Genomic DNA, 57,671 nt, shown 5'->3' with positions numbered 1-57,671 from the left:
TCCACTACAGGTAAATACAGCCCTACCCCACTTGAACCAGGACTTCATTTTTTTATGCCTATACTGCAAAAAATCACTATCGTAGATACTAGAGTAAGACAAATCAACTATGCTTCAATCGAAGGAATAAATGAAAATTTACAAATAGGATCAGGCGTTGTTAATAAAAATAGTATTTCAGTGCTTGATTCAAGAGGCTTGCCTGTATCTATTGATGTAACCGTTCAATACAGATTAAATCCTTTACAAGTTCCTCAAACTATCGCAACATGGGGGCTTAATTGGGAAAATAAAATCATAGATCCAGTAGTAAGAGATGTTGTAAGAAATGTTGTAGGTCAATACACCGCAGAAGAGCTTCCAACAAATCGTAATACTATAGCGGTGCAAATTGATCAGGGTATTAGAAAAACTATTGAAAGCCAACCAAATGAGCCTGCTGAGCTTCAAGCAGTTCAGCTTAGAGAAATTATCTTACCTATAAAAGTAAAAGAACAAATCGAAAGAGTACAAATTGCTAAACAAGAAGCTGAAAGAACTAAATATGAAGTTGAAAGAGCTAACCAAGAAGCACTTAAAAAAGCGGCTTTAGCTGAAGGGGAGGCAAATGCAACTATTATTAGTGCTAAAGGTAGAGCAAGTGCCGTAAAAATTGAAGCTGATGCACAAGCATATTCAAATAGAGAAATAGCAAAAAGTTTAAATAATCCTTTACTTGATTTAAAACAAATTGAAACCCAAAAGCAATTTAATGAAGCACTTAAAGTCAATAAAGATGCTAAAATTTTCTTAACACCAGGCGGAGCTGTGCCAAATATTTGGGTTGATAGCAAAGATAATAAAAGAACAAGTTCAGTAGCAAATTAAAAATAAAGAAGTGATAATGAATGTTCAACATATCCGAGAGCAAATGATCTTTTATACAGCTCATTTGCACTTGATCGATTTTTTGTTAATGGCTTTAGTTGTATTCTTTTTCATTATCACTTTATTTATTGCTTTGATTGTTAGAAACAAACCTACTTTTGCTTTTATTATAATTTTTTTAGGAATTTTATGTTCACTTAGTATTGCGTATTTGGGATATTTTTTAATTGATACTAAAGTTAGATCCAGAATAGCTAGCTTAGATAATGCTCAATTTTTTGTATATGATAATTCTTTAAGTGTTGATTATAGCTTGACAAATACTTCTAAAAAAAGTTTTAAATTTTGCAAAATAAAAGTAGAAGTATTTAGAAAAAGCGATGAAAATAATACTTTTAAAAATTTAATACATTTATTAAAACCATTAAGAAGTAAATCTACCACTATCGAAAAAACAATAAGTCCCAACCAAACTATTAATCTAAAAACCAAATTTTCCGATTTTAATGAAGGTCAAGATTTTGATATTAAAATTAATTCAAAGTGTTTTTAATGGGATATTTTACTTTTTTTCATATTCTTATCATTTTTATTATGCTAGCTTCAACTTTCCTTACTTGGATTTTATTCTATTTAAAAATACAAAACAAAAAATATATGATAATTTTTTGCATAATAAGTTTTATATTAGCCTCAATCTTAACTATTTCTTTACTATTAACTATAGATCAATACACAAAAAAAGCTAGTTTGAGTAATTTTTCAACCTACAGACGCTTAGCTACAGAAAGTATTATTATAAAAGGTAGAGTAACCAACGATACTAATTTTAAAATTTCAGAATGCTTTTTAGAACTTAGAATTATTGATAATAATAAAAAGCATGCAATCAGTGGAGAAATTTTTAATCAACAAAATTTTGATAGCATAAAAAAAGCAAATCAACAACAAAGAGATGTTTCGTATAATATTAACATTGCAAATCAATTATCAGGTCATACCTACAAAGACTTTTCTTTTGAAGTAGGATTGCCACCTCATTTTCAAAGTTATAAAATTTTTAAACAATTAAAATGCAGATAAGGATTATTTAATAAAATAATCCCCATCAAAACTAATCAAAGAATATTTTCTTTCATTGCCTATGCTTGAAACTAGCTCATTAATATCTAAAAAAGTCAAACTATCTGCACCTGTATATTCTCTAACCTCTTCGATACTCTTATTAGCTGAAATTAACTCTTCAAAAGTTGGAGTGTCTATACCATAAATATCAGGGAATTTGATTTCTGGACAAGCTATAGCCAAATGAATTTTTCTAGCACCTGCTTGTCTTAAAAGTGTGATGATTTTTTTAGAAGTTGTTCCTCTTACTACACTATCATCAATCACCACTATATCTTTACCTTCTAAAACTTTCTTCATAGGATTTAATTTCAGTTTTACTTTTAAATTTCTCATTTCTTGAGTTGGCTCTATGAAAGTTCTTCCAACATAGTGATTTCTAACTATGGCCATTTCAAGTGGAATTTTTAAATATTGCGCAAAACCTATAGCAGCACTTACTCCACTATCAGGAACAGGCACTACAAAATCTACTTTTTCTTTAAATTTTTTAGCCAAGGCTTCACCCATTTTTTTACGCACTTCATATACACTTTTACCTTCTATAATACTATCAGGTCTAGCAAAATAAATATATTCAAATGCACAAATTCTTGGATCTGTTTTATCAAAAACTTGAATGCTTTCAAACTCATCACTACCTTGAGTAAAAACTAGCATTTCACCGGGCTTTATATCGCGGATAAATTCAGCTTCTATCAAATCAAAAGCACAAGTTTCACTCGCTACAATATATCCGCCATCTTTTAATTTTCCCAAAGATAAAGGTCTAACCCCATAAGGATCTCTTACCACAAAAAGTTGATTTTTACTAGCTAACATAAAGCAATATGCACCCTTACTTTGCATTAGACTTTCTATAAATCTATCTTTTAAAGTTTCTTTTTTGCTTTTTGCTATTAAATGTACAACATTTTCCGTGTCCATATTAGAATGAAAAATAGCTCCATTATCAATTAACTCTTTTCTAACTTCTTCTTTATTAATCAAATTTCCATTATGCACTAAAGAAATATCACCCAAAGAACAAGTAGCTGCAACAGGCTGTGCATCATGCAAAGAAGAATTTCCGGCGGTAGAATAACGATTATGCCCTACAGCTATACTACCTTTTAAATCTGCTAAAATTTGAGTATTAAAAATTTGTCCTACTTCACCTTTAGCTTTATGAGTTTTGATATTTAAACCATCACTCACGCTAATTCCACTTGCTTCTTGGCCACGATGTTGCATAGCAAATAAAGCATAATAAGCCACCGTGCTTGCATTTTTTGAATTAATTACTCCAACTACCGCACACATTTAAATTCCTAAACAATCGTCTATATCATATAAGCCATTTTCTTGAGAAACCAGCCATTTAGCACATCTAATAGCCCCCATAGCAAAAGTAGCTCTTGAAGTAGCACTATGATTTAATTCTATAAATTCACCATCATTATAAAATCCAACTCTATGAGAACCCACTATATCACCACCTCTTAAGCTCATCACTGCGATTTCATCTTTACTTCTTTGACCAATAATCCCATCTCTACCACTTACTCTAACCTTTTCCAAATCTAAATTCCTAGCCTTAGCGACATTTTGTGCTAAAGTCATAGCTGTACCACTTGGAGCGTCTTTTTTCTTATTATGGTGCATTTCAAGTATTTCTATATCAAAATCCCTTAAAGCTTCACTTGCTAAACATGAAAGTTTTTTTAAAATAGCTACACCCAAAGACATATTGGTAGCATAAAGAATTGGCATAGTAATGCTTGCACTTTGCATTAACTCATTTTGCTTAGCATCTAATCCTGTAGTACCTATCACTAAAGGTTTAGGATTGCTTCTTGCGTATAACAACAAATCCTCACAACCTTTCGGGGAAGAAAAATCAATTATTACATCGCATTTGTTAAAAAATTCTTCATAGCTTGATCCTTGATAAAAAAATGCACTTGCTTTAGCATCTTTTTGATCTTGTAAACAATTTTCAATTTGTTTACCCATGCGACCATTGCTCCCATGAATTCCTATACATATCATAAATTTATCCTTTATATTTGCAGTGAGAAATTGTATCACTAAGTTAATTAATACAATATTACATACCATGAGCAAAAGTTTCCAAAAAGTTTCCAAAAAACTTTAAATTTATAACACATTTTTAAAAGGAGTTTTATGAAAAGAAGAACATTTTTGAAAGGTTCAGCTTTGGGTTCTATGGTAGCATTTTTTGCTAGCTCAAATTTAAATGCGAGTTTATTAAAAGATAAAGATTTGCTAAATTTTAAAGAAATACCTGCTAGCACAGAAGATAAAGTTATCGTACCAGATGGCTACAAAGCAGATATTTTAATCTCATGGGGCGATCCTCTTTTTAGCAAAGCATCTATTTATGATGAAGAAAAAAATATCGATAAAAAAGCTGTGGAAAATGCTAAATTAACTTTTGGGGACAATAACGATGGTATGAGTTTTTTTCCTCTTTCAAAAGATAGGGCTATACTAGCTATTAATAATGAATATATAAATCCTGAAATTATGTTTAAACATCAAGGTAAAAATATTAGCTTAGAAGATATTTTATACGAACAAGCAAATTTAGGAGTGAGTATTTTTGAAATAAAAAAAGAAAAAGATCAATGGTCTGTGGTGCTTGATTCTAAATACAACCGCAGAATTGATGCAAATACAAAAATGAGCATTAGTGGTCCAGCAAAACAACAAGTACTTCAAAATGAAAATTTTATATATGGAACTTTAAATAATTGTGCCAATGGAAAAACACCTTGGGGGACTTATCTTACTTGCGAAGAAAATATAAATGATTTTTTTGGAAGTTTAGATGAAAAAATTAAATTTTCAAAAGAGCAACTTAGATTTGGATTTAAAGCTCAAAGTCAATATGGGTGGGAAAAATTTGATGAAAGATTTGATTTAAGTAAAAATCCAAACGAGGCAAATAAATTTGGATGGGTTGTGGAAATTGATCCATTTGATCCAAACAGCATACCTATAAAAAGAACAGCTCTTGGAAGATTTAAACACGAAAATGCAGAATTAATTGTAGAAGATGATGGAACCGTTGTAATTTATATGGGAGATGATGAAGCCAATGAATTTATTTATAAATTTATAAGCAAACATAAATATAAAAAAGGTCTAGATACTAGCAAAATTTTAGATGAAGGAACCTTATATGTAGCACAATTTAATGGAAAAATAGGAGATTTTAGAGGGAGTGGAAAATGGATTGAGTTAGAATATGGTAAAAATAACCTTAATAAAGAAAATGGTTTTAACTCTCAAGCAGATGTGTTAATCAATGCTAGAATTGCTGGAACTATTGTAAATGCAACTCCTATGGATAGATGTGAATGGATAGCAAGCCATAAAGAAAGTGGCTCAAAAGAAGTATTTGCTACCTTAACAAACAATAAAAAAAATAATAACCCAAATCCAGCAAACCCAAGAACAAAAAATATTTACGGACAAATAATTAAATGGGAGCATAAAAATTCTCATAAAGATGATGAATTTACTTGGGAAATTTTTGCACTTGCAGGAAACCCTGATAATCAAACAAGTTTAAATAAAGGCTCAAACAACATTACAAGTAATAATAAATTTAATTCCCCCGATGGATTAAGTTTTGATAGAGATGGTCGCCTTTGGATACAAACTGATGGAAACTATTCTAATCAAGAAGAATTTGAAGGCATGGGAAATAATTGTATGTTAGCAGCTAATCCAAAAACAGGGGAAATAAAAAGATTTTTAACAGGACCAATAGCTTGCGAAATAACAGGAATTGCTTTTAGTCAAGATTATAAAACTATGTTTGTTGGAATTCAACATCCAGGAGAGAAATTAAAAGGCAGTCAATTTCCTTATGGCAAAACACCAAGATCAAGTATAATAGCAATAAGTAAAATTGATGGCGGAGTTATTGGAAGTTAATCAATTTACACTAGAAATTCTAGTGTAAATTTTCAATATAAGCTAAAGCGCTAAGCGCTGCAACCGCTCCATCGCCTGCTGCACATATTACTTGTTTTGGAGCATCTTTTCTTAAATCACCTGCTGCAAATAACCCTGCTATGTTAGTTTGCATTTTAAGATCAACACTAACTTGACCACCTTCTTCCATAGCACATAAAAATTCACCATTATCTTGTTTTAAAATTTCATTTCTTACATTTAATCCAACAAAGGTAAATATTCCAGGCACATCAAGCTCTCTTTTAGAACCATCATTAAATGCTATTTTAATTTTATTAACACCCATATTATCACCGCAAACCTCATCAACAACCGCATTTATGATTAATTCTATTTTGTCATTATTTTTTACTTTTTCAACTGTTGAAGGTGCTGCTCTAAACTCATCTCTTCTGTGGATTAAATACACTTTTGAACAAATATTAGCTAGATACAAAGCTTCTTCTAAAGCAGTATCTCCCCCACCTAAAACAGCCACTTCTTTATTTTTATAAAAAAAGCCATCGCAAGTCGCACAAGTACTCACACCTTTACCAAAAAATTCATCCTCGCCTTTAAAACCAGCACGACGCGGAGTAGAGCCTGTGCAAACAATAACTGCTTTTGCTTGTTCGTTTTTACCGCCTTCCAATTTTATATTAAAACTTCCATCAGAATTTTTACTAATTTGCTCAACACCTACCATCTCATGTTTTAAACCAAAACGCATACATTGTTCATTCCAAGGAGCCATAAAAGAAATTCCATCTAAAACTTGAGCAACTCCAGGATAATTTTCTATCTCTGAACTCGAAGTAATCTGCCCACCAGGCATACCTTTTTCAAACATTACAACATTTTTTAATCCACCTCTTGTAGCATATAAACCTGCGCTCAAACCTGCAGGTCCACCACCTATAATAGCTAAATCTAACATGGTATTTTCCTTATAGTTTTATTTATAAGTATTATACAAATTTTTCTTTAATTATAAATAATAAAAATTATTAAATAGTAAAAAATATGAAGAAAAGCCACAAAAAGTGGCTTAAGATTATAAAAGTGAGTTTAGTTTATCTGCTAAAGCTTGTTTTGATTGAGCACCAACTAGCTGATCAACCACTTCACCATCTTTAAAAAAAATGATAGTTGGGATAGATCTTACACCAAATTGTGCAGCCAAATCACCTTGCTCATCTGTATTTACTTTACAAATTTTAGCTTTACCATCAAAATCATTTGCAAGCTCATCAATTACCGGTGCAAGCATTCTGCAAGGTCCGCACCATGGAGCCCAAAAATCTACTAAAGCTACACCTTCTTTTGCTTGTGCAAAATTTTCTGTAGTTAAATCAATATATTTTCCCATTTTTTCTCCTTTGTTTTTTCAAATTCTATTAAAATAGAATAAACATTCCCTTAATAACTAATGTTCTCTAAAAGTTTTATATCATCTTTATATACGCAAAGTAAATCTAGTTGATAATTTTCATCATTTTTATGTTTCATAAAGTAATATTCTATAGTCTTAATAATTTTATTATATTTTTTATTATCCAATCTATATTCTACCTCATAATCACCTTGCGTGCTTTTAACTTCAATAAAATGTAAAATTTTATCTTTTTTAGCAATAATATCAATTTCTCCAAATTTAGAATAAAAATTCCTTTTTAAAATTTCAAATCCTTGTGTTTTTAAAAATTCACACGCTAACTCTTCTCCTTTTTTACCAAAAAGATATTCAAATAATGCCATTACTCTTCTATTCTCATCATAAAAACATCATCTTTTACAAATTCTTGTTCTCTAAGCTTTTGAGTTAAAATTTGTATATTTTTTTCATAAGTTTGATGAGTGATGAAAAATAAAGTGCTATAATCTTGCTTTTCTTTTTTAGGCTTTTGCAAGAAAGTATCGATTGAAATTTGATGTTCACTCATTAATTGTGTGATTTTTGATAAAACTCCTATTTTATCTAATACCTTTAATCTTAAATAATATCTTGTATAAATTTCATCTTTACTTAAAAGTTTATAAGAAGTATCATTTAAATACCCAAAAATAGCACTATTTTTTTCTTTTCTTGCTATATCGATTAAATCAGCTATAACAGCACTTGCAGTTGCCCTGCCACCTGCTCCTGGGCCATAATATAAACTTTCACCCAATACATCTCCATCAATACTAATAGCATTCATTACCCCATCAACTTTTGCTAGTATTTTATCTTTGCTAAGCATGGTAGGATGAACTCTTAATTCTATTTTTTCATCTTTAATCTTAGCAATACCCAAGTGTTTTATGGTATATTCAAATTCTTTTGCAAAATAAATATCCTCATTACTTACTTTGCTAATACCCTCAATCAAAATATCTTCAGGTTTCACTCTTAATCCATAGGCAATATTTGCTAAAATCAAAAGTTTATGCGCTGCATCAAAACCCTCTATATCAAAAGTGGGATTAGCTTCAGCATATCCTAAATCTTGTGCTTTTTTTAACACCTCTTGGAATTTGGTATTATCTTCGGTCATTTTACTTAAAATATAATTGCTTGTGCCATTTAAAATGCCTTTAATAGAAACAATATTATTAGCACTCAAGCCCTCTTTTAAAATTTTAATAATAGGAATTCCACCCGCCACACTCGCCTCATAACCAAAAGCTGTATCTTGTGCTAATTTTTCAAGCTCATAACGATGATAAGCAAGCAAAGCTTTATTAGCAGTTACCACTGCTTTTTTTCTTTTTAAAATTTTTGAAATTATCTCAAAGGGTAAATCAATACCACCCATTAACTCCACAAATACATCAATATCTTCACGCTCTAAAACCTCATCAATATCATTTACCACAGGAATTAATGCATTTGGTTTTGGATTTCTTGCCAAAGCAATTACTGGAATAATTTCTTCATCACATCTTGCTTTGATTAAATCTTGATTTTTTAGCAAAGTCTCTACAACAGCACTTCCTACCGTACCATATCCCAAAATTGCGATTTTCATTTTATTCTCTTAAATATTTTTTTATATTTCTTGCTGCTTGACGAATGCGGTTTTCATTTTCTATTAAAGCTATTCTAACATACTCATTACCCGCTTCACCAAAACCAACTCCAGGACTTACCGCTACATTTGCTTTTTGCAAAAGCTGTTTAGAAAATTCCATACTTCCAAGGTGAGCTTTACCTTGAGGGAGTTTTGCCCAAACAAACATACTTGCATTAGGTTTTTTCAGCTCCCATCCTGCCTGAAAAAATGAATCAAGCAAGACTTCTAATCTTTTTGCATAAGTTGCCTTAATCTCTTCAACACAAGTTTGATCTCCATCTAAAGCTATAGTAGCAGCAACTTGTATAGGAGTATACATACCATAATCAAACCAAGACTTGATTTTTTTCAAAGCCGCAATTAAGCGTTTATTACCCACTACAAAACCTACACGCCAACCTGCCATATTGTAAGACTTTGAAAGTGTATAAGTTTCTACCGCTACATCTTTAGCACCTTCTACTTCAAAAATAGAAGGGGTTTTATAAGAACCAAAAGTCAAATCTGCATAAGCAATATCAGAAATAATATAAAATCTTTCTTTTTTTGCCATTGCAACTAATCTCTCATAAAAACTTCTTTCCACAGTGACTGTTGTAGGATTGTGCGGAAAATTTACTACTACATATTTTGGACGCGGAATACTTTCATGTAGTGTTTTTTGTAAATTTTCAAAAAAAGTATTTTCATTTAATTCATAATTTTCATTAAAATCAAAATTCATAGTTGCTACATTACCACCTGCTATGATAAAAGCTTGAGTGTGTATAGGGTAAGCGGGTGTAGGTACAATAGCTACATCTCCTGGGTTAATAACGGCTCTTGCTAAATTTACAAAGCCTTCTTTAGAACCCATCGTTGCAACTACTTCACTTTCAGGATCTAAATCAACATCGTATTTTCTTTTATACCAATTACAAATTGCAAGTCTTAGTTTATAAATTCCACTCGAAGCAGAATAACCAGAAGTTTTTTCTTTATTTGCACTTTCACAAAGTTTATCTATAATGTGTTGAGGAGTTTTACCATCAGGATTTCCCATAGAAAAATCTATTATATCCTCCCCTGCTCTTCTTGCTGCCATTTTAATCGCATTAACTTCAGCAAAAACATAATTTGGAAGTCTTTCTATGGTATTAAAATGAATTTCTTCAAACATTTTCCATCCTTTTTAGCGTCTTAAGTAAATTTTTAAACCCCTTTTTATGTTATCAAGGCTAAACATATCGCCAATGATAGCATATTTTGCACCCAATGGGATATTTATATTAATTTCATTTTGTTTGTGTGTGTTTTCCATACCTTGAATAAAATTTAAATTTTTATCTAAAAATTGAATTTTACAAAACCAAGAATCAAGATTGTGCGCACTAAGCTCTATGCTTTTTGCTCCTTGTAAATCAACAATATATTCCCTTAAAGGCTTATTTAATTGAGTGATGGTATTTAGTGGAATTTGAGTATTGACTTTAGGTTTTGCTTTTGAAAAATCTAGCTCATACTCATAATTTAATTCTGAAATTTTAGAAATATCTTTAATAAAAACAGAACTTGATAACAAGGCTTTATAGAAAACTCCTGGATCAAGCATATATTGAGAATCTACAGCTAACTTATAGGTGATATAATTTTCCCTTAAAGTTAATTCAGTTGGTATAAAATACACATAGCCTAATTCGTTTAAAGTATCATTAATAGTTTTAAAAAATAAAACAGAATCAGCTTGAGCTTTAAAACTAAAAGTTAGAGTTTTTGGCTCATTTAATATAAAATTTGCCAAAGAATTAGTTTTTAAAATTTGAGAAATAGTGTAAATATCTACATTTCCGCGTTCATCTTTATAATCATTCCTTGCAAACAAGAGCTCTAATTTTGCATCTTTAGAATTATCATTAACAATATGTTTTGCAACTTCTAAAGCACTTAGTGCAAAAGCGTTAAGAGTAAAAAAAATGGAAAATATTAAAATTCTTACCATAATTTTCCTCTATTTTCTTTGATAAATTCAGCTTTTGTAATTTGTTTGATTTTACCATCTTTAATCATTAAAAATTTAGACACACCGTTTTTAAACTCTAAAGTATTATTATTTTCATCGTTTAAGCTAAAAGCAGCGTGGCCTGTGGTAATTAACATATCTTTATCCAAAGGTAAAACATAATCATTTTTAATAGTTAAAGAGCTCTTTCTAAAAGTTTTTAAATCCACCATACCAAGCCAAAGCTCTGCACTTGGTTTTATAATGCTTTCATTGAGTAAAATGATATTTTCTTCAGGCATATTTGAGCTAGCATTATCTTCTAATGTTTTTTCTGTATTATTGTTCTCGCTTATTGGTTCTAAAATAGTCGCGTTTGTTTCATTATTTTCCATAGCATCATCAGCAAAAAAATTAAGAACTGGTGTTTCATTTTCATCAACTTTTTCTTCTAAAACAACCTGCTCTTGATTTAATACATTGGTGGTATTTTCATCTAAAGTAGAACTTTGAAAAAATCTTGAAACACCCCAGGCCAAAGCTACTATCAAAAGTACTACTACTATAATCACAATATACCATACACTTGAGCTTTCTTTGGTATATGAGTTCATTCTAGGTGAAATATGCACATGATTTTTTTTCTCAATACCATTTTCTTCTAAATAGACATGATATTCTTCTAAAAAATTAGAAAAGTCAAGCTCATACTCTCTTTGTAAAATTTTAATAAAGCCATTTACATTAAAGCGAGATAAAGACTTAAAATCTTTCTTAATGATATATTCAAGACAAGCTATTTCTATTTGTGTTCTTTTTTGAACTTCTAACAAATTTAAATCTTCTAATTTTTTCCAACTATCCATTTTTCATCCTATCGCAAAGTATTGCAAATGCTGCACTAACATTTAAACTATCAAAATCATTGTGCATTTTTATACCTACGCACTCATCGCATTTTTTAAGCACCTTTGGCGCTATACCAAAACCTTCACTTCCCATAATCAAAACTTTTTTATCTTTGGCCTTGATAGTATGTATATCACTACCTCCGCTTGCACTAGCATAGATATAAAAACCTTTTTGTTTTAACTCATTTATCATGCTTAAAATATCATCATTTAAGACTATTTTCATATCTAAAGCTGCTCCACTACTTGCACGAATAACTCCATCCATAGCCACGCTTTTAGCTACCAAAATAACCCCATCGGCACCTAAAGCATAAGCACTACGCACGATAGCACCTATATTTCCAACATCGCTAATATTATATAAAATAACTATAAAATCTTTTTCTTTTAAACTCTCAAAAGAGCTAAATTCAAATTCATCAATTTCCATTAAAAAACCTTGATGATTTCCACCTCTTGCCAAGCTTTGTGCGGCTTTAAAATCGAGTTTTTTAATTTTTTTTGATGCCCTTGTTATTTTTGAAAAATCAGCTTTTTCACATTCTTTTGCCAAATAAATTTCTTTAATTTTTTCTTCATGCTTTTCTAAGATATAAAAAAACACTTGCTTACCATAAACTATCATTTTTAAATAATAACCAAATTCAACTTAAAAGCAGTTTTTGATAATTTTCTTTTGGAGATTTTGCATTGATTTTCGAAAGAAGTTTTGCCTTTGTCTTTAAAGATAAATCAAGCTCATAAATATCTTGCTCACACAAGGTATTTTGATGAAATTGCTTTTCTTTGGCATTTACCACTGCACACCATTCACCGCGTAAATCCATTGTTTTTAATTTTTCCAAAACCTCTAAAGCTTCTGCTCTAAATTTAGTTTCAAATTTCTTTGTTGCTTCTTTTATGATAAAAATTTCTCTTAAAGGATCAATTTTACTAATTTCTTCTACTAAATTAAGTATTCTAGTGGGTGCTTCATAAACTATACTAGGATAAGGATTAAGCATTAAATTTTCAATATCTTTTTGTCTTTGAGGATTTTTATTGGCCAAAAAACCCATAAAAATAAATTCTTTTTTACAAAATGCACTTGAAACCAATGCAAGCAAAGCAGCATTTGATCCTGTTAAGACTTCATAGTCAATATTGTTTTTAATAGCATATTCGATTAAAAATTGCCCCGGATCGCTAATACCTGGCATACCTGCATCACTTAAATATGCAATATCTTGTTTAAAAAAATCCTCATCTATTTTTGCTAAAAAATCTTTTTCATTATGAGTATGTAAAGCTATATATTTATCAGGCTTTATTTCTAAATTAAATTTTTCATTAAGAAGATGAATTAAAGATTTGCAAACTCTTGTATCTTCACATAAAAAGAGCTTGCATTTTTGTAAAATTTCTAAAGAATGAAAAGAAATATCGTTTAAATTTCCTATGGGCGTAGGAATAAAATATAACATTATTGCATTGCGTATTTTTTCTTAAATTTCTCTACACGACCCGCAGCATCTACGATTTTTTCACTACCTGTAAAGAATGGGTGGCAGCTTGAACAAATATCAACTTTAATTTCTGATTTATTTGACTTAGTAGTAAAAGAATTTCCACAAGCACAACTAACTTTACACTCTACATATTCTGGGTGAATTTCTTTCTTCATTGTTTATCCTTTTTCAAAACATTAAGGCGTAATTATATAGATTTTTATATAAAAAATAGCTAAATTTAAGCATGCTTTTAAATTATAAATTTTGAAGCAACCCCTATAAGTGCTGTTTGTGCTTTAAGTATATAGTTGGCTTGTAATTTTGCTCTTTTTATATTTATTTCTCTTTCTTTTTGCGAAAATCCGCCTTCAGCCCCAACCAAAAATACATATCTATCGGGATCAAAATTCATCAAATCTTTACCTTCAAAATCTATCAAAACAATATTTTCATAAGCTTGCTGAAATTTTTTAAAGTCATCAAAACTTTCAAGTTCCATTAAAGAAGCACGACCGCATTGCTGGGATGATTCTATAAGAATTTTTTCCATTCTTTTAAAATCTAATTTAAAATTTTTTTGCGAGTATTCCATATACACAAAAGAAAGTTTTGCTACTCCAAGTTCATTTAAAAAAGGTAAAGTTTTTTCTATAACCTTTGGATCAATCACCGCCAAAGCTAAATGTATATATGTTTTTAATTCTTGTTTTTCTTCTTTTTTATCAAGTAAATTTAATATGCAAGAGCGTCTAGAAAGCTCTATGCATTCATAAGTGTAAGCATAAAAATCTTTCAAATTCTTTAATATAATTTTATCACTCACTTTAATTCTTCGAGCCTTTAAGTGTAAAAAGGCTTCATTTTCTAGCTCTAAACTTACAGCACCACTTTGTGGGTGATATAAAAATTGCATTAAAAATAAAACCTCTTAAGCAAATAAGGTACAAAAAGCAAGAATATACCTAAACACAAAATAAAAAAACTTAAAAATCTAAATTTAGCATAGCGTTTAAACAATCTTGCTTTTTTAAATAAAACAAATTGATAAACAGCCAAAGCAAAAATCAAAATCCAACAAAACCACATAGAAAGCACATAGAAATTAAATTCAAAATGCTTTAAAGCCCATAACAAACTTCCAGTAAAAAGTGTAATTGCTAAAAACAAATAATAAATTGGTAAAAATAGACGAATTCTTTTTATAAAGATAAATTCTTGTGAGAAGTTACTTTGAGTCAAATACAAATAAAACAACATTAAAAAACCATTTGTATATAAACTATACACATGCAATGCTAAAAAAAATTCATAACTTTGATCCATTATTGTCCTTGTGTATTATTTTCATCTTGTATATCATCATCAACAGGTATAGGAAGTGTTTCATCATCTATAATGACATTAGAATCACTTTGTTCAATCTGAACTTGCTCGGTTTGTATTTCTTTTTTTATATTTTTATTCTCTTGATTTGAACAAGCCATAAAAAGCAATATTGGCACAATCAATAAAATCTTTTTCATTACACCTCCTTTTGATTGATAAAAACAAAATTTACATCTTGAAGTTTTTCAAAAAAATCTTTATTTTTCCATTCATCTCTTATAGCTTGCGAAAAGTCAATATCTGCCAAATCAATCTTTGGTAAAAATTCACTATAAGCATCTTCTCTAAAACCTTGTGCATAACCTGTTCTTGTTTCATGTACAATAATGCTTTTTAAACTAACACCTTGCTCACCATTGACCATCTTAGTCTTTAAAAGCAAAGTATCAATCAGTACAAAAAATATGCGTACAAAATTTTCCGCACTTACATTCACAGGTAAACTCACCCATCTTTGCGAGTGCTTTTTCATATCTTCTAAATAAGCTTTATCATCATCTTTAAAAAGCGTAATAGCATGATCAAAACTATCAATAATTTGTTTTATCTCATCTTTTAACAAACCAAAATCATACACCATTCCAGCATTATCAAGGTATTTACTCTCAAGTAAAATTTCTACCTTATAAGAGTGGCCATGTATGCTTGTTTTACATCGCTTGGAGCTACAAAATCTAACAATATGAGCATTTTCAAATTCAAATATTTTTCTAATAATCATACGCCTTCTTTATCTCCCCAAATTCTAATATGCAATCTATCGGAGTAATTATATCCATTTTTTATACAAAATTCAGCAACACTTAAGGCATTTTTGGAAATTTCTTCTTCATTTGACCCCATAGGCATACAAAAAACATCATTTTTACAAACTTGTAAAATTTCATTGATTTCTTTTAAGGCTTTATTTTCTTGTAAAAAATCCTTATCCAAAACAAATTTATAAAAACTTTCCTTAGCATAATTTTTAAAAGCTTTCAAAGCTTTTTCATTAATTCTTTTTTCTTTTTTTACACCACTATTGCTAAGCTTTACTCCTAAAGCAAAATAACATTTTTTATACAAAGGATATTTTTCAAAATCAATTTCAATACTTGCATTCGTTTCAAAATGCACCATAAAATCATTTTCTAAAAGTAAATTAATAAAACACAAAAAATCTTTATTTTGATAATTTAACAAAGGCTCACCACCTGTAATTACAACTATAGCTTTGTGTGAATTTGCTAGCTTCAAAACCTCATCAAAAAGCTTTGTTGAAGTATATGTTTTATAACAAGTTTTAAATTCTTTAGTAAAAACAGCTCTTATAGTATCACAGCCCAAAAGTATTTTAGAATCTTTTTCTTTTTTTACTCCAAAGCCTGCGCAGTTAAAATTACACCCGGCAAATCTTACAAATATAGCCAAATTTCCACTATATTTTCCCTCACCTTGCAAGCTTAAAAAAGTTTCAACAACTTCCATTATCCACCTGTTTGATAAAAGGCTCTTGTAGAACTTTGATTGGCATCATTTTCTGCCCATCTATTTTTTTCTGATTTATTTTTTATCACGGTTTTTAAAACTTCACAAGCACCTGCTATGTCTTTATTGCGTATAGCTTTTTTAATGCTTAAAGCCTCATCATAATATAAACAAGGTATTAAAAGCCCTTCGGCTGAAAGCCTTATACGGTTACAACTATCACAAAAATCATGGCTATGTGGATCAATAATGCCAAACTCATACCCATCTTCAAGTTCATAAATAGTCGCAGGTGCATTTGGACTTTTTTGTCCTTGTTTAAAAGAATACTTTTGAGCAATGATATTTAAAATTTCTGTTGATTTTAAGCCTTTTAAATCTCCATAAGCATGATAATTTTCCATAAATTCTATAAAGCGAATTTGGCTTTTGCGTGCTTTGGCAAATTCTAAAAGATCGATAAATTCACTATCATTAATCCCTTTAAGAGCTACGGTGTTAAATTTAATATTAAAACCTAATTCTAAAGCCTCATTAATACCATTTAACACATCTTTGAGTATGTTTTTTTGAGCTAATTTAAAGGCCACTTCTTCTTTTAAAGTATCCAAAGAGATGTTAATTCTTTTTAAGCCCGCTTGTTTTAAATCCTTTGCTTGTTGTTTTAATAAAGAAGCATTAGTAGTAAGCGCTAGATCTATATCTTGCTTATACTCACTAATCATAGCAATAAATTTATGCAAATCTTTTCTTACTAAAGGCTCACCACCTGTAATACGAATTTTCTTAACTCCTTCATCAATGCAAACTTTAACAAACATAAAAAGTTCTTCAAATGATAAAAGATTTTCCTTAGCACTCCATTCAAATGGAGTTTTTGGCATACAATAAAGGCAACGAAAATTACATCTTTGTGTTACTGAAATTCTTAAATAATCAATCACTCTTCCATAGCTATCTACTAACATCAAAGGCCTTTATAATAATTTATTAAATTTTAAAATAAGCTCAACCCTGCCCATACCTATACGCAAATCTTTGGCAATTTGCTCTATGGATTTTTTTTGATTAAAAAGTTCGATAACTTTTTGCTCTTCATTATCATAGCTTGGGCTTAATTTTGTAATACTTTGGGTTTTTTGTTCTAAATTTAATAAACGATTTTTTTGCTCACTTTGAAATTCTTCAATTACTTCTTCCACTTCTTTTAAAGCACTTAAAATAGGAATAATATTTTGATTGATTTTTTGTTCTAGCACCTGCAAAAGTTCTTCTTTTAATTCTTCTCTTATGGCTTCAGTGTCTATTTCTTCTTTTTCTTGCTCTTGCTCATCTAAACTTTCTTTTTTTAAATAATGATATTGTTTATTTAAATCTTCTATCATTTTACCAAGCTCATTGATCTTAACAATACTTTCTTTTTCTTTAATCATCATATAAGCAAACATAGCAAAAATTAATAAAGCTACAACTAGCCACAATAATAAATCACTATCCATTTTCTTGCTCCTTTAAAATTTTAATCATTGCTCTTTGCATATTTGCTACAAAATTATCATACACAAGCCCATCTTCTGCTTTTATTTGCGTGATTTTTGCTTCATTCTCATTTAATGCTTTAAAAAAAATACTAATTTTTTGACCATTTAAATTAAATCTAGCATAATAATCTTCATCTTGCATTAAACACCTATCTTTAAATTGAATATGTGTAAAATTTACCCCAATCACAAAAGATTTATATTTTAAATTAACAAATAATTTTGTTTTATTAATATCATTTTTTATCAAATACAATTCTTGCTTTAAATCCATAAGCAAATCAAAAATCAACTGCTCACCCTCGCTAAATTCTACCCTTGAAGCAAGCTTTTTCCATTTGCTTAAATTGACATAATTATTACTTGAAACATATTCTTGCAAAAACTCTTCATATCTTTCTGTGCTCTCTTCAAATTCTAATTCCAAAGAACTTTTAAAAAATTTCATCTCCATAAAAGATCAACCCATATAAAAATAAAAAACACTATACTTAAATACCCATTTAAAGTAAAAAATGCTTTGTCAATTTTTGCAAAATTCTTTCTAACAATGCAGTGCTCAAAAAATAAAATAACAGCACTAACAATCACACCTAAAAATGCAATATTTCCTGTTGGAGCTACCCAAACAAATAAAAACCAAAAAAGCACTGCTAAAACATGACAAAATGCTGAAATAAACAAGGTCGCTTCAAGCCCAAATTTAGCAGGTATAGAGTGCAAGCCTGTCTTTTTATCATACTCCATATCTTGCAAAGCATAAAGTAAATCAAAACCAGCTGTCCAAAAAGTAACACCCAAACACAAAATAACACTATAAATTTCAATACTTCCCAAAACCACAATACTGCCTGCAATAGGAGCAAGTCCTAAGCAAAATCCTAATACTAAATGCGCTAGGGATGAAAATCTTTTAAAGGCTGAATAAATAGCTAAAATAAACAATACCGGCAAAGAAAGAGCAAAGGCTAGTTTGTTGATAAAATAACTTGCCAAAACAAAAATAATAGCATTTAAAATAATAAAAAGTAAAATGCTAGCTTTACCTATACGACCATCGATATTAGGTCTATTTGCACATCTTGGATTGTTTTTATCAATGTCCTCATCCATCAAACGATTGATTGCCATTGCAAAATTTCTTGCACTTACCGCGCAAATAACACCCAAAAACAAAGCTTTAAAACCAAACCAAGTGCTATCATTTAAAATAACAGAAGCTACAATCATAGAAACAAACAAAAATGGTAAAGCAAAAATAGAATGCTTAAAAACAATCAAGTCCAAAATATCTTTTAATTTTTCTTTTAATAAAGGCATTTTTTCTCTTTATAATATATTTTTGTTATGATTTTACTAAAATAATTTTAAATTTAGGATATTTTTACGATGTTTTTTGAATTTGCTCTTATTGGAACTACTGCAAGTGGCAAAACAGAACTTGCTAACAAACTAGCTTATGAATTTAATGCAAGCATTTTAAGCCTTGATAGTCTTTGCGTGTATAAACAAATCAACATCGCTTCAGCCAAAACAGAGCAAAAAACCTTAGATGAGCTTGATTATTTTGGCATAAATTTATTAAATGTCAATGAGCATTTTAACATTGCTTTATTTTTTGAAGAATACAAAAAAGCAAAAGCCTTTGCTCAAAAAAACAATCAAATGCTTATCATCACAGGTGGAACTAGTTTTTATTTAAAAGCTTTAATGGATGGCTTGAGTGAAAATTTCAAAGAAAGTCAAAGCACGCTAAGTAATGATGAAATTTATCATTTAATGATAAAAATTGATCCACATACCAAAATAGAAAAAAACGACACCTATCGCTTAAAAAAATGGCTTGGAATTTATGAGCAAACTAATAAAATCCCAAGCGAAGTTTTAAAAGAAACAAAACAAGAAGCTTTAATTAAAAAACTTGATATTTTTGAAATTTCTTGGCAAAAAGATCTTTTGGAAAAACGCATTATTAAACGCACTAAAAATATGCTTGATGAGGGTTTAATAGATGAAGCTAAAATGCTATATAGTAACTACGATCATCATTTAAAAGCACTAAATTCCATAGGCTTAAAAGAATGTAAAGATTTTTTAGATAAAAAAATAAATTTAAACGAGCTTGAAGAACTCATCATCATTCACACAAGACAACTTGCCAAAAGACAAAGAACTTTTAATAAAAAATTCAACAAAGAAATTTTAGATTTTCAAAACGCTTATGAAAATTTAAAAGCTTATGTTTTAAAAAAAACATCAAAGCTGAGTGTTTAAGACATTTAATTTATCTTTACATAAATTTTGCCAATTGCTTGTTGTGTTAATATCTATACAATTTTGCAAACTTTGCTTTTGATTTTGTACATCTTTTAAATCTTCATAAATATTGCTTTGCATATAAAAAGCTCTTGCGCGCTCATCATCTTTTAAAGGATTAGCAAGCAAATCTTTAAACAAAGTTAAGGCTTGTCGAGCTTGATTGTTTTGTTTTAAGGCTTTGATATAGATAAATTCTAAATCCGGACTAAAAAGATTTACTCCTTTTAAATTTTGATAATCAATAGCCTTTGGAGCATAAGTTAAAATACTTGTTAGAAAATTATTTTTTTCACAATAACGCAAAAACTCATAATATAATTCCACCATACGATAATTCATAGGAAATTGCTCTAGTTTTTGCAAAGTTCTTATCATAGCATTATAATCTTGCAATTTAAGTTCAGCAAAAAATTTAATATAATTTGCTTCAAATTTTTCATCATCGCTAATAATAGTTCTTGTATTTAAAATATCATTAATTGTTTTTACAACAAAACGATAACGCTTATCTTTAAGCGCTAAATCAGCACTTTGAAGTTTATAAAAAATAATATCATCATTTTCATTTTCAACTATATATTTTTTAGCTTCTTCTATACGAGTAGTACGCTTAAAGCATTCAAGCATTTGTTTTTTATTTTGTATTTTATTTCCCACATCATAGACCTTAAAATCATCATATATTTTAACAGCAGCTAAGCACTCATCATTTTTTAAATTTTGTTCTAAAACTAAAATAGCAGCTTGTTCTAAAAGATTTTTGATTTCTTTGTTGGAATATTTTTCTATGTCTTTTTGATAACTTACAACTTTTTCATAATTTTTTTCTTGAAAATATAATCTCACATTATCAAATAAAGCCATACTAGAAATTTCTCCAGCATACTTTTGCATGATCTCTTCATATCTTTGATGTAAAAAACTTGCATTATTATCTTTTAAATATAAGAAATTTTTATCTTGAGCTTCTTTTATTAAACTCACATATTCACCCAAAGGAAAATCTTCTGTGTAAAGATCTAAATACTTTTGAGCTTTAGTATGTTCATTTGCATTTAACAAAGCCAAAGAAAGATCTTTTAATACTCTTTCATATTCCTTATCGACTTTAGTCAAATGCGTAAAAATATACTCATAAATTTTAGAACTTAAATCATAAATTCTATGATTACTAAAAGCCTTAGCTAAAGATAAAGAATTTTCTAAATCACTCATAAAAAATTCAGGATTTGACTCTAAAATTTTACTTGCTAACTCCTTGGCTTCTTTTGTATTTTGCGCTTCTAAATAATTTTTAGACAAAAATAAAGCAGCCCTACTAGCTAAATCTGCATTCGGAGTAGAATAATATACATCTTGATAAATATTATTTGCTATATTTTTTTTACCCAAATGATATAAATAATCTGCATAATCAAGTAAAGCTATTATAGTATATTTATCGTCTTTATGCTCAGTACTTAAAGTATCAATAATATAATCAACATTAGACCTTTGAGATAAGCCCATATAAACTCTCATCATGATATACATTACTTCCGTATAATCTTTATCATTAATATAAGTTCTCACCCATCTTTTAGCATCATCTAGCATTTGCTCTAAAATTTGTTGATCTTTATCAAGCTCATAGGTATAAAGCTTATTTTGCGCTCTTAATTTATAAAGCTCAAATTCATTCATAAATACACTACCTTGATAACGCTTAATAGCATTAACAGCATCTCGTAAAACTTGATCGTATTTTTTGGCTTCATATTCTTGTTTGATATTAAAATATGCATTAAAATCTGCACTTTTTGAAGTTTCCATAGGATTAGAATTTAAATCCAATGCTCCAATATAAGGCATTAATGCATCATCAAAATAAATATCAAAATCAAGTCCATCGCTAGGTTTATAATACCTTAAATCCTTAGTAAAAATAAACACAAAATGTTTAGAAGTATCTCCATTTTGACTTTGAATTTCTTTAGCATTAAAAATATCTTGAGAATAATTAAACATTTTAGCTAAAATTTTAGGATATATTTTAATTGTCAAAAAAGTTTGGTGTTTTTCAAAATAAATTGTAAAATCATCAAATTCTTTATTTTGAAATTGCATATTACTAACGCCCAAAACATTACACTCAAAATGAGTTTTTTCAAATTCAAAAATACTCTTGCAAGTAAAATCTTTATTATCTTTTAAATGCAAAAGTGTAAAGGGACGATTTTGTTCTTCCCCTTTATTAACAATAACCTCAAAAGAAAATATATAATTTATGCTTAATAATAATAAAAATAAAATCCTTATCATGAGCGTGATTATAGCAATATTATTTCACAAAAGCAAAAACGCACATGATAAGCTTCCGATAAAACATAAACTTAAAATAATCTTTTGCTTAATATCTAAATTTATACTCTTTATAGATTGACTTTTTTTAAAAAAGATATAAATTAAAATTTTCAAATAAGCATAAAGCATGATCATGGAACTTAAAGCTATAGCAAATATAAGCACATAATAGCCTGAATTTAAAATAGAAGCTAAAATTAAAATTTTACCCCAAAAAATCCCAAAAGGTGGAATTCCTGCTATACATAAAATAAACATAGCTAATATTATAGATAATACGGGTCTTTGATCAAATAAGCCAGAAAAACTTTCAAATGAGCTTTTTTGAAATAAACTTAAGATTAAAAAAATTCCATAGTTTGCAAAAGCAAAAGAAACCCAATAAACGAACAAGGCAAAAATTGAAAGCAGGTAAGAAGTTCCATCTCCTTGAGAACTCACACTCATACTAGAAACAATAACAGCCAATATAAAAGAAGAATGAGTAATAGAGCTATATGCAAGCATTTTTTTTGCATCTTTTTGAATTAAAGCTACTATGCTTACAGCAAGCATAGAAAAAATTGCTAATGATGCGACTATGTATTCAAATTTTACTCCACCGCCTAAAGCAGAAAAAATTCTTAAAACTACTATTATCATAGCAATTTTTGGAACAATAGATATGAAAGCTATAAAATTTGTATGAACTCCACAATATACATCTTTTAGCCAAAAATGAAAAGGAGCGATAGAAAGTTTTACTCCAACAATAACCAAAAACATTACTCCAGCACATAATAATATAGGATCTGAAATATATTCAGAATGCAATAAATTATCCAAATCCAAAGACTTTGTTTTTAAATACACAAAAGCACAAGCAAAAACAAAAAATCCAGCCCCTACTGCAGCTAAGGCAAAATATTTTATGCTAGAACTAATAGCATTATGAGTTCCTCTTAATGCTATTAATGTATAAAGAGCTAAAGAAGATCCTTCTAAAGCTAGGAAAATCACAATCAAATTAGTACTTGAAACCATTAATATTAAGGAAGCAACCATAAACAAAAATAAAGAAAAAAATTCTGCTCTTTGCTCATCTTTGTCTATAAGCAAATAAAGCATAGAAAAAAACAAAATAATTATTTGTGCAAAAATTGCATAATTATCGCTTACAAATAAACCAAAAAAAGCATGAGAATCATCTAAAACAAAACCATTATAAAGCAATAAAAAACACAAAGTGCTAAGCAAAGCTATAACACTTGCTCCTATATAAAAATTTCTAGAAAGTTTTTTAAACGCACTCAATAAAAGTAATGCAATAGCCCAAAAAAGCAATGACAACACAGGAAATAATAATACAAAATTTAATTTTTCTAAACTAAAACCACTCATTAAAAACCTCTTATACTATCTATGATTTTTTGATTTTCTATGGCGATATTTCTTGTTTGCATAACTTCAAGAATACTATTTACATTAGAAGCAATTTGATCTAGCATAGCACTTGGAGCTACCCCTAAATAAATCACTAATGCACTTAAAATACTTAAAACAAAAATTTCACCTTTTTTAAGCGTAAATTTACTGCACACTTCTTCTTCGCAAGTAGTAAAAAACATATTTCTATAAATATTTAGCATATAAATAGCTCCTAAAACGATTACACCGCCTGCAAATAATGCATACCATAAATTTACACTTGCCACACCTTGCAAGATCAAAAACTCACCTACAAAGGAAATAGTCAAAGGTAATGAAATAGATGAAAACAACAATACTGCAAAGAAAAAGCTAAATAATGGGGCTGTTTTAGCTAAATTTTTATAAAAGTCTAAATCAAAAGTATGATATCTTTTGTAAAGCATATAAGCGGCTAAAAATAAGCCACCTGTTACTATACCATGTGCAAACATATAAAATACAGAACCACTAACCCCATTATAAGTAAAAGTTACGATGCCTAAAATTACCACGCCCAAATGCGAAATTGAGCTATAAGCAATTAATTCTTTTAAATCCTTGGCTTTAAAAGCAATTAAGGCTGCATATAAAATTCCAACTATACATAAAATAGCAAGTAAAGAATAATAATGATTCAAAGTATCAGGCGCTAAAGGCAAAATAAATCTTAAAAATCCAAAAGGTGCCATTTTAAAGCTTACAAGCATTACAGATACTAAAGTCGGACTTTTGGCATAAACCTTTGGAGCCCAAGTATGAAAAGGAAATAAAGGACTTTTAATCGCAAAAGCAATAAAAAATCCTACAAATATTAGATTTTGTGCATTCTCAGGTATAAAAAATTCACTCTTATACCAAGCTAACAAATCAAAACTCCAATATCCAAAACTTTGATAATACAAAAATCCCACATAAATAATAGCTAAAAGCATAAGCATAGAACCGCAAAATGCATAAATGAAAAATTTAATCCCTGCCTTATAATTATCTGAATATCTACCTATTAAATAAATAAGCGGTATAAGAGAAAACTCCCAAAATACATAAAACAATAAAGCATCCAATGAAGCAAAAAGTCCTACAATGCAAAATTGTAATAAAAATATACTTATTACAACACTTTTATCTTGAATATCCAAACATATAAAAGATAAAAAAATCATAATAGAACAAAGTAATATTAAATAAAGCGCTATAGCATCTACACCTATGTGAAAATTAACTATCAAAGAATTTAAACTAAATTCATAAGCCATGCCACCATCGTAGTTAAATAACAAAAAAACATTAAAAACTAAAATCAAAAAACTAACTAAAACAGCAAAGGATTTGCTATCTTCTTTTTGTAAAAATAAAGCTATAAAAGCCGCAAAAAATGGAAATAACATTAATAAACCAAGCATATTACACCGCCAAAGCTAAACAAAATAAACACACAAAAGCCAAAACTACAATTCTTAAAGCCAAAGAATAATCCTTACCCATACTAAGAACCCTAGCAAATGTTTTAAGGAAAAATGCAATACTATCTACCAAAGCATCTAAAATTTCTTTATCAGCTTTTCTTAAAAATTCACAAAATAAAGCATACTTACTAACAATAAATTGATGATAAAATTTTGGTATGTAGTATTCATTAAACAAAAGTTTGTAAATACTTGTTTTAGAAAGTGATGGTTTAAACCAATTTTTCCAATAAGCTATGATAGCTAAAAGCACTCCAAGTACCGCAGAAACACTTGCAAGTATCATAACTAAAGAATTTTGACCATCAATAAAAGCTAAATTTTTACTTACAAAATCCATAAAGCTATGCTCAAAAAATCCTGCTATAATAGCAAGTAAAGCCAAAGGACTCATCGCAAGCAAAGCTATTTTACTAGCTTCATGGGGATGTTCTTCATGTCTTTTTGGAGCAAAAAATACAAGCATTAAAAGTCTAAAACTATAAAAAGCTGTCATAAAAGCTGCTATTAAAAGTACTAAAAAAATTCCATGATGATGGCTTATAAAAGAAAATCCTAAAATTAAATCTTTAGAGAAAAATCCTGCAAAAGGATAAATTCCTGCTAAAGCTAAAGAACCTATGAGCATTAAAATAGCACTAAAACGCATACTTTTATAAAGTCCACCCATTTTACTAATGTCAAGCTTATCATTCATAGCATGCATAACATTACCTGCACCTAAGAATAATAAAGATTTAAAAAATGCATGAGTTGCAAGATGAAATAAAGCTATTGCATAAGCTCCAAGACCTGCTGCTACAAACATATACCCAAGTTGAGAAAGCGTCGAATATGCAATAATTCTTTTTAAATCTTTAGCTACCATAGCCATAGAAGCAGCAAAAAGCGCTACAAAAGCTCCAAGTATAGCGATAAAATACCCTACTTCAGGAACTTGTAAATAAAGCTCCCCTGCGCGAATTACCAAATAAACTCCCGCAGTAACCATAGTAGCAGCATGGATTAGAGCTGAAACTGGCGTAGGTCCTGCCATAGCATCAGCAAGCCAAGTATGGAAAGGAAATTGTGCTGATTTACCCATAGCACCTACAAAAAGTAAAAGTGCTATTAAAATCAAAATCACATCATTTTCATGCCCTAAAGATAAAAGGGTAAAAAATTCATCATATTTTAAAGAGTTAAATTCTATATAAATTAAGAAAATTCCTAAAAGCAAAGCCAAATCTGCAATTCTATTCATGATAAATGCTTCATTAGCAGCAAAAGTGTATTTTTCATTATGATACCAAAAACCTATCAAAAGCCATGAGCAAAGTCCAACACCTTCCCAACCTATGAAAAGTCCTAAGAAATTATCACTCATAATCAAAAACATCATAGAAAAAACAAAAAGTCCCAAATAGCTAAAATAGCGATTAAACCCTTCATCATGCTCCATATAAAATATACTATATAAATGCACAAAAGTCGCTACTATACTTACCACATTCATCATAATCAAAGTAATAGAGTCTATTTTAAAACCAAAACTAACATCTACTAAAGATATCCAAGTACCAAGTTCAAAATTAAAATGTACTCCATTATTTAATAAAACAATTGAAGCAAGAGCTGAAAAAGCTATAAATAAAGAAGCTAAATAACCTAAAATAATTTTCTTAGCACTAAAAGCAAAAATACCTAAAATAACAGCTGAAGCCAAAGGAGAAAAAAGTGCAATTAAAGCTAAATTTTGCATTTTATCTCTCCTTTTTCAGCCAAAGAGCTAAGCTCTAGTGTTCCTGTTTTTCTATACCATAAAACACAAAGCGCTATCCCAACAGCTACTTCACAAGCTGCAACTCCCATTACAAATAAAGCAAAAATTTGACCTTCTATGTCTTTATGAGAAGCTCCTGCTGTAACTAAAGCCAAATTAGCAGCATTTAATAAAATTTCACTTGAAATAAAAAGCATAATTAAATTTTGGCGTTTTATGATACCTATTAGACCAATGATAAACATCAAAATAGCCACAATGTAGTATTTTTCTAACATCATTGTTCGTCCTTTTTTATATTTTTTTGAGTAAGTGCTATAGCACAAATTAAAGCTATTAAAAGTAAAATTGCCATAAATTCAAAAGCAAGCATATATTTTGTAAATAGAGCAAAGCCTATTTGCTGAGTAGAATCAAGACTATAAACTTCACTAGTTTCATTTAAACCAAACTCATATCCCATAATAATACTAACTAATAAAACAGCACTAAAAATCACGGCAAAAATGAAGATTCTTTTACCTTTTAAACTTTCTTTTACTTTTATAGAAGCATCAAAAAACATCATAGCAAAACTATAAAGACCTAAAATAGCTCCACTGTAAACAATTATTTGAATTGCTCCAATAAATTCAGCATTAAGTAAAAAATAAAATCCACTTAAAAAAACCATAGCCGCAGCCAAAGAACTGATAGCATAAAGCACGCTAGTGCTTAAAACACTAATTAAAAAAAATCCCAACACCAAAACACTTAATAAACAAAAAGCTATCGTTTCAAACATTTTCTTCCTTTGGAGCATCTTGCTGTCTTTGCAAATCTATCTCATAATAATTTGGAGTTTTCTTTACTAAATCATCAGCATCTTTTCTTAAACTACCACTTCCCTCAAACACTACTTGATTTTTAAGCTCATCGATAGGAGTTAAAAAATCTTCCTTTTGACCAAAATAAGATCTTTGCTCTGCGGCATTTTCATATTCTTTACCATGCACAATGGCAAGTTCAGGACAAACATCAGCGCAAAATCCACAATAAATACAACGCCCTAAATTAATACTATAATTTTCGACCTTTTTGCGTCCATCTTCGCTTAAACTCGTTTCCATTCTTATACAATTACTAATGCAAATTTTTTCACACAAGCCACAACCAATACAACATTCATTTTCACTTTCAATAAAACGCATCAAACGATGAACTGCACGATATCTATCATCTAAAGCAACTTTTTCCATAGGATATTTAATCGTTGCGCTATTGTTTTTTTTAAACATTTCTCTTAATACGACAAATAAACCTACAAAAAGCTCTGTATTTAAAGAACGCTTGATTACTTGTATGAATTTTTCATAAGTATTTTGAGGATTTTTACGCTCAAAATCTACTTTAAAATAACCTTTTTTCATTGTTTTTTCCTATATCACAAGTACTAAAGCACTAATTAATAAATTTAAAACCGCTAAAGGTATTAAAATCAAATAACACATTCTCATTACTTGATCAGGACGCAGTTGCGGAAAAGCACCTCTAGCCCAAAAATACCAAAAGAACACAAAAGACACTTTCAAAAGCATCATAATAGCCCCTGGTATAATCCAAAAATCATTAAATCCACCCAAAAATAAAAGCGATATCATAATCGCTCCGGTAATCATGGCTGTATATTCTCCGATAAAAAACATACCCCATCTAAGTCCGCTATATTCAGTGCCATAACCTGAAACAAGTTCGGTTTCGTTTTCACTTAAACAAAGTGGAGTTCTATTAGTTTCTATAAAAATAGCTATCACAAATAAAATAAAAGCTAAAGGTTGTTTAAAAATAAGCCAAGAAAGTATGCCATCACTTTGATAGTTATTAATATCTACTAAAGACAAAGATCCAACAAGCATTACAACACACACCAAAGAAAGCCCTGCAACGCTCTCATAAGAGATAATAGAAACAAGCCCTCTTGCCCCGCCTAGCAGCGACCATTTATTATTACTTGCTAAACCTCCTAAAAAAATCGCATAAAAACTAACTCCACCCATACCTACAACAAAAAGCAAGGCTACATTAATATCAGCGATAATAGGACGAATCACTCTACCAAATAAAGTAAATTCAGGAAAAATAGGTATAGCTGCAATTGCTACAAAAGCACAAATTGCTGCAATCAATGGAGCAATTAAAAATACCACTTTTTGAGCATAAGTTGGCACTATATCCTCTTTAGTAAAAAGTTTAATCATATCAGCAACTACCTGAAGCAATCCAAAAGGACCTACCATATCAGGCCCTAAACGACGATGAAATAAAGCCAAAGCCTTTCTTTCAAGATAAGTTGCCAAGCCTGCTAAAGTAGCAAAAATAGCTATAACAAGCACACATTTTATAATTGTTTCTACAATAAAAAAAGTAATATCACTCATATTTTAGCTCCTGCTTTTTCAAGCCAAACTTTTACATATCGAGTATTATCAAATAAAGATTTATAATCAATCTTACTATCATAATCCCCTAAATACGCACCATTTTCTAAAGATTCATCACATTTTACACTTATAGCAATTTGAGTTTTTTCATTTTTTAAAATAACACTATCATCTTGGTTTAAATCAAATTTTTGCATTAAATCAGACGATAAAAATAAAGCTCCAACCTCATTAAAAGCTCTATTACTAAGCTTTGAAAACTGATGAATGCTATTTGCATGATATAAAGTTAAATTTCCTTCATTTTGCTCTTTAACTTCTTGAATGCTTAATGTTTTTTCAAACTCAAAATGGGAAAAATCAAGCTCATAACCTCTATGATTTACCCCACCATTATCATAATGATTTTCTAACTCATCAAAGTCAATTACCCTAAAGCCTTTATTTTGTGGTAAAAATTTAGTATAGTTGATCGTAAATTCTTCATCAAAACCTAAGGCATTTGCCAAATCATTTAAAAAATAACCTTTAAATTCTAAAGCCGCATTTGTAGGAACTAATCTTTTATCATAATTTACAAAGCTACCTTCTTGTTGATTTAAACTAGAACTTGCAAGATCAAAATGCCCATCATAAGAAAAAGTAAAATCGCCTTTTTCGTTATAACCTAATGTTTTTCCTGCTTGAAAATCTTGACTTAAATCACAAATTAAACTCACACCTAAGGTATTAGTGCAAGTTGGATTTAAAAAGACTTTAAATTCAGTATATTTTTGCACCAAAGCACAAAGTTTTGCTAGCTTGGCACTTTGCTCATCATAGTAAAAATCACTTCCTATAATAAGTGTAAATTTTTGCTTTTTTGCGAGTAAAGTTTCTAAAATATCCTCATCTATGCCAAGATTTTTCGCATAATTTGATCTTTGCACCTCTATGCTTTTTTTAATTTTTTTAGGCACAAGTTTTTTAACTTCTTCTATAATAGTTTCGCCATTTTCATTTTGCTTTTCTATCTTTTCAGTAACTTCTTCATTAATAGTTTCTTCTATTTCTTTTGTATCTTGATAATATGCATTTTCTAATGTGTTTTTAAAATCCTGCGAAAGCTCTTTGGCAAATTTTTGCAAGATAAATAATAAAATACTTTCATTATCTTTAATATCATGATTAATCTGCAAGAAATTTTTAGAATATTTATCCACGCCTTTATCTTTTATAGGGTGAAAATATAGCCCTGCACCTTTATTCATTACCAAAGCGTTATTAACTTTATATCCTAGCGTTGGCGCATCATAGCGTAAAAACGAACCTACGATGATTAAAAAATCACTTTGAGTGATATCGTCTGTATTTGCATTATATATTGCATTTGCATTTTGATAAAAACAAGCTAGGAAATCTTGGAATTTTTTAGCTTCATGATTTATAAGATTAAGATTAAATTTTTTACTTAAATTTTGCAAGATTAAAGCTTCTTCGTTAGTAATAAAACTATTAAATAAAATATTTTTTATTTCATTATTTTTTATCATATTTACTAGTTTTTCAAAAGCTTTTTCGTCTTTACCTTGAACTTCATTTTGGGTATTAAAACCATATCTTGCAGCTTTATTTAGCGTAGCAAAAGCAAAATCATTACTCACTCTATAAATTTTTTCTTTTTGATTATTAATACTAGTTTGTTTAATATCATAATACATCAACTCACAATCACTTGAATGCGGATTACTAGCTGGAATTTTCTTTAACTCCCAAGCATTAGATGTATATTGAAAAGCCGAACCCACCAAAGCTCCCGTTGGACATACACTTGTACATTCTCCACAAAAAGAACAATCAAGCATATCGCCACCACTTGGCGCAATTAAACTCTTTTGAAATTTAGTCCAAATAGCTAGCGCATCTTTACTCATACTTTCTTTAAAGCTTGCATCGGGCGCGCTTGCTCCTCTTGGAGTAGTTTTTAAAGCGCTTTCTCCTATTTTATCTTTACAAACTGTAATACATCTTTCACACACGATACATAAAGCTGGATCATAATTAATCTCGCCCCATTTTTTATGCTCTTTATGGGTATCTTTAATCCAATAATTTTGCACATTTACTCTTGCTTTGTGTGTAAAGTTTTGAAGCTCACACTCACCGGATTTATCACATACCCCACATTGTAAAGGGTGGTTGATGCAATATGCTTGCATGATAGCATTACGCTCATCCCATAAATTTGATAAATCACTCTCTACTACCATACCTTCTTTAACTTTAGTATTGCAAGAATAAACCTTTTTACCATCAGCTTCTACCATACACATACGACAAGCAAGTGTTGGAGAACAACCATTTAAATAACAAATTGCAGGAATGAAAATATCATTTTTTCTTGCGACATTTAAGATATACTCACCCTCATTTGCCTCACATTCTATACCATTAATGATAACTTTCATTTTATAACCTTAACTTGAGCTTTTGAAAAAGCAAAATCAGCGCTTTCATAATCAAACAAAGCCACCGTGCCTTTCAAATCATGATTGATTTTTACTATAGTTGTAAATTCTTGAGTGTTTATTTTTAAATTAATTTTATCCTCATCCTTAACCTTAGCAATTAAAGCAAAGGAAGAAGAGCAATGCAAATTTTTGTCTCCCAAAGGTGCTTGCATGATAATAGTTCCATCAAAATTATCAAGTTCTAAAAGCTCACTAAAAGAATTTTGTATTGATAAATTTTCTTCATTTTCATTAGAGCAAATTAGCAAAAGATTAAATTTATGACAAAGTTTTTCTAAAAAATACTTAATATTTTCAAAATCTTTATGTTGATATAAATTTTCATCAAAAATAATACATTTTGCTTCTTTTAAAAACTCTAAAATCTCTAAAGCTTCTTCTTCACCAAAGCAAGATTCAGCACTTAAATACCCCTCATCAAATTCGTCAAATTCAGTCTCCAAGCTCATCTTACAAAGCAAAGCAAGCACGAAAGGCACACTTGCAATCTCACATTTATAAAAGTTTGCTTTTAAATTTTTATCCTCTAAACAAGAAATATTATAATTTTTACTTTTGTTAAGCTTAGCGCAAAGTGAAGGATTTTTTAAAGAAAGCAAATCCACAAAACACAAAGCATTTAAGCCTTCTTGATATTTTGCTAATTTCATTGTCCTACCTTTTTAAAAACTATAGTCCAATCTACTTGATTAAATTTTAAAGAATTTAAAAGTTCACAATTTTGCTCTTTTATGAAAGCAAAACTTTTTTCTACATTAGAAAAATCTCCTATTTCAAATAAAACTACTAAAACTTCACCCATGTAAGAATTTTGAATGATTTGTTCTAAATCCTTAAACAAATCTTGACTTTTTCTTAAATCCACGCGTCTCATCGGTCTATCTCGCCTAAAACTATATTAATACTTCCTAAAATTGCCACTGCATCAGCCAAATATGATCCAACAAGCATTTCTTCTAAAAATGCACAATGAAAAAAGCTTGGGGTTCTAGCTCTTAATCTATATGGCCTGCCGCTACCATCTGAGTGGATAAAAAATCCAAGTTCGCCTTTTGGACTTTCAGTTGGCACATACACCTCTCCTTTTGGTGGTTTTAGACCTTGGGTTACTAGGACAAAATGTTGCATAAGAGAATAATTTTGCGTCATGATTTGCTCTTTTGAAGCACTTACATACTCAGGATGATTGCATAAAATTTCAGGCGGAGTATCTTGATAAAGCTTAGCACATTGAACTAAAATTTTTAAACTTTCTCTAAATTCTTGCATATAAACCTTATATCTTGCATAAGAATCACCCATTTTGGCCACAGGCACGCCAAAATCTACCTCATCATAAAGCAAATAAGGCTCTTCTTTTCTAACATCATAAGCAATACCACTTCCTCTTAGCATAACCCCACTACAACCCCAACTTAGCGCTTGTTCTTTGCTTACAACTCCTACATTTTCAGTTCTTGCGCGCCAAATTCTATTATCATCAAGCAAAGCTTCATAATCTTTTATATCATTTGGAAATTTATTACAAAATACCAAAAGTTCATCTAAAAAACCTTCAGGTAAATCAAGCATTACCCCGCCTATTCTCATAGATGAATGCGTAAGTCTTGCCCCGCAATATTTTTCTATTAGATCAAGTACATACTCACGCTCTCTAAAGCAGTATAAAAATACTGTCATCGCACCAATATCAAGCGCATGTGTAGCAAGCCATAACAAATGCGAAGCAATACGGTTTAACTCAAGTAAAATCATCCTTATCACACTTGCTCTGCGTGGAATTTCCAAACCACAAAGTTTTTCCACAGCAGCTACATAGGCATAATTATTTGCACTAGCTGCGATATAATCCATTCTATCAGTAGTTGGGATAAACTCTTGATAGATCATATTTTCAGCCATTTTTTCCATACCACGATGCATATAACCTATACAAGGAGCAGCCTTGGTGATTTCTTCTCCATCAAGCTCTAAAATAAGGCGTAAATTTCCATGAGCACTTGGATGTTGAGGGCCAAGATTTACTATCATGGTGCCATCTTCACGCTCAAAGCTTATATTTTCATAATAAGGTTTTAATTTAGTAGAAATTTGCATTTTATCTTCTCTTATCTAAAATTTTTACTTGCGTTCTTTTGGCTTTTTTAACAAAAGGCACGCCACCTTCTTCTTGATATTCTTGTAGGTATTTATCCTCTCTTGGAGCTTCGCCTTTACCAACCTCATGATAAATTCTACTAAAGTTTAGCGTGTCTTTTTCATCTACAAAACCTGGATCTCTATTTTCTTCACCTACAACCTCGCGGTATTCTTTACCAAAAATTTTATCTATCTCATACCATTTAGCAAATTCATCACCATGCAAAGGATAGCTTTTTAAAAAAGGATATCCATACCAATCATCAGGCATTAAAAGTCTTTTTAAGTTCGGATGATTGATGATGAAAATTCCAAACATATCATATATTTCTCTCTCACACCAATTAGCACCCTTAAAAACGCTCATAACACTTTGAAGCCTTTCTTTTAAACCAACGAAAGTTTTTATTCTCACTCTTAAATTTTTCTCCATATTTAAAAGCTGATAATATACTTCAAAACCCTGTTTTTGAGCGACAAAATCAATCGCACTTGCGTCAGTAAAACAGCTATAACCTAAATTCTTAAGCTTATCAAGAATAGCAACATTATCATCTTTGTTTATCTCAATCACCCAAAAATCAAGCTCTATAAAAGAATTTTTTAACTCAAATTCTTGGCTTAAAATTTGATGATCACTCTCAAAAATACTGCTTTCTATGCTTAGTTTTTTAGTTGCAGGTGCATGGTAAAATCTATCCTCATAATAATTTTTTAACTGAGCATTTTTCTTATCGCTATATTTTCTCATCATATAAGCCTTTTTGGAGCTATTTTTCTGCTTGCTTTTTCTTTACGAATTCTTTTTTGCAAAATCATCAAAGCAAATTGAAAAGTTTCAGGACGCGGGGCACAGCCTGGTACATAAATATCAACAGGAATAATCCTATCCACTCCTTGGACAGTAGAATAGGTATTAAACATACCGCCGGTATTTGCACAAGAACCCATAGAAATAACCCATTTAGGATCAGGCATTTGATCATAAAGTCTTCTTGTAAATTCAGCATGTTTTTTACTTAAAGTACCCGCTATAATCATTACTTCAGATTGTCTTGGACTTGCTCTAAAAATTGTTCCAAATCTATCAAAATCATATCTTGCACCACCTGCTGCCATCATTTCAATAGCACAACAGGCAAGTCCATAAGATAGTGCCCATAAAGAATTACTTCTACCCCATTGCACTAACTTATCAACCGTAGTTAAAACAACTGGCGCATTACTCATTTTTTGATACTCTGCCATGCAAATGCTCCTTTTTTATAAGCATATAAAAAGCCTACTGCAAGTAATAAAATAAAAACAAACACTTCCACTAAGGCAAATAAAGATAAGCCATATTTTGAAAGTTCTGCGGTTAAATCTTTAAAAATCACCGCCCAAGGAAATAAAAACACCACTTCAATATCAAGCAAAATAAAAATCAAAACAAAAACAAAAAATTGAGAATTGATTTTATTTGCTTGTTTAGAAGCCATAGGCCCGCACTCATAAATTCCTAATCCAAGTTTTTTTCTATTATGAGAGGCTAGCTTAGAGCCTATTTTAGAAGAAATATACACCAAAGTAAAAAATATAACACTTGCAATAACAAGCATTGCAAAGATGCCAAAGTATTGATGCTCTATAGTTGCGTGCGTCATAATAAACCTTTTATTTAAGCATAATTAAATTTATTTTACTTCAATTTAGCTATATAAAAACTTATTATCAAAAAAATAAATTTTTATGTATTTCAAAATGAAACAGTTTTTATCTTTATTATAAATACATTTTTTTATGGCAAATATCTTGTAAGATTTTTTCCTGATGAGAAATAAAAATATAAGTAATATCGTATTTTTTTTGAAAAGCATATAAATAATTTAGAATTTTACAAGTAGTTGGTATATCAAGTGCTGCTGTGATTTCATCTAAAATAAGCAATTTTGGTTTTAAAAGCAAAGCTCTAATCAAACCTAATCTTTGGCTTTGACCGCCACTTAATTTAGAAGGTTTTAAATTTAAAATATCTTTTTCAAGCTCAAAAGCATCAAAAAGTTTAAAAAGCTCTCCAAAATCGGGCTTAAGTTTAAAATTTTCATACACATCAATCAAAAGTCTTTTGGTATTTTTGTAAGGATTTAAAGCTAGCTTTTGATCTTGGAAAATATATTGAATTTTTTGGCGTAATTTTCTTTGAGCGTTAAAATCTAAATTTAATATATTTTCATTTTCAAACAAAACCTCTCCAGTATTTGCACATTCAAGCATACAAAGAATTTTAGCTAAAGTGCTTTTACCACTACCACTTTCCCCACAAAGCAATAAATTTTCATTTTGATTTAGAGAAAAACTCACATCTTTAAAAACAAAAATTTCCTCTTCCTTTAAATACCAATGTTTTTTAAATTTATAAGATTTGCTTAAATTTTTAACTTCTAAAAACATTCTCATTCTCAAAATAATTTAACAATTCTTTAGCAAAAACACCTTTTGGATTGCTTAAAAACTCTTTCACAGGCATTTGATAAATCAAAGTTTTATCTTCTATGATAGCCACCTCATCACAAAGCTCTTTAGCTAAATTTATATCATGAGTAATGAAAATGAGATTTTTAAATTGTGTTTTTAACTCTTTTAAAATAGCGATGATTTTTTCTTCATTAGCTCTATCAAGTGAGCTTGTAATCTCATCACACAATAAATACTTAGCCTCGCTTAGTAAAGCTAGAGCTATTTGAATGCGTCTTGCCATACCACCACTTAACTGATATATAAAAGAATGCCATAAAAGATCATGATTTTTAAGCCCTAAACACTCAAAATAATAAAAGGCCTTCTCTTTAATCTCTTTTGTACTTAAATTAGTATGAGTTTTTAAAACTATATTAAAATAACTCCCTATGTCAACAAGAGGATAAAAACTCCCATAAACATCTTGAAAAAGTAAATTTACCTTAGTTCTTAAAATATTTAGCTCTTTTTCTTTTAAAATTAAAATATCTTTTTGATCTATCCTAAATTTTTGTGCATTAAGCTTATAGTGTTTATCAAAAAGCTTAATCATGCTTTTTAAAAGCAAGCTTTTTCCCGCTCCACTTTTACCCATGATAGCCAAAGCTTTACCATCTTCTAAATTAAGATTTATATCTTTTAATAAGATCTTATCTTTAAAACTAAGATTTAAATTTGCAATTTCTATCATGCTTTAATCTCTTCTTGTAAGTCATTACCCAAAGCAAGCAAAGGTAGGATAAGCATAAGTATAAAGGCTACTGGAAAAACTATCATCCACCAAAATCCTAAAAACACAGCCTTACTTGCTTCATTTAACATATTTCCTAAACTTGGAGTCCAAAGCTCTACACCCAAGCCAAAAAAGCTTAAAGTAGCTTCACTTGTAATAGCATGGGCGATATTTAAAACAAAAAGCACAAAAAGCAAATTCCAACAAGCAGGTAAAAGCTCGCTAAATAAAGCTTTCATCTTACTAGAACCTAGAATAATAGCATTTTGATAAAACTCAAGTTTTTGAAATTTATTAAGCTGAGTATCAAGTACTTTTGCCACAAAAGCAAAATGCCCCAAAGCGATGATAAAAATCATACTCCACAAAGATCCCGCCAAAAAACTTTGAAAAAACATAATCACAAGTAAAGAAGGTAAAGCCAAAAGCATATCAAGCACTCTAGCAAAAAAAGCATAAGCAAAAAATCTTGTTAAAAACACATAAACACAAGCAAAAAGCACGCTAAAAAATGCCGCCATTACCCCTACAAATAAAGAAATACGCAAGGCATATAAAATACGCGTAAAAACATCTCTACCAAGTAAATCTGTGCCAAAAATATGACTTAAATTTGGGGCTATTTTGGCCTTACTTAAATCCACTAAATTAGGATCATAAGAACTTATTAAAGGTGCAAAAAGTGCTAAAATAAAACTTAGCAAAATCATCATCACGCAAAACTTACGCATTGGCAAACCTTGGATTAATCATCTTGCAAATTATCTCTACGATCAAATTTACAAGCACTACCACTAAAATGCTAAAAATTACCACAGCTAGCACCACAGGATAGTCTTTAAACAATATACTTTTAATCACTAAATTTCCAACACCCTCATAAGAAAACACACTTTCTACTATATAAGTTCCCATTAAAAAACTCACAAAGGAAGCGCCAAAATACGCGAGTATAGAAGCAAAAGCATCTTTTAACACAAAATGCAAATAAATTCTTGTTTTGCTAAGCCCTCTTGCAAAAGCACTTTCTATAAAGCCCTGATTTAAACTATCAATCAAACTTGTCCTTATAAAACGCACAAAAACAGCTAAATGTGAAAGCACTAAAGCACATACTGGTAAAAACAAATGCCACAAACGATTAAATACATCATCTTCAAAGCCAATATCAGCAATAGCCGAACTTGGAAAAAGCTTAAAAAATACAGCAAAAACTAAAATAAGCATTAGCGATAAAGAAAAAGCAGGCAATGCAAAAAAACTCATCGTTGAAAAGGTAATAATCTTATCTAAAAAACTATCTTTATAAAGAACGCAAAAAAGTGCTAAAACCAAAGATAACACAAAAAGCACCAAAAAAGCCAAACTTCCTAGTATGATGGTATAGGGAAGTTTTTCTTTTAAAATTTCATTAACCTTTTCTCCGCTGATTAAAGAGTAAGAAAAGTCGCCTTTCATGGCATTAAAAAGCCAATTTTCATACTGCTCTAATAAAGGCTTGTCTAAATTTAAATTGTGCTCAATTTCTTCTTTTATTTTAAGGCTAGTTCCTTGAGGCACACTAGCAAAAACCACACTTCCTTTAGCATGATAAATCATCACAAAACATAAAAAACTTGCAAAAATCATCAAAAAAAACGCCCATAAAAGGCGTTTAAAAATGAGTTTTAGCACTAATTTTTGCTCCACTCATAAGCATTCCAAGTAAAACCTACCCCATGATGACCTAAAATATGAGGTTTTATACCTTGGATATTTTTAGCAAAAACTAAAGGATAATCAATATAAGCTATAAATAAAAATGCAGGATCTTTATATAAAGCGTCAATAAATTCTTTATAGTATTTTTTTCTTTCATTTACATCAAGTGAATTTCTAGCTTTTATCAGAGCTTCATCAACTTTAGCATTTTGATAATGACCAAAATTCCATCCACTAGAGTTTAAAGCACTATCTTGAGAGCTTTCAAAAACTCTAAAAGTATGAAAATCAGGATCATAAGGACTACCCCAACCTACCAAAAAGCTGTCAATCTTAGTATAGTCAAAACTTCCACTCGGCTTAGCAACTGCCTTTGCCTTAATACCAAGCTTTAAAAACTCACTTTGTAAGATATTTACCAAAGCTATTCTTAGTGGATCTTCACTCATAGCATACATTTCAAAGCTAAATTCTTTGCCATTTTTTTCTAAAATTCCATTTTTGTTTTTCACAAAGCCTGCTTTTGCTAAAAGCTCATTTGCTTTTTTTACATCATAAGTATAAGTTGCAAATTCTTTAGGATTTGCCCATGATTTTTCCAAAGGATGATTTGCTACTTTTCCAAAAGAATGCAAAAGAGAATCCACAATAGCTTTCTTATCGATAGCATAATTTAGCGCTAAACGCACATTTTGATCTTTTAAAAACTCATGATTAAAATTAAACATCAAAGCACGATAATCAGCCGAAGGCTCTATAAGCATTTTAAAGTTTTTATCATTTGCAAAATTTGAAGCTAGAGCAAAATCGACTAAAGCTACATCAATAGAACCATTTTTAAGCTCAATAGCGCTAATACTTGGATCTTTAATATGTTTTAGCGTGAGTTTTGGTGTTTTTACCTTAGCTAAATGATAATTTTCATTTGCTTCTAAGATCATGTATTGACCTTTTTTCCATTGTTTTAGCTTATATGGTCCTGTTCCTATAGGCATTTGATTAAATTTAGTAGTATTTAAATTTTCTTTTTCAAGTAAATGTTTTGGTAAAATTCCCACACTCAAAGCGTCTAAAAATGCAGGAAAAGGCTTTGAAAGTGTAATAATCAAATGATAATCATCAATGATTTTTACTTCTTTAACTGCGTCAAAATTTACCTTTGAGGGTGAATTTAACTTCTCATCTTTTAAAGCATTTATACTAAATTCCACATCTTTGGCACTAAATTTAGCCCCATCATGCCACAATATATCATCTCTTAAAGTAAATTCATAAACAAGCCCATCTTTACTAACTTTCCAAGAACTAGCAAGATCAGGCGCTAGATTCATATTTTCATCAAAGCGTGTAAGTCCTGAAAACACAAGAGCAATTGCCACATCATGATCTTCACTAAAAAGCGGATTTATACGCTCTGGCTCATTTTCCACTGCTATAACGATCGTATCTTTTGGCGTAATAGCAAAAAGATTTAAAGCACAAAAAAACATTAAAAAAAATCTCAACATAAAAGGCCTTTCTTATAAGAATAAAGTGTAATTATAACGCTTTTTAATCATAAGCTTTGGTAAAAATTTCATTTTTATCATCAAATAAAAGTTGCAAATACCTCTCATACTGCTTTAGTATATCTACGATGATTTCTTGCTCGTTTAAATACTCTATATTATAACCATTACGCGAATCAGCAAAGAAAGTTTGTGGCTCAAAGATAAATTCTTTAGAATAAGTTGGCATAAATTTATCATCGATTATGCTTTGGCTTGCTTGTTTTTTTACTACTTGCACTCCATAGATAAAATCTTTTGCAAATTCTTTTTTTATAATCAAACTTATACTTGATTTTTCTTGAACGATCTGTGTTTTCAAGCCGTAGTTTTTTAGACTTTGGCTGAGTGATTCCATAGCATTTTTAACTTTGGTATTTAAGAAATTTTGTATGTCTTGTTCTTTGCTTTGTTTTAAAATTCTAGCAAGTCTTTCTTGCCAAAATTCTCCTGTAAAATACACACTACTTTGACTGAGCTTAGTTAAAGAGTAATTCACATCTACAATTAAGCCTTTAAGCAATGAAAAACACATCAAACAAAGCAAAAATGCAAAAGGTAAAGCCACTATCATAGTGATACTTAAAATCGCCCCCAAGCCACCTGAATACAGCAAAGAAGTAGCTAAAAGCGCAAGCACAAAACCCCAAAGGATATTTTGCCATTTGTATGGCTCATGAGCGCCACCACTACTTAAAGAATTTAACACAAATATCCCACTATCTGCTGAAGTGATGAAAAACAAAGCTAAAACCAAAAGCGCAAGCAAAGAACTAAAATAAGAAAAAGAAAAATTTTGTAAAAAATAAAAAAGCAAACTTTCAGGTGCTGAAGTAAAAGGACTTAAAATATCATTGAAATTTAAAGCACTATTGCCAAAAATGCTAAACCAAAGTATATTAAAACTAGTAGGCACTACAAGCACGCCAAAAATAAATTCCCTTATCGTTCTACCACGAGAAATCTTAGCAATGAAAAAGCCCACAAAAGGTGCCCAACTAAGCCACCAAGCCCAATAATAAATAGTCCAATTATTAAACCATTCTATATGTTCTTTTTCATAATAATAAGTCTTAAAGCTCAAAGAAATTAAATTTTGCAAATAATTTCCAATATTAGAGCTAAATTGTGAAAGAATTTGGATGGTATTTGTTGAAAAAAGCACAAAAAGCATTAAACACACTGCAAAAACTAAATTTGCTTCACTTAAAATTTTTAAACCCTTTGTTAAGCCACTAATCGATGAGAGTGTGGCCAAAGAAATAATGATGATTATAATCACGCTTTGTTCTAAAAAGCTTTGTCCGTTTAAAATACCCAAATTTGAAAAGCCCGCATTTAGTTGAGATGCACTATAACCAAGTGTGGTACTAATGCCAAAAACCGTGACAATTAAAGCAAGCATATCAACTAAATTTCCCCAAAAACCATAAATTTTATCTTTAAGCAAAGGGTAAAAAGCACTACGCAAACTAAGAGGCATTTTATATCTAAAACCAAAATACGCCATAGCCAAAGCACACACCCCATAAATAGCCCATGGGTGAATTCCCCAGTGAAAGATAGTATGTAGCATAGCTTCTTCATCGCTTGTTTGCAAGGCTTTTTTATGTATGAGAGGCTCAGCCACACCAAAATACATAAGCCCCACGCCCATACCCGTAGCAAAAAGCATAGCAAGCCAAGAAGTAAATTTAAAATGAGGTTTTTCATCATCATCGCCGAGTTTAATATCGCCAAATTTTGAAAGTGCAAGTGCGAGCATAAAACACACAAAAAAGCTCACACTTAATATATAAAACCATGAAAAATTTGCAAAAATTCCACTTTTTATATGATTGATAAAATCATTTGTAAGTTTAGGCAAGAAAATACAACTAAGGCTTAAAACAACTATAATACTAATACTTGGTAAAAATACTGCCTTTTTAAAACTTGTTTTTAACATGATTTTCCTTTTTATAGTTTTAAAATTTAAGTTAATACCTTTTTTACTATGTCAAAAAATATCTTAAATATAACTAAAATCAATAAAATAGCAAAGGTTGATAAAAATATAATTTAATTAATGTTTTAAAAACCAAGAAGTTAATTTTTGATTTGAAGGTGATTTTAGAATTTACACTAAGTGCAAATTCTAAATAAATCAATAAAGTATAATATGAACCTTTTGAGATCCATGAACTCCAAAAACAGTGATAAGTTCAATATCTGCAGTTCTTGATGGCCCTGCTATAAACAAAATATTGCTAGGTAAAATTTCATTTTCTTCTTTTACTAAATTCAATGCTTGGCTAATGCTTTTTACAATATTTTCTTTTTTTAATAAAACAATACAAAGCATAGGAGCCAAAGAAAGCATTCTTGGTTGAGTTTTATCAGACAAAACTAAAGCAACGCCATGTGAGCTTACTCCAACTCTTGCTTGGATGATAGAAAAATCACTATGAAAAACTTCTTTTCGTATTTTTTCAATCTCTTGATTAAAACAAGTCTTTTTTTCGGCTTCAATTTTATTTATATCTAAATTTAAATTATCAGGATAAATAAGACTTTTATAGCCATAACTTTTAACAATTTGATTGATTTTTTCTTCTAATTTTTCTAACGAGCTTTCTTCTACTATGTATTTATTTGCACTCATTTTTTCTTTTAACTCACTATACATATCATCACTTGTTTTGATATGCTCTATAGGATCCATAGTCGGAATTTTTTCAAAAGATAAATGTGTATTTTTAATCTTATCCAAAATAGCTTTTTTGCTTTGTGAAGAAATTTCATTTATTCTACTCACACTTTACTCCTTGCATATTTTCAAGTTCTTTATAAAGATCAAGTTTTATTTGTGGAAATTCCTTATAAGCACTCCATTTTTTAACTACTGGTAAAGAATTTTTTCCTTTTTGCAAAAGCCAATTAAAATTATGTAAATTTGCTAAAGTATTTTTCCAAATAATAGGAGTTGTAGCTACTTTTTCAAAAATCTTAAATGCCATAGCTTCAGCAGTATTTGGAGTGATATTATCAAAACTTCCTTGACCTACTTTTGCTGCTCTTAATTTGCGTATTAAATCCGCAAGAGGAATTCTTACCGGACAAACTTCAGAACATCTTCCACAAAGCGAGCAAAAAGTAAGAATATCACCATTTTCTTGCATACCAAAAAGATTAGGACTTATGACTTCTCCAATCGGCCCTGGATATACACTTTGATAAGTATGGCCACCTATTTTATCATACACAGGACAAAAATTCATACAAGCCCCACATCTTATACAACGCAAAGCTTCATAATAATCTTCATCATTTAGCATTTTGCTTCTATTATGATCAAAAAGAATAATATGCACTTCTTTTGGGCCATCTAAATCTCCATTTTTTCTAGGTCCTGTAATGATATTGTTATAAGTTGGTATAAATTGACCCGTAGCTGATGGAGTAAGTAAAGACACCATAGTGGCAGCATCTTCAAAGCTTTCCATAACTTTTTCTATACCACAAAGTGCTACATGTATATCACTTGCTGTGGTGCACATCCTACCATTTCCCTCATTTTCTATAAGCCAAAAAGCACCTTCTTTAGACATAGCAAAATTTACTCCGCTAAGTCCCATTTTAAGCCCTTCAAATTCATCTCTTAAATGCTTTCTTGCAATAGAATTTAGCTTTTCTGGCTCACTTTCTAAATTAGAGCCTAATTTTTCTTGAAAAATTTTACCGATTTCATAGCGGTTCTTATGTACCGCTGGAACTACAATATGCACGGGAGTTTCATCATTTAACTGCAATATAAGTTCGCCTAAATCTGTTTCTATGGCTTTTAAACCTTTGGATTCTAGGTAGTGGTTTAAACCTATTTCCTCACTAGCCATAGATTTACCTTTTAGAATTTTACCGATGTTTTTTTCTACCATTAATTCATATATAATCTCACAGGCATCCTCATCAGAACTCGCCCAATGGACATTTATGCCATTTTTAGTGGCATTTTGTTCAAATTCTAAAAGCCTATCGTGTAAAGTTGATAAAGCATTGTTTTTAGCTTGCTTAGCTTTAGATCTTAGTCCTTGCCAATCATTAAATTTCTCATCTATAACTTTTAAACGATTTTTTTGCAAAGTATGCATGGCAGATCTTAAATTCTCTCGCATTTGCTTATCATGAATTTTCACATCCACAATTTGTTCATGTGTCATTTTCATATCGCAACTCCTTCAAGACGCTTGTTTAAAAAATCATACAAATGAATTCCTTTTATATCAAGCCCCATTTTACTCATCGTGCCTGCAATATTCATCAAACACCCACCATCAGAACTTAATACATATTTTACGCCTGTATTTTGGATATCTTTGATTTTTTCTTGTGCCATAGAGTTTGAAATTTGAGGCTCTTTCACAGAAAAAGTTCCTCCAAAACCACAGCATTCTTCTTCAAATTCTAGAGGAATTAATTCCACATTTTTGAGTTTTTTTAGCAGATTTTTGCTCGCTTGTATGCTTTTTTGAATTCTTAATGCATGGCAGTTAGAGTGCCAAGTCACTTTTATAGGTTCGCCTTTGTCTTCATAATCAACCTTTAAAACCTCATCTAAATACTGGCTAAGATCAATCACCCTAGAGCTAAATTCCTTTACCAAGTTAAAATGCTCATCATCTTTGAAAAGCTCTAAATAATCATGACTCATCATCCCCGCACAAGAACCGCTTGGCACTACTATAGGATAATCTTGAGTAAAAAGTTTTATATTATGCAAAGCTATATTTTTACTTTCTTTAAAATACCCTGAATTAAATGAGGGTTGAGAGCAGCAAGTTTGCTGCTTTTTAAATATAACCTCAACCCCCTCTCTTCTTAAAAGTCTAACCGCGTTTAAAACACTTTCTTGCATTATCGCACTACCCAAACAAGTAGCAAATAAATACACTTTTTTCATCATCAATCCTTATTTTAAAAGCACTGCTTCAGGGATAATCCCGTGGAAGAAAAATGCTATAACAAAAGTCCAAATTCCTATTAGAATTATAAAACCTATTGAGTATTTTAAAGTAAATCTAAACAATTCAGATTCTTTTCCTACAAGTCCAACTGCTGCGCAAGCTACCGCTATACTTTGAGGAGATATCATTTTACCCACAACTCCACCAACAGAATTTGCTGCTAAAAATAAAGTTTCTGAAATTCCTAACTTTTGAGCACTAACTTGCTGTAATGTCCCAAAAAGCAAATTTGAACTAGTATCAGAACCTGTTAAAAACACACCTATCCATCCTATGATGGGAGAAAAAAATGCATAAGCATCGCCTGTATTTGAAAAAGCAAGTCCTAAAGTAGTGCTCATACCGCTATTTTTAGCTATAAAGGCAAAAGCAACTACTAAGCCTATAGTTAAGCATGGAGTGGCCATTTCTTTTAAAGTTTCCCAAAAACACTCGGTAGCTTCGTTGATTTTTATTTTCAACACAACAATGCTCATTAAAGCAGCCACTAAAATAGCAGTTCCTGCTTGTGCTACTAAATCTATAGTATGTGATGGAATCATTGTTTTTGTGATTTGTGGATTAACTATATCAGGACTTATGATAGCTCCTAAGGCTTCATTAAATTTCAAAGTAAATTGCATAAAATTTAATATTCCATCTTTAGCAAATAAAGCCTTAAACCAAGGTTGAGTCCATATAATAATACAAATAATCAAAAGTATAAAAGGAATCCAAGCTAAAAATACTTTTTTAAATTCTAGCTTTTGTGAGTTTTCAAAGTCTTTTACATCATCTAATCTAAAAATATTTTTTGGCTTCCAAAATTTTAAAAATATCGTAGTAACAGACAAAGAAACAACCGCTGAAATAATATCTGGAAGTTCTGCGCCTAAATGATTTGAACTCCAAAATTGTGTAGCAGTAAAAGAAACGGCTGCGACAAAAATAGCAGGAAAGGTTTCTTTAACCCCTTTTAAACCGTCCATTAAAAATACTATAAAAAATGGTATAGTCAAGCTAAGAGGCACAAGCATTCTACCCACCATAGCTGAAACACCGTGCTGTTCTATACCTGCTAGATTACTCATCGCTATAATAGGAATCCCAACTGCTCCAAAAGCTACCGGAGCGGTATTAGCTATGAGACAAAGTCCTGCGGCATATAATGGTCTAAGCCCAAGTCCTACAAGTAATGCAGCGGTAATAGCCACTGGCCCTCCAAAACCTATAGCACCTTCTAAAAAAGAACCAAAACAAAATCCAATCAAAATCACTTGAATTCTATGATCTGGAGTGATACTCATAACACTTTGTTTTATCACTTCAAACGAGCCTGATTTGATAGAAAGTTTATATAAAAATATGGCCGCGATGATGATCCAAGCTATAGGCCAAATACCATTTGCAAAACCTTGTATAAAGCTAGCACCTAATAAAGAAAACGGCATATCATAAGCAAACAATGCCACAACACTTGATAAAATAAGAGTTAAAAAGCCTGCTTGATAGCCTTTGAGTTTGAAAACTACAAGAGAAAGCAAAAAGCACAAAATAGGCAAAAAAGCCACCAAAGCACTTAAAAGTATGTTGTCAAATGGATTATATATTTGTTGCCACATATTTTTCCTTTTGATAAAAATTTCCAATATCTAGCTTAACAAATATTTTTATTTTTGTGTATTTTTGTTAGAAAAAATTAACTATATGGGTATAAGAGTAACATTTAGTATAAAAATTCTCTTTTAATAAAAACAAAAATTTACACTTTACAAATGAAATATAAAGTATTGTTTATATTTGAAACAAAATATAAATATAATAAAAATATTTATATCAAAAGTATTTTTAAATCAAATTTTTCATCATACTTTAAAGCTAAAAGCATGATTTTGCTTTCAGCTTGGCACTATGGAGTTTTTACGTGCAGTTTTTTGAAGTGAGAATATCACTAAAGCTACAAGTATAAAATGCACCACAGATAAACTAAGCAATAAAGGATAAGTAGCGTTGCTGTCTTTTTCTAAAAAGCTTCCAAATACAGGAAGCATTAAACTAGGTTTTGCAAGTAATGCAAAAATGCAAACTATATAAGAAACACCAATGGTGATTTTTCTTATAATTTCTTGCTTATCATCAAGTAAAATAAATTTCAAAGCAAAAAATACAAAAAGACTTATAATAGCAATATGTGTATACAAAGCTACCAAATCTAAAAAATTAAAAATCACATAAAAAAAGCTACCAAAAATATATAAATTAGTAAAAATATTGAAAGAAAGTATCGATAAAACTATAAATAATAAAATCAATACATAAACAAAATTGTTTTTTATAAATTCATCTAGCTTACCACTTTCTTTGTTTATATTTAAACCAAAGATATTATAAGTCGTTTTATTGTGTTCTTTAAAGATATAGCTTTCATTAGTATCTACTTGAACGATGTGATATTTTGCATGATTTTCTATGCTAGGTTGTTTAAATTTATCAAGCACAAAAGAAAAAATACTAAAAAGCATGATGATTATAAGTAGATTATGAAACACCTTTAGCAAGTCTGTATGATGATCACAAAGCTTGTGATAAAAAACAAGTTGCCATTTGTCTATCCATTCTTTAGAAAATATCTTGGGCTTTTTCTCTTCTAGTTCTATCTCTTTGCAATAAAGCTCGTATTTATGAAAATTTGAAGCGTCTAAAAGATTATTATCTTTTATCAATGCATTTTTAAAATTTCTAAAAGAATCTCTAAAATCATTTGCAAATTTATCTAAAGATTTTTTATCTTTTTCATTTTTATCTTTATTAAAATCTTCATATTCTTGTTTAATTCTATCTTGCAAATCATCAAAAGTAAAATTTAAATTTGTATTTACAACATTTAAATTTCCTTTGAAAATTACCTGAGAAAAATTTGGAGTTTTATCAAATCTAGCTCCATAAAAACTAGCTGTCTTTTCAAATTCGCACTTATAAAAATCAACACTATCTTTAAAATAAGAATTAATAAAATACGCATTGTTTTTAAAAAAAATACTAAAAAAATAACATTTATCGTTAAATTTATTTTTATGCAAAGATATATTTTCAATAAAACTATCTTTTACATAAAAATATTTTTCAAATGTATTAAAACTTAAATACAAATTACCTATTTTGGTATTATTTGTAAATTTAACACTTTCTAAAAAATTATTAAGACTAAAATGTAAATTTTTAAATTCGCAATTATTAAATTCAATCATTGCTTTATAATCATCTATAGACTTATAGTTACTTATTGCAAAATCTTCAAAACAAATATTTTTTAAATCTATTTGTTTAAAATAGCAATTACTAAAATACAAATTTTGTTTAATATGTATTTTTTCTTTGCTTTCGTTTTTAAATTCTATATTAAAACTTTCAAATTTTATTTGAAAATCCATATCAGATAATTTAGACAACATTGTTAAATCTATTGTTAAGTTTAAAATATTTTCTTTATTATTTTTTATGATAAATAAATTTTTATGTTCTTTTATATACTCTTCATCATTAATTTTAAAATCATCTATATCATATTCATTTATTTCTTTTATATTATATTCACAAGAACATTTTATAACTTCCTTTAATTTTTCTTTGATTTTTTCAACATCAATTTCTGATAAAGTTAAAAATTTAGAATACATTTTTTATCCTTTTAGCTTGGCACTATGGAGTTTTTACGTGCAGTTTTTTAAAAAAGAAACAAAATCTTTTCTTAAATCATTTAAATTTTTATATCTATTCTCTATATTTTCATCAGTTGCTTTTTGTAAAAAGTTGCATTTAGCTTTTTCCATATTTGTTTTTCCAGTGGCTACAAAATACAAAACTCTACTTAAAGCATAAATTTCATCACTTGTATCATAGTTTTTAAAACCCTTTTTTTGTAATCTAGAAATTTCATTTAAACTTCCTTTTACTTCTGTATTTTCACTTGTTAATTGACTATCAATCTCTTTTATAAGCCCAAAATCTGAAATTTTTACTACAGGATAAATATCATCGTATATCTTTAATAAAATATTTTTAAAGCTTATATCTCTATGTAATATTTTTTTATTCCATAAAATTTCAATACCTCTAATTATTTGACAACCTAAATTAATTTTTTCATCAATCAAAAGTTTGGAATTATTTTGATTTATATATTTTTCTAAAGTAAAATCAGCATATTCCATAATATATTCATTTCTATCTTTATTTAAAGAATATACTTTTAAAACATAAGGATTGTTTATGCTTTTCATTGTTTCAAATTCTTTTAAAAATCTTTCAATTTCTTTAGTATTTACATTTTCATTCAATCTTTTTAAAGCAAAATCACATTGATAAAATTCATCATAATATTTAAATACTTTCGCATAAGAACCACAACCAATATTTTTTAATTGATACTCTATATTAGTTTTTGAATTTTTAATAAAACCTGATTTTTTAAATATAGGAATAATTTTATAAATTTCTATTTTTTCCATTCCAATAGGAATTATACTACCTCCACTACTTTTTAAAAATTTAATACATTTATTAAAAACATCAGCGTAATATTCATCTATTTCGAAAGACAAGCTGCTGTTTTTAAGTTTTTTTTGCAATTCTAATGCTAACTCTATGCTGTATTTTAATGTTCCACTTTCACTAGCCCAATAGTGATTACCTTTTTCAGTGCTAGGAAGACGTGTGTTCATTCTTTGAAAACAAGACATAATTTTTTCATGCAATGTTGAAAAAATTAATTGTAATTTTTCATTATCAAAAATATAATACAAGGCAACATACTCCACATTTGTTTGGTATTTAATTTCATCAAAAGCATTCTCTATAGAGTTTATAATCTTATCTTCCATTACTTGCCTTCAATGATTTTTATTTCTTCTTCGTTTAGGTTGTAAAGTTTATAAACGATAGAGTTTATTTTGTCTTCTTGGGTTTTGGTGTTTGCGTTTTTGTCTTGCTCTTTTAAAACTAAAATCTCATCGACTAAGCTTATAAGCTCGTTTGCTAGTTTTTCATTTTTAGAATTTATTTTTGGTATAGGAAGTCTTTCTAAAAATGCCTTTTTATATCTAAATCCATTTTCACCTAAGTTTCCACCGGCGTAAAATGTTTTAAATATAAAAGCCACAAAATCATTGTTTAAAAAAGCAATGAGATATTTTAGATTTTCCCCTGTTAAAATAAAACTTGTTGCTTCTGCGTAAAAATTTAACTTTGTATCTAAATAAAATTGCGGACTTCTCACAATTTCACTATATATTATTTTTTCCTTTTCAAACTGCGATAAATAATCTTTATTTGGATTGTTATCTAACTCAAGCCAATGATGTTGTCCTAAATATGGTTTTTGATCCGTTATGGGCTTATTAGTACATTGTCCCCTAGCTTGAAGTTTTTTCTTATATTGCTTTAAATGATTATATATAGCAGGATATTCTTTTTCTAAAATTTTATAACTTCCAAATTCAAAAACTATAATCCACAAATTCGCCCACTCATAACTATATCTTTTTATATCTCTACCGCGTAACATTTTGCGTATGAGTTTGGCGGTGCGTTCTTTTTCGGCTTCATCTTTGCATTTAGCTAGAATTTCATCTCTTTTTTCAGTAGTGATGATAAAGGCTTCATTATAGCCCGTTTTTATGCCATAGTTTATATTAAGCCCATGCCAGTCTTTAAGTGGAGTGCCGTGATTTTCTATCTTTGCTTTTAGTGCGTTTGTACCCTCATCGTTAAAAGTAAAGCTTTCTTTGCTTAAAGAATTTTGTGCGATTTTGTTAAAATTTAAAATGCTTTCTATGTTAAAGTCGTTTTCTTTTAAAAGCTCGGTGTTTGGGGCTAGGTATTTGAAGCTATTATCTTTAGTTTTTGCTTTTTCAAAGCTTAGTATGGAAGTATCTACCGTAGCACTATCAAAGACTTTTATACCATTTAGATCGATGTATTCTAAAAGTGTGGTATTTTTGAGTAAAAACTCTCTTAAAGCTTCTCCATAACCTGCTCTTGTGTATTTGTTTGAAGTGATGAAAGACAAAACACCATTTTGCTTTAGCACATTAAACCCAAGCTCATAAAAGTAAGTATAAATGTCGCTAGTGCCTTTATAGACTTTATAGTTTTTGGCTAAATTTGGCTTTAGTTCTTTGATGTCTTCTTGTCTGATGTAAGGTGGGTTACCGATGATGAGATCAAACCCTTGAAAATTCCCGCCCTCATCAAGCACTTCGCTAAATTCAAAACGCCATTCAAAAGGATTTGCACTTTCTAAGTCAAATATACTCTCATAAAGCTTTTTAAGCTTTTTAAATTCTTTCTTAGCTGCACTTTCATCAAAGTCAAATTCAAACATATTTTTAGAGAAAAATGCTCTAAAATTCTCATCTTTTTCATCTTGCGCTAAAAAATCGCCGTATTTTTTAGAGTATTCATTAGCGCCGTTGGTAAGTTGCTTAATCTCTTTGGCAAATTTGTCTTTTAAGCAGAAATTTTTAAAAGATTCTTTGAGGTTTTTGATCTCTTTTGCGATGAGAGTTTTGTCGGTGTAAAAGCCTTCTTTGTAGTCTTTGACTATGCGTTTGTATTTATCCATGCGTTCTTTGATGTTTGGGTAGTGAGAAAGGCTTTTGTGAATTTCAAAATAACTTATAAGCGAATTCCCACATTTTATGTTGATGTCGATGTTTGGTAGGGTTTTAAGATCATGATAGTTTGTATCATCAAAGCTTTCATAAAAGCTGTGTTTTAAAAGCTCTATCCAAAGTCTTAGTTTAGTGATCTCACATGAGTTTGGGTTGATATCTACTCCAAAAAGATTGTTTTCTATGATGTCTTTTTTACGCTCGAAAAGTTCTTTTTGACAAAGGTGGGTTTTGTCTTTGTCAAAATCAGGGTGTTTATACTCTAAAAACTGGCCTTTGTGATTTTGCACTAAAATTTCATCATTTTGCACGCTTAGGTAAAAGTCCTCTTCAAACAAACCAAGCTCATAATGCACCATAAGCATGGCATTTAAAGCTGAAACTAAAAAATGCCCACTTCCCACTGCAGGATCGCAAATGCGTATGGAATTTAGCAAGGCTAGTTTTTGCTCTTGAGGGATTTTTTCTTGGCGTAGCTGGGTTCTTAGCTCGCTTAGCTTGGTGGCATTTAGCTTAAAAATATGGTTAAACTTATCAAGCACGACTTTTTCTATACTTGCTTTACACATATATGAAGTGATAAAACTTGGGGTATAAAAACTACCTTCTTTGTAGCCATTTAGTTTTTCAAAGACATTTCCTAAAACGCTTGAGTTGATGAGTTCTTTTTGTTTGATGAGTTCTTCGCTTTGCTCATCTGCTCCAAAATCAAAGCTGTCTAAAAACTCAAACAAATACTCAAGCAAACCTACTTTACCTTTTTTACTTTTGCCTTTGTCATCTTTTAACTGCGTGTGCGGGTGATACTCTAGCAAAGCATCATTTTCTAAAGTAGCGATTTCTAGTGTAGTTTTTTCGATGGCTTGTTTTTCAAAAAGTGATGAATTTAAATAAGGCAAATAGCTAAATTTACTCTGCGTCCTTGTGTGTTTTTCTTTAGCTAAGATATCAAAGAAAAGGTGTGAAAGGGTAGTAAAATTTGGAATTTTTTCATAGTTTAGAAATTTAAGGGTTTTATCATCATTAAATCTAACTAAATTAGACTCGATAAGCTTTAAAAATAAAATGCGGTTTAGCCAAAGTATGATGAATTTTAACACCTCTTCAAAGTCATGCTTTGGAAGCTTGCTCGCTATGAGATGATAAAGCGTGCCTTGGGCTTGTTTGCTTTGCTCACTTTGTGTGATGATGAATTTAGAAAGTTGTTTGCTCTCGCTTAAACCTAAGATGTATAAAAGCTCTTTATAGAATGCGTTGTTTAATGAGTTTGCGTCATTTGGGCTAAATTCATTTAGCAAAAAGTCTCTATGAAAGGTTTTAAAAATGCTTGCTAGGTTTTTGAAATTTGACTTTTGCTCATCTTTTAAAAAGGCTAAATCGATGAAAAAGCCTTTTAAGCTTTCTTTGGAATTTTCTATGAGTTTGCTTGCTTCTTTGTAAAATTCATCGGTGTTGCCTTTAAAAAGTGAATTTGGGCTTTGAAATTCTTCAAAAAGCTTTTTAAAGCTTGTGTTTTTATAAAAAAGCTCTTCAAATTCACTAGCTTTGAAAATGTAGAATTTATAAAAGTCTGTGATGATGATAAATTTCAAACTAAAGCTATGCTCTCTGTTTCTAAAATAATACAAAATGGCTTCATGCAAGGCTTTGGAATTTGGCTTTGCGTGGATGATGAATTCTTTTGAGTTGGGCTTTTTAGCTTCGATGAGAACTTCTAAGTCTTTGCTAAACTCATCTTTAGCAATGGCTAAATCAATCTCGCTTTTGCCTTTTTGCTTGGTTTTGATGTGGGTTTTGAAATTTAGAGTGGTTAAAAATGGACTAAGTGTGTTAGCTACAAGATAATCTTCATTTTCACTTTGTGAGCTTTCAAGCCTTTCTAGATACTGCATTAAAGCCTTGCTAAAAGTGTCAAATTCATTTTGTGTAATTTGCTTTTTGCGGTAGTAGGGGTTGAAAAAATCTTTTTCATTTAGCAAAGTAAAGTGCATTTTTAACCTTTATAAAGAATATTTTATATTTTACTAAAATTTACTTTAAAGGATTGAAAAGACTTTATGAAAATATAAAAACAAATAAATTAAAAATTAATAAAAAATTATTAGATAATATTTATTATTGCATTTTTTATATTTTTATACTAAGAAAATTTTAATACTAAAGTTATACAATAAGTTTATATTAAAAATATCAAGGAGGCAAAATGGGAAAAATTTTAGTTTTCTGTTTAGCGCTTGTTTCTTTTGTTTGCGCTAAAAATGAATTTTTTACAAGTGAAGTAAGCTCACTTTACTTAAGCAAAAATGACACAAAAGCTGTTGGTAGATTGCTACCCACAAATCCTTTTGAAGTATTAAAAACTGATGGAAATAAAGTTTTAGTCAAGATCACAGGCTATGTTAATCCTGCTTCGCCTTCTGTGCTTTATTACAACGATAGTCAAAGAATCATAGTTGCTGCATTTTCTAAAAATACAAAACTTGATTTTAAAACTTATACTAAAAGCAAAAATGGAAAATGGGATAAAGCTACCATAGAAGTTTGGACTGACAAGAAAGATTTTGCAAAAAGCAACAAAGAAATGTTTATAAAAGCTAAAGAGCTTTATATGAATAATTGCGGAATTTGTCATAGCGTTCATAAAGAAAGTGAATTTAGTGCTAATGGCTGGCCTGCTACTTTTAGATCAATGGTAAATAGAACAGGAATTGATAAAAAAGATCATTGGCTAGTGATACAGTATTTGCAAAAAAATGCAAAAGATTTTAAGGAGGTAAAATAAAATGGGACTTGATAGAAGAAAATTTTTAAAAATCGGAGCAGGGTTAAGCGTGTTGCCTTTAGCTCCTAGTTTAGCCATGAGTAAAAATATAGAAGTTTCTCAAATAAATTCTGGTTTAGTAAAAAATGGAAGTGTGATAACAGCAGCACATTGGGGAATTTTAAAACTTACCATTAAAGATGGTGTGGTAATTAAAAGTGAGCCATGGGAAAAAGTAACACAAATTGACAATCCTTTACAACACTATACAGCAGATATGATCTACAAATCGCGCGTGAAATATCCTTATGTTAGAAAAAGCTATCTTGAAAATCCCGACAGTCCAAAACCTGAACTTAGAGGAAAAGATGAATTTGTGCGTGTAAGTTATGATGAGGCTATAAAACTTATAGCAAAAGAACTTAAAAAAACAAGAGAGCAAAAAGGAACTCAAGCTATATTTGGTGGAAGCTACGGATGGAAATCTAGTGGAAATATGCAAAATTGTAGAATATTGCTCCATAGATTTTTAAATGTCACAGGTGGTTTTGTAGGGACTACCGGAGATTACTCAACCGGAGCTTCTCAAATAATAATGCCTTATGTTGTAGGCTCTATTGAAGTGTATGAACAGCAAACTTCATGGGAAAACATTTTAGAACATTCTAAAATAGTAGTTATTTGGGGTGCTAATCCTATCGCTACTTTAAGAATAGCTTGGACTTCAAACGATCAAAGAGGTCTTGCTTACTTTGAAAAATTAAAAAATAGTAAAATCAAGGTTATTTGCATAGATCCTATAAAAACCGAAACTGCTAAATTTTTAAATGCACAATGGATCTCTCCAAAACCAAATACAGATGTTGCTATGATGATAGGCATGGCTAGTCATTTGATCGAAAAAAATAAAGTCAATTATGAATTTTTAGAAAATTATACAAGTGGATTTGATAAGTTCAAAGCTTATTTAGATGGCAAGAATGATGGTATTAAAAAAGATACAAAATGGGCAAGTAAAATTTGTGGAATTGATGAAAAAATCATCAAAACACTAGCTGAAAGTTTTTATGATAACCCTACTATGATCATGAGTGGTTGGGGTATGCAAAGAGCTCATCATGGCGAGCAACCTCATTGGATGTTAATAACCCTAGCTTCAATGCTTGGTCAAATTGGCACTAAAGGTGGTGGATTTGGCTTAAGTTATCACTATAGTAATGGCGGTGTTCCATCATGCAAAGGTGGTGTTATAGGAGGTATTACAGCAGGAGCTGTGGGAATTTGGGAAAATGGTAAATTTAAAGGTATGCCAAAAAATGGAGAATCTCAAGGTGGTGCTGAATGGCTACAAAATACTGCTAGTTATTCTTTTCCTGTAGCTAGAATAGCTGATGCTTTATTAAATCCTGGGAAAGTTATAGACAATAATGGTTCTAAAATAACCTATCCTGATATTGACTTTATTTATTGGGCAGGTGGAAATCCTATAGTCCATCATCAAAATACAAACACTAACATCAAAGCATGGCAAAAACCAAGAACTATAGTTGTAAATGAAATTTATTGGACTCCAACTGCGAAAATGGCAGATATTGTAATGCCTACCACAAGTTCTTATGAACGAGATGATATTACCATGAGTGGAGATTATTCTAATATGAATATAGCTCCAATGAAGCAAGCAGTATTACCAATAGGCGAGAGCAAAGATGACTATGAAATTTTTGCTGATATTTGTAAAGTGTATGGAGATGATGTATTTAATGCTTATACCGAAAATGGTAAAAAAGCAAAAGATTTTATTAAAGAATACTACAATAGCGCTTTAAAACAAACTCAAGCTTATGGGGATGTATTTGAGCCAAAAATGCCAAGTTTTGAAGAATTTTGGGCCAAAAATGAGCCTATAACTTTTTCTCCAACCATAGAAAGCATGGAATGGGTGAGATTTTCTGAATTTATTGAAGATCCTATTTTAAATGCTCTAGGCACCGAATCAGGCTTGATAGAAATTTACTCAAAAACTATCGAAAAGTATAACTATAAAGACTGCAAAGCACATCCAATGTGGATGGAGCCGATAGAATGGCTAGGAAATGCTACTAAGGAAACACCTTTTCATCTACTAACTAATCATCCAACAGATAGGCTTCACTCTCAAATGTGTCATACCTTATTGCGTGAAAAATATGCAGTAAATGATAGAGAACCTATCTTAATCAATCCTATTGATGCTAAAAAACTTGGAATCAAAAATGGCAATATTGTAAGAGTTTTCAATAAAAGAGGTCAAGTTCTCGCAGGTGCTGTGGTAACTAAAGATATTATGCCAAATGTTGTAAGATTATGCGAAGGTGGCTGGTATGATCCAAATGATGAAGGAATGTGCAAATACGGAAATGTAAATGTCTTAACTATTGATATGCCAACTTCTGAATTAGCAAACGGAAACATTTCTCATACAGGCTTAGTAAATATAGAAAAATATAAGGGATTGCCGCCTAAAATAACAGCATTTACAGCTCCAAAAGGCGCTGTATAACATTCTCTTTCTTAGAAGATAATTTCTTCTAAGA

The 57,671-nt window shown here is 29.9% G+C and carries 55 protein-coding genes and 1 pseudogene (1 of these 56 running past the window's edge); 7 read left to right on the top strand and 49 right to left on the bottom strand.

The annotated features are described in order from the left end of the window. The 3 genes in view from E2O22_RS04990 to E2O22_RS04980 are tightly spaced (at most 16 nt apart) and all read left to right on the top strand, a layout consistent with a single transcriptional unit that may run on beyond the window. A protein-coding gene (locus tag E2O22_RS04990; RefSeq protein WP_133319506.1) for a prohibitin family protein crosses the window boundary here: on the top strand, positions 1 to 867 show its 3' portion. It extends 204 nt beyond the left edge of the window; the window shows 867 of its 1,071 coding nt (coding positions 205-1,071); its start codon lies off the left edge, out of view; its stop codon occupies positions 865 to 867. Between the two features lie 16 nt (positions 868 to 883). Then, entirely contained in the window at positions 884 to 1,420 is a 537-nt protein-coding gene (locus E2O22_RS04985) for a DUF2393 family protein (RefSeq protein WP_133319505.1), read from the top strand. Further along, positions 1,420 to 1,950 (top strand): DUF2393 family protein, encoded by a 531-nt coding sequence (locus E2O22_RS04980; RefSeq protein ID WP_133319504.1) that lies wholly within the window; start codon positions 1,420 to 1,422, stop codon positions 1,948 to 1,950. The genes E2O22_RS04985 and E2O22_RS04980 overlap by 1 nt, the downstream gene beginning before the upstream one ends. 3 nt (positions 1,951 to 1,953) lie before the next feature. Here the strand turns inward: E2O22_RS04980 and purF are convergent, their stop codons facing one another. Then, entirely contained in the window at positions 1,954 to 3,294 is a 1,341-nt protein-coding gene (purF, locus tag E2O22_RS04975) for an amidophosphoribosyltransferase (protein WP_133319503.1), read from the bottom strand. Beyond that, a complete protein-coding gene (dapB, locus tag E2O22_RS04970) occupies positions 3,295 to 4,023 on the bottom strand; it encodes a 4-hydroxy-tetrahydrodipicolinate reductase (RefSeq protein ID WP_133319502.1) in 729 nt (242 codons plus the stop codon). It lies immediately after the preceding gene. A 135-nt stretch (positions 4,024 to 4,158) separates the two neighbouring features. On the opposite strand from dapB, the gene E2O22_RS04965 reads away from it, so the two are divergent. Continuing rightward, entirely contained in the window at positions 4,159 to 5,940 is a 1,782-nt protein-coding gene (locus tag E2O22_RS04965; protein ID WP_133319501.1) for a PhoX family protein, read from the top strand. Positions 5,941 to 5,959: 19 nt separating this feature from the next. On the opposite strand, the gene trxB is transcribed toward E2O22_RS04965, so the two are convergent. From trxB to mqnP, 19 genes are all read right to left on the bottom strand, one after another. Beyond that, entirely contained in the window at positions 5,960 to 6,898 is a 939-nt protein-coding gene (gene trxB, locus E2O22_RS04960; protein WP_133319500.1) for a thioredoxin-disulfide reductase, read from the bottom strand. 117 nt (positions 6,899 to 7,015) lie between these two features. Then, a complete protein-coding gene (gene trxA, locus E2O22_RS04955) occupies positions 7,016 to 7,330 on the bottom strand; it encodes a thioredoxin (protein ID WP_039619298.1) in 315 nt (104 codons plus the stop codon). Between the two features lie 50 nt (positions 7,331 to 7,380). Next, positions 7,381 to 7,719, bottom strand: a complete 339-nt coding sequence (locus tag E2O22_RS04950; protein WP_133319499.1) for a YraN family protein — start codon at positions 7,717 to 7,719, stop codon at positions 7,381 to 7,383. Continuing rightward, the gene (locus E2O22_RS04945; RefSeq protein WP_133319498.1) at positions 7,719 to 8,972 is read right to left on the bottom strand and encodes a homoserine dehydrogenase; all 1,254 of its coding nucleotides are present in this window, start codon (positions 8,970 to 8,972) and stop codon (positions 7,719 to 7,721) included. The genes E2O22_RS04950 and E2O22_RS04945 overlap by 1 nt, the downstream gene beginning before the upstream one ends. A gap of 1 nt (position 8,973) precedes the next feature. Next, positions 8,974 to 10,176, bottom strand: a complete 1,203-nt coding sequence (locus tag E2O22_RS04940; RefSeq protein WP_133319497.1) for an LL-diaminopimelate aminotransferase — start codon at positions 10,174 to 10,176, stop codon at positions 8,974 to 8,976. 12 nt (positions 10,177 to 10,188) lie between these two features. Next, positions 10,189 to 10,995, bottom strand: coding sequence for a hypothetical protein (locus E2O22_RS04935; RefSeq protein ID WP_133319496.1), 807 nt, complete (start codon positions 10,993 to 10,995; stop codon positions 10,189 to 10,191). Then, positions 10,989 to 11,861: a hypothetical protein gene (locus E2O22_RS04930; protein WP_133319495.1), complete on the bottom strand. Its 873-nt coding sequence runs from the start codon at positions 11,859 to 11,861 to the stop codon at positions 10,989 to 10,991. Before E2O22_RS04930 ends, E2O22_RS04935 begins: the two co-directional genes overlap by 7 nt. Further along, on the bottom strand, positions 11,854 to 12,534 hold the full coding sequence (rlmB, locus tag E2O22_RS04925; protein ID WP_133319494.1) for a 23S rRNA (guanosine(2251)-2'-O)-methyltransferase RlmB: 681 nt from the start codon (positions 12,532 to 12,534) through the stop codon (positions 11,854 to 11,856). The genes E2O22_RS04930 and rlmB overlap by 8 nt, the downstream gene beginning before the upstream one ends. Positions 12,535 to 12,553: 19 nt before the next feature. Beyond that, positions 12,554 to 13,372, bottom strand: coding sequence for a 16S rRNA (cytidine(1402)-2'-O)-methyltransferase (gene rsmI, locus E2O22_RS04920; protein WP_133319493.1), 819 nt, complete (start codon positions 13,370 to 13,372; stop codon positions 12,554 to 12,556). After that, positions 13,372 to 13,572 carry a 50S ribosomal protein L31 gene (gene rpmE, locus E2O22_RS04915; RefSeq protein ID WP_039664588.1) on the bottom strand — a complete coding sequence of 67 codons (201 nt, stop codon included), beginning with the start codon at positions 13,570 to 13,572 and terminating at the stop codon, positions 13,372 to 13,374. Before rpmE ends, rsmI begins: the two co-directional genes overlap by 1 nt. 77 nt (positions 13,573 to 13,649) lie before the next feature. Next, entirely contained in the window at positions 13,650 to 14,312 is a 663-nt protein-coding gene (locus E2O22_RS04910; RefSeq protein ID WP_133319492.1) for a 16S rRNA (uracil(1498)-N(3))-methyltransferase, read from the bottom strand. Then, positions 14,312 to 14,722 carry a hypothetical protein gene (locus E2O22_RS04905; RefSeq protein WP_133319491.1) on the bottom strand — a complete coding sequence of 137 codons (411 nt, stop codon included), beginning with the start codon at positions 14,720 to 14,722 and terminating at the stop codon, positions 14,312 to 14,314. Before E2O22_RS04905 ends, E2O22_RS04910 begins: the two co-directional genes overlap by 1 nt. Then, a complete protein-coding gene (locus E2O22_RS04900) occupies positions 14,722 to 14,922 on the bottom strand; it encodes a cytochrome C (RefSeq protein ID WP_133319490.1) in 201 nt (66 codons plus the stop codon). The genes E2O22_RS04905 and E2O22_RS04900 overlap by 1 nt, the downstream gene beginning before the upstream one ends. Then, entirely contained in the window at positions 14,922 to 15,506 is a 585-nt protein-coding gene (locus tag E2O22_RS04895; protein WP_133319489.1) for a 6-pyruvoyl trahydropterin synthase family protein, read from the bottom strand. The genes E2O22_RS04900 and E2O22_RS04895 overlap by 1 nt, the downstream gene beginning before the upstream one ends. After that, entirely contained in the window at positions 15,503 to 16,252 is a 750-nt protein-coding gene (locus E2O22_RS04890) for a 7-carboxy-7-deazaguanine synthase QueE (RefSeq protein ID WP_133319488.1), read from the bottom strand. The genes E2O22_RS04895 and E2O22_RS04890 overlap by 4 nt, the downstream gene beginning before the upstream one ends. Then, positions 16,252 to 17,220, bottom strand: a complete 969-nt coding sequence (moaA, locus tag E2O22_RS04885) for a GTP 3',8-cyclase MoaA (protein ID WP_133319487.1) — start codon at positions 17,218 to 17,220, stop codon at positions 16,252 to 16,254. Before moaA ends, E2O22_RS04890 begins: the two co-directional genes overlap by 1 nt. A gap of 9 nt (positions 17,221 to 17,229) precedes the next feature. Continuing rightward, positions 17,230 to 17,751: a DUF6115 domain-containing protein gene (locus tag E2O22_RS04880; protein WP_133319486.1), complete on the bottom strand. Its 522-nt coding sequence runs from the start codon at positions 17,749 to 17,751 to the stop codon at positions 17,230 to 17,232. Continuing rightward, on the bottom strand, positions 17,744 to 18,241 hold the full coding sequence (locus tag E2O22_RS04875; RefSeq protein WP_133319485.1) for a hypothetical protein: 498 nt from the start codon (positions 18,239 to 18,241) through the stop codon (positions 17,744 to 17,746). Before E2O22_RS04875 ends, E2O22_RS04880 begins: the two co-directional genes overlap by 8 nt. Continuing rightward, positions 18,238 to 19,113, bottom strand: a complete 876-nt coding sequence (gene mqnP / locus E2O22_RS04870; protein ID WP_133319484.1) for a menaquinone biosynthesis prenyltransferase MqnP — start codon at positions 19,111 to 19,113, stop codon at positions 18,238 to 18,240. The genes E2O22_RS04875 and mqnP overlap by 4 nt, the downstream gene beginning before the upstream one ends. Positions 19,114 to 19,182: 69 nt before the next feature. On the opposite strand from mqnP, the gene miaA reads away from it, so the two are divergent. Continuing rightward, positions 19,183 to 20,067, top strand: a complete 885-nt coding sequence (gene miaA / locus E2O22_RS04865) for a tRNA (adenosine(37)-N6)-dimethylallyltransferase MiaA (protein ID WP_133319483.1) — start codon at positions 19,183 to 19,185, stop codon at positions 20,065 to 20,067. On the opposite strand, the gene E2O22_RS04860 is transcribed toward miaA, so the two are convergent. The 28 genes and pseudogenes from E2O22_RS04860 to E2O22_RS04725 form a co-directional block, all read right to left on the bottom strand. Next, positions 20,050 to 22,413, bottom strand: a complete 2,364-nt coding sequence (locus E2O22_RS04860; RefSeq protein ID WP_133319482.1) for a tetratricopeptide repeat protein — start codon at positions 22,411 to 22,413, stop codon at positions 20,050 to 20,052. The genes miaA and E2O22_RS04860 overlap by 18 nt on opposite strands. Before the next feature lie 24 nt (positions 22,414 to 22,437). Then, positions 22,438 to 23,835 carry an NADH-quinone oxidoreductase subunit N gene (locus E2O22_RS04855; protein ID WP_133319481.1) on the bottom strand — a complete coding sequence of 466 codons (1,398 nt, stop codon included), beginning with the start codon at positions 23,833 to 23,835 and terminating at the stop codon, positions 22,438 to 22,440. Further along, the gene (locus tag E2O22_RS04850) at positions 23,835 to 25,307 is read right to left on the bottom strand and encodes a complex I subunit 4 family protein (protein ID WP_133319480.1); all 1,473 of its coding nucleotides are present in this window, start codon (positions 25,305 to 25,307) and stop codon (positions 23,835 to 23,837) included. Before E2O22_RS04850 ends, E2O22_RS04855 begins: the two co-directional genes overlap by 1 nt. 1 nt (position 25,308) lies before the next feature. Next, entirely contained in the window at positions 25,309 to 27,111 is a 1,803-nt protein-coding gene (gene nuoL, locus E2O22_RS04845) for an NADH-quinone oxidoreductase subunit L (protein WP_133319479.1), read from the bottom strand. Continuing rightward, a complete protein-coding gene (nuoK, locus tag E2O22_RS04840) occupies positions 27,099 to 27,410 on the bottom strand; it encodes an NADH-quinone oxidoreductase subunit NuoK (RefSeq protein ID WP_087699810.1) in 312 nt (103 codons plus the stop codon). The genes nuoL and nuoK overlap by 13 nt, the downstream gene beginning before the upstream one ends. After that, a complete protein-coding gene (locus tag E2O22_RS04835) occupies positions 27,410 to 27,916 on the bottom strand; it encodes an NADH-quinone oxidoreductase subunit J (RefSeq protein ID WP_133319478.1) in 507 nt (168 codons plus the stop codon). Before E2O22_RS04835 ends, nuoK begins: the two co-directional genes overlap by 1 nt. Beyond that, a complete protein-coding gene (gene nuoI, locus E2O22_RS04830) occupies positions 27,909 to 28,541 on the bottom strand; it encodes an NADH-quinone oxidoreductase subunit NuoI (RefSeq protein WP_133319477.1) in 633 nt (210 codons plus the stop codon). The genes E2O22_RS04835 and nuoI overlap by 8 nt, the downstream gene beginning before the upstream one ends. Before the next feature lie 9 nt (positions 28,542 to 28,550). Further along, on the bottom strand, positions 28,551 to 29,549 hold the full coding sequence (gene nuoH / locus E2O22_RS04825; RefSeq protein ID WP_133319476.1) for an NADH-quinone oxidoreductase subunit NuoH: 999 nt from the start codon (positions 29,547 to 29,549) through the stop codon (positions 28,551 to 28,553). Beyond that, the gene (locus E2O22_RS04820) at positions 29,546 to 31,999 is read right to left on the bottom strand and encodes an NADH-quinone oxidoreductase subunit G (RefSeq protein WP_133319475.1); all 2,454 of its coding nucleotides are present in this window, start codon (positions 31,997 to 31,999) and stop codon (positions 29,546 to 29,548) included. The genes nuoH and E2O22_RS04820 overlap by 4 nt, the downstream gene beginning before the upstream one ends. Further along, positions 31,996 to 32,712: a hypothetical protein gene (locus E2O22_RS04815; protein ID WP_133319474.1), complete on the bottom strand. Its 717-nt coding sequence runs from the start codon at positions 32,710 to 32,712 to the stop codon at positions 31,996 to 31,998. Before E2O22_RS04815 ends, E2O22_RS04820 begins: the two co-directional genes overlap by 4 nt. Further along, positions 32,709 to 32,936 carry an NADH-ubiquinone oxidoreductase subunit E family protein gene (locus tag E2O22_RS04810; protein ID WP_133319473.1) on the bottom strand — a complete coding sequence of 76 codons (228 nt, stop codon included), beginning with the start codon at positions 32,934 to 32,936 and terminating at the stop codon, positions 32,709 to 32,711. Before E2O22_RS04810 ends, E2O22_RS04815 begins: the two co-directional genes overlap by 4 nt. Continuing rightward, positions 32,933 to 34,159 (bottom strand): NADH dehydrogenase (quinone) subunit D, encoded by a 1,227-nt coding sequence (gene nuoD / locus E2O22_RS04805; RefSeq protein ID WP_133319472.1) that lies wholly within the window; start codon positions 34,157 to 34,159, stop codon positions 32,933 to 32,935. Before nuoD ends, E2O22_RS04810 begins: the two co-directional genes overlap by 4 nt. 1 nt (position 34,160) lies before the next feature. Continuing rightward, positions 34,161 to 34,952 (bottom strand): NADH-quinone oxidoreductase subunit C, encoded by a 792-nt coding sequence (locus E2O22_RS04800; protein WP_133319471.1) that lies wholly within the window; start codon positions 34,950 to 34,952, stop codon positions 34,161 to 34,163. Next, positions 34,952 to 35,449 (bottom strand): NuoB/complex I 20 kDa subunit family protein, encoded by a 498-nt coding sequence (locus E2O22_RS04795; RefSeq protein WP_039619352.1) that lies wholly within the window; start codon positions 35,447 to 35,449, stop codon positions 34,952 to 34,954. Before E2O22_RS04795 ends, E2O22_RS04800 begins: the two co-directional genes overlap by 1 nt. After that, complete coding sequence (locus tag E2O22_RS04790; RefSeq protein WP_133319470.1) at positions 35,428 to 35,847, bottom strand: NAD(P)H-quinone oxidoreductase subunit 3; 420 nt, start codon at positions 35,845 to 35,847, stop codon at positions 35,428 to 35,430. Before E2O22_RS04790 ends, E2O22_RS04795 begins: the two co-directional genes overlap by 22 nt. Positions 35,848 to 35,965: 118 nt before the next feature. Further along, positions 35,966 to 36,634, bottom strand: a complete 669-nt coding sequence (locus E2O22_RS04785) for an ATP-binding cassette domain-containing protein (protein WP_133319469.1) — start codon at positions 36,632 to 36,634, stop codon at positions 35,966 to 35,968. After that, positions 36,618 to 37,391, bottom strand: a complete 774-nt coding sequence (locus E2O22_RS04780; protein WP_133319468.1) for an ATP-binding cassette domain-containing protein — start codon at positions 37,389 to 37,391, stop codon at positions 36,618 to 36,620. Before E2O22_RS04780 ends, E2O22_RS04785 begins: the two co-directional genes overlap by 17 nt. Next, on the bottom strand, positions 37,388 to 38,164 hold the full coding sequence (locus E2O22_RS04775) for an ABC transporter permease (protein WP_133319467.1): 777 nt from the start codon (positions 38,162 to 38,164) through the stop codon (positions 37,388 to 37,390). Before E2O22_RS04775 ends, E2O22_RS04780 begins: the two co-directional genes overlap by 4 nt. Further along, positions 38,157 to 39,095: an ABC transporter permease gene (locus tag E2O22_RS04770; RefSeq protein WP_318529542.1), complete on the bottom strand. Its 939-nt coding sequence runs from the start codon at positions 39,093 to 39,095 to the stop codon at positions 38,157 to 38,159. Before E2O22_RS04770 ends, E2O22_RS04775 begins: the two co-directional genes overlap by 8 nt. Positions 39,096 to 39,106: 11 nt before the next feature. Further along, positions 39,107 to 40,642 carry an ABC transporter substrate-binding protein gene (locus E2O22_RS04765; protein ID WP_133319466.1) on the bottom strand — a complete coding sequence of 512 codons (1,536 nt, stop codon included), beginning with the start codon at positions 40,640 to 40,642 and terminating at the stop codon, positions 39,107 to 39,109. Positions 40,643 to 40,685: 43 nt separating this feature from the next. Continuing rightward, positions 40,686 to 42,629 (bottom strand): BCCT family transporter, encoded by a 1,944-nt coding sequence (locus E2O22_RS04760; protein ID WP_070255432.1) that lies wholly within the window; start codon positions 42,627 to 42,629, stop codon positions 40,686 to 40,688. Between the two features lie 198 nt (positions 42,630 to 42,827). Further along, entirely contained in the window at positions 42,828 to 43,478 is a 651-nt protein-coding gene (locus E2O22_RS04755) for a LutC/YkgG family protein (protein WP_133319465.1), read from the bottom strand. Beyond that, positions 43,471 to 44,886: a LutB/LldF family L-lactate oxidation iron-sulfur protein gene (locus tag E2O22_RS04750; RefSeq protein ID WP_012662151.1), complete on the bottom strand. Its 1,416-nt coding sequence runs from the start codon at positions 44,884 to 44,886 to the stop codon at positions 43,471 to 43,473. The genes E2O22_RS04755 and E2O22_RS04750 overlap by 8 nt, the downstream gene beginning before the upstream one ends. Beyond that, positions 44,883 to 45,623 (bottom strand): (Fe-S)-binding protein, encoded by a 741-nt coding sequence (locus tag E2O22_RS04745; protein WP_115614003.1) that lies wholly within the window; start codon positions 45,621 to 45,623, stop codon positions 44,883 to 44,885. The genes E2O22_RS04750 and E2O22_RS04745 overlap by 4 nt, the downstream gene beginning before the upstream one ends. 6 nt (positions 45,624 to 45,629) lie before the next feature. Beyond that, positions 45,630 to 47,285: an L-lactate permease gene (locus E2O22_RS04740; RefSeq protein ID WP_012662153.1), complete on the bottom strand. Its 1,656-nt coding sequence runs from the start codon at positions 47,283 to 47,285 to the stop codon at positions 45,630 to 45,632. A gap of 276 nt (positions 47,286 to 47,561) precedes the next feature. Continuing rightward, positions 47,562 to 48,689: pseudogene (locus tag E2O22_RS08230) on the bottom strand (pentapeptide repeat-containing protein); the annotation flags it as partial. Positions 48,690 to 49,373: 684 nt separating this feature from the next. Further along, entirely contained in the window at positions 49,374 to 50,543 is a 1,170-nt protein-coding gene (locus E2O22_RS04730; RefSeq protein WP_133319463.1) for a protein kinase family protein, read from the bottom strand. Then, the gene (locus tag E2O22_RS04725; RefSeq protein ID WP_133319462.1) at positions 50,543 to 54,325 is read right to left on the bottom strand and encodes a type IIG restriction enzyme/methyltransferase; all 3,783 of its coding nucleotides are present in this window, start codon (positions 54,323 to 54,325) and stop codon (positions 50,543 to 50,545) included. The genes E2O22_RS04730 and E2O22_RS04725 overlap by 1 nt, the downstream gene beginning before the upstream one ends. Before the next feature lie 212 nt (positions 54,326 to 54,537). Between E2O22_RS04725 and E2O22_RS04720 the strand changes: the two genes are divergently transcribed. Further along, positions 54,538 to 55,116, top strand: coding sequence for a cytochrome c3 family protein (locus tag E2O22_RS04720; protein WP_133319461.1), 579 nt, complete (start codon positions 54,538 to 54,540; stop codon positions 55,114 to 55,116). 1 nt (position 55,117) lies between these two features. Beyond that, the gene (locus tag E2O22_RS04715; RefSeq protein WP_133319460.1) at positions 55,118 to 57,637 is read left to right on the top strand and encodes a molybdopterin guanine dinucleotide-containing S/N-oxide reductase; all 2,520 of its coding nucleotides are present in this window, start codon (positions 55,118 to 55,120) and stop codon (positions 57,635 to 57,637) included. Positions 57,638 to 57,671: the final 34 nt, after the last annotated feature.

The sequence above is a fragment of the Campylobacter lari genome, assembly GCF_004357905.1.
Classification (GTDB): Bacteria; Campylobacterota; Campylobacteria; order Campylobacterales; family Campylobacteraceae; genus Campylobacter_D; species Campylobacter_D lari_D.
Note: the sequence above shows the minus strand (reverse complement) of the source record. Positions and strands in the feature narration are given on the sequence as shown.

Excerpts from the sequence above, each read along its gene's own strand:
- E2O22_RS04985 (WP_133319505.1), top strand. The coding sequence starts at position 884 with ATGAATGTTCAACATATCCGAGAGCAAATGATCTTTTATACAGCTCAT.
- E2O22_RS04980 (WP_133319504.1), top strand. The coding sequence starts at position 1,420 with ATGGGATATTTTACTTTTTTTCATATTCTTATCATTTTTATTATGCTA.
- purF (WP_133319503.1), bottom strand. The coding sequence starts at position 3,294 with ATGTGTGCGGTAGTTGGAGTAATTAATTCAAAAAATGCAAGCACGGTG.
- dapB (WP_133319502.1), bottom strand. The coding sequence starts at position 4,023 with ATGATATGTATAGGAATTCATGGGAGCAATGGTCGCATGGGTAAACAA.
- E2O22_RS04965 (WP_133319501.1), top strand. The coding sequence starts at position 4,159 with ATGAAAAGAAGAACATTTTTGAAAGGTTCAGCTTTGGGTTCTATGGTA.
- trxB (WP_133319500.1), bottom strand. The coding sequence starts at position 6,898 with ATGTTAGATTTAGCTATTATAGGTGGTGGACCTGCAGGTTTGAGCGCA.
- trxA (WP_039619298.1), bottom strand. The coding sequence starts at position 7,330 with ATGGGAAAATATATTGATTTAACTACAGAAAATTTTGCACAAGCAAAA.
- E2O22_RS04950 (WP_133319499.1), bottom strand. The coding sequence starts at position 7,719 with ATGGCATTATTTGAATATCTTTTTGGTAAAAAAGGAGAAGAGTTAGCG.
- E2O22_RS04945 (WP_133319498.1), bottom strand. The coding sequence starts at position 8,972 with ATGAAAATCGCAATTTTGGGATATGGTACGGTAGGAAGTGCTGTTGTA.
- E2O22_RS04940 (WP_133319497.1), bottom strand. The coding sequence starts at position 10,176 with ATGTTTGAAGAAATTCATTTTAATACCATAGAAAGACTTCCAAATTAT.
- E2O22_RS04935 (WP_133319496.1), bottom strand. The coding sequence starts at position 10,995 with ATGGTAAGAATTTTAATATTTTCCATTTTTTTTACTCTTAACGCTTTT.
- E2O22_RS04930 (WP_133319495.1), bottom strand. The coding sequence starts at position 11,861 with ATGGATAGTTGGAAAAAATTAGAAGATTTAAATTTGTTAGAAGTTCAA.
- rlmB (WP_133319494.1), bottom strand. The coding sequence starts at position 12,534 with ATGATAGTTTATGGTAAGCAAGTGTTTTTTTATATCTTAGAAAAGCAT.
- rsmI (WP_133319493.1), bottom strand. The coding sequence starts at position 13,372 with ATGTTATATTTTATTCCTACGCCCATAGGAAATTTAAACGATATTTCT.
- rpmE (WP_039664588.1), bottom strand. The coding sequence starts at position 13,572 with ATGAAGAAAGAAATTCACCCAGAATATGTAGAGTGTAAAGTTAGTTGT.
- E2O22_RS04910 (WP_133319492.1), bottom strand. The coding sequence starts at position 14,312 with ATGCAATTTTTATATCACCCACAAAGTGGTGCTGTAAGTTTAGAGCTA.
- E2O22_RS04905 (WP_133319491.1), bottom strand. The coding sequence starts at position 14,722 with ATGGATCAAAGTTATGAATTTTTTTTAGCATTGCATGTGTATAGTTTA.
- E2O22_RS04900 (WP_133319490.1), bottom strand. The coding sequence starts at position 14,922 with ATGAAAAAGATTTTATTGATTGTGCCAATATTGCTTTTTATGGCTTGT.
- E2O22_RS04895 (WP_133319489.1), bottom strand. The coding sequence starts at position 15,506 with ATGATTATTAGAAAAATATTTGAATTTGAAAATGCTCATATTGTTAGA.
- E2O22_RS04890 (WP_133319488.1), bottom strand. The coding sequence starts at position 16,252 with ATGGAAGTTGTTGAAACTTTTTTAAGCTTGCAAGGTGAGGGAAAATAT.
- moaA (WP_133319487.1), bottom strand. The coding sequence starts at position 17,220 with ATGTTAGTAGATAGCTATGGAAGAGTGATTGATTATTTAAGAATTTCA.
- E2O22_RS04880 (WP_133319486.1), bottom strand. The coding sequence starts at position 17,751 with ATGGATAGTGATTTATTATTGTGGCTAGTTGTAGCTTTATTAATTTTT.
- E2O22_RS04875 (WP_133319485.1), bottom strand. The coding sequence starts at position 18,241 with ATGAAATTTTTTAAAAGTTCTTTGGAATTAGAATTTGAAGAGAGCACA.
- mqnP (WP_133319484.1), bottom strand. The coding sequence starts at position 19,113 with ATGCCTTTATTAAAAGAAAAATTAAAAGATATTTTGGACTTGATTGTT.
- miaA (WP_133319483.1), top strand. The coding sequence starts at position 19,183 with ATGTTTTTTGAATTTGCTCTTATTGGAACTACTGCAAGTGGCAAAACA.
- E2O22_RS04860 (WP_133319482.1), bottom strand. The coding sequence starts at position 22,413 with ATGATAAGGATTTTATTTTTATTATTATTAAGCATAAATTATATATTT.
- E2O22_RS04855 (WP_133319481.1), bottom strand. The coding sequence starts at position 23,835 with ATGAGTGGTTTTAGTTTAGAAAAATTAAATTTTGTATTATTATTTCCT.
- E2O22_RS04850 (WP_133319480.1), bottom strand. The coding sequence starts at position 25,307 with ATGCTTGGTTTATTAATGTTATTTCCATTTTTTGCGGCTTTTATAGCT.
- nuoL (WP_133319479.1), bottom strand. The coding sequence starts at position 27,111 with ATGCAAAATTTAGCTTTAATTGCACTTTTTTCTCCTTTGGCTTCAGCT.
- nuoK (WP_087699810.1), bottom strand. The coding sequence starts at position 27,410 with ATGTTAGAAAAATACTACATTGTGGCTATTTTGATGTTTATCATTGGT.
- E2O22_RS04835 (WP_133319478.1), bottom strand. The coding sequence starts at position 27,916 with ATGTTTGAAACGATAGCTTTTTGTTTATTAAGTGTTTTGGTGTTGGGA.
- nuoI (WP_133319477.1), bottom strand. The coding sequence starts at position 28,541 with ATGAAAAAAGGTTATTTTAAAGTAGATTTTGAGCGTAAAAATCCTCAA.
- nuoH (WP_133319476.1), bottom strand. The coding sequence starts at position 29,549 with ATGAGTGATATTACTTTTTTTATTGTAGAAACAATTATAAAATGTGTG.
- E2O22_RS04820 (WP_133319475.1), bottom strand. The coding sequence starts at position 31,999 with ATGAAAGTTATCATTAATGGTATAGAATGTGAGGCAAATGAGGGTGAG.
- E2O22_RS04815 (WP_133319474.1), bottom strand. The coding sequence starts at position 32,712 with ATGAAATTAGCAAAATATCAAGAAGGCTTAAATGCTTTGTGTTTTGTG.
- E2O22_RS04810 (WP_133319473.1), bottom strand. The coding sequence starts at position 32,936 with ATGAGACGCGTGGATTTAAGAAAAAGTCAAGATTTGTTTAAGGATTTA.
- nuoD (WP_133319472.1), bottom strand. The coding sequence starts at position 34,159 with ATGCAAATTTCTACTAAATTAAAACCTTATTATGAAAATATAAGCTTT.
- E2O22_RS04800 (WP_133319471.1), bottom strand. The coding sequence starts at position 34,952 with ATGAGAAAATATAGCGATAAGAAAAATGCTCAGTTAAAAAATTATTAT.
- E2O22_RS04795 (WP_039619352.1), bottom strand. The coding sequence starts at position 35,449 with ATGGCAGAGTATCAAAAAATGAGTAATGCGCCAGTTGTTTTAACTACG.
- E2O22_RS04790 (WP_133319470.1), bottom strand. The coding sequence starts at position 35,847 with ATGACGCACGCAACTATAGAGCATCAATACTTTGGCATCTTTGCAATG.
- E2O22_RS04785 (WP_133319469.1), bottom strand. The coding sequence starts at position 36,634 with ATGTTTTTAGAAGTTAAAAATTTAAGCAAATCTTATAAATTTAAAAAA.
- E2O22_RS04780 (WP_133319468.1), bottom strand. The coding sequence starts at position 37,391 with ATGATAGAAATTGCAAATTTAAATCTTAGTTTTAAAGATAAGATCTTA.
- E2O22_RS04775 (WP_133319467.1), bottom strand. The coding sequence starts at position 38,164 with ATGCGTAAGTTTTGCGTGATGATGATTTTGCTAAGTTTTATTTTAGCA.
- E2O22_RS04765 (WP_133319466.1), bottom strand. The coding sequence starts at position 40,642 with ATGTTGAGATTTTTTTTAATGTTTTTTTGTGCTTTAAATCTTTTTGCT.
- E2O22_RS04760 (WP_070255432.1), bottom strand. The coding sequence starts at position 42,629 with ATGTTAAAAACAAGTTTTAAAAAGGCAGTATTTTTACCAAGTATTAGT.
- E2O22_RS04750 (WP_012662151.1), bottom strand. The coding sequence starts at position 44,886 with ATGAAAATGACACATGAACAAATTGTGGATGTGAAAATTCATGATAAG.
- E2O22_RS04745 (WP_115614003.1), bottom strand. The coding sequence starts at position 45,623 with ATGATGAAAAAAGTGTATTTATTTGCTACTTGTTTGGGTAGTGCGATA.
- E2O22_RS04740 (WP_012662153.1), bottom strand. The coding sequence starts at position 47,285 with ATGTGGCAACAAATATATAATCCATTTGACAACATACTTTTAAGTGCT.
- E2O22_RS04730 (WP_133319463.1), bottom strand. The coding sequence starts at position 50,543 with ATGGAAGATAAGATTATAAACTCTATAGAGAATGCTTTTGATGAAATT.
- E2O22_RS04725 (WP_133319462.1), bottom strand. The coding sequence starts at position 54,325 with ATGCACTTTACTTTGCTAAATGAAAAAGATTTTTTCAACCCCTACTAC.
- E2O22_RS04720 (WP_133319461.1), top strand. The coding sequence starts at position 54,538 with ATGGGAAAAATTTTAGTTTTCTGTTTAGCGCTTGTTTCTTTTGTTTGC.
- E2O22_RS04715 (WP_133319460.1), top strand. The coding sequence starts at position 55,118 with ATGGGACTTGATAGAAGAAAATTTTTAAAAATCGGAGCAGGGTTAAGC.